This is a genomic window from Faecalimonas nexilis (assembly GCF_059731825.1).
Genome location: NZ_AP029189.1, coordinates 2,133,847 through 2,191,517, shown reverse-complemented (window position 1 = coordinate 2,191,517; position 57,671 = coordinate 2,133,847). Strand labels below are relative to the sequence as shown.

The following is a 57,671-nucleotide window of genomic DNA, read 5'->3' as shown; positions in this document are numbered from 1 at the left end:
TTTGTAGTATTTATGGAAAAAGCTTGACTGTGCCCTAAGGGAACATGATATAAAAAAGATAGAAATGGCATAAAGGAGGTGGGGAAGATGCGAATAAAAGAAGTCGAAGATTTGACGGGACTTACAAGAAAAGCGATTCGCTATTATGAAGAGAATGGACTGATTCAGACTGTCAAGGGGGCAAATGGATATAAAGAGTATGATGAGGAGACTGTAAAATGTCTTTTGGAGATTAAAAAATTACGTCTTTTGGATTTTTCCGTAAGCGACATTGCAGCTTATCAAAATGATCGGAATTGGGAACAGATTGTGAAAGAAAAAATAGAAGAAACAGAGGATGCAATTAAAACCGCCGGAAGGCGAAAAAAACTGTTAGAGCAGGTTCAAAAAGGAAAGGCGCTTTCGGAACTTGATGTAGAGCAAGAATTGTGGAAAAAGAAGATGGGAATACAGGAAATTTTGACGAAAAATAGTGTGTTTGGAATCTGTAATCTCATATTGTTTGGCATTGTTCACATTTGGTTAATCGGTGAATGGAATCAGATGAAAGAGATAGAACTTTCGAATACAATTCTGTTCGGGCAGTGTATGCTGACGGCATTTTTCTGTATATGGAACGCACATTTAGAGAAAGAAAGCAGAAAGCGTGGCATATTTCTTCGGCAACAAAAGTGGTATGAAAAAGCACTTATGTTGATTTTGTTTACACTCACCTATATAGTTGCCGGTCAGATGGAACTTTGCTGGATAGGAGTGCTTGGAGTGCGAATCACACAGATCCAGCAAGAAAAAGGACAGTTCTTTATGGCAATGGGAGAATTTTTATGGGAAGTTCCGAGGATGCTGTTTATTATAGGTATGTTTGGAATTGAAATACTACTTTTAATATTGGGATTTTTTGCCTGTGGAAAAAAAGCGGGAGAATTTCTAATTGACAGGTAAATTTTATTATGTTAAGCTTTTGTAAGAATCGTGTAAAAATTTAGAAAAATGATAAGATTTACGGAGGCAATTCTATGGATAGGAAAAATATGGCATTGATATTAAGCATATTTCTATTTGTGGGATTGCTTTTTTCAGTGGATCCCTTAGAGCGAGAGCGGGATTATAATTATGGTGAGACACATCAGATTTATTCTGCCGGTGCAGGTTTGACAAGCGGAGTCAGCGCAATCAAGACAGTCAGGCGTATCCAAACAACACTCATTTATTGTCTGTTTCTGACTTGGGGAATGTTATATGGAAAAACTGAAAAATGGATTAAGTTATATTTAAAGAGAATGGAGATGCTCTATTTTCTGAAACAGGTTCGAGTCTCGCAGCGGATGGATGGGAAAAAACGAAAAGAGCAGCTATACGCAACTCAGTGATAAATTTATTGCAAAAGAAGAGAATAGGAGATAAGTAAAAAGTGGAATTAAATGATATACTATTGCTGCTTGGAGGACTTGCATTGTTCTTGTACGGTATGCAGATGATGGGAAATGGTCTTGAGACAGCAGCAGGAAACAAGATGAAAAGCATCTTGGAAAAATTGACATCAAACAGAATCAAAGGGGTTCTTGTCGGAGCTGCAATTACAGCAGTAATCCAGTCATCTTCGGCGACAACCGTCATGGTTGTAGGGTTTGTAAACTCTGGATTGATGACATTGAATCAGGCTGTATGGGTAATTATGGGTGCCAATATCGGTACGACGATTACCGGACAGCTGATCGCACTTGATATTGATGTGATCGCACCGTTATTTGCGTTTGCAGGTGTTGCGGTCATTATGTTTGCAAAAAACGAAAAAATCAAGCATATCAGTGAGATTTTTGCAGGACTTGGTGTGCTATTTATCGGTATGGGTATGATGGGAGATGCGATGGCGCCGCTTCAGCAGTCAGAGACGTTCATCGGCTTTATGGCGAACTTTAACAACCCGCTTGTTGGCATTTTGATCGGTGCGATATTTACTGCGATTATACAGTCGTCTTCTGCATCAGTTGGTATTTTGCAGGCACTTGCAAGCACAGGTGCGATTCCGCTTTCGAGTGCAGTGTTTATCTTGTTTGGACAGAATATCGGAACCTGTATTACAGCAGTGCTGGCATCTATCGGAACAAAGGTAAATGCAAAGAGAACGACGGTAATCCACTTGATGTTCAACATTATTGGTACGGTTTTATTCTCGGTAATCTGTCTGATCACTCCATTTACAGATTGGATTGCAGCGCTGACACCGGATAATCCGGTAGCACAGATTGCCAATGTACATACAACATTCAATATTGTCACTACTTTAGTACTTCTTCCATTTGGAACACTTATGGCGAAAGCTGCCAAGGTGCTTCTGCCGGATAAAGAAGGACAGGAAGAGGATATCAAGCGATTGAAATATATCCGTCCATTTGAAAACAACCATACAGTCGGACATGCTGCAATGGTGATTAGCCAGATTGAAAATGAGGTAGAACGTATGCTTCAGATGGTAAAAAAGAACACAGAAGGTTGTTTTCGTGCTGTAATCAAAAATGATCAAAATATGGTTGCAGATTTGGAGGACAGAGAACAGTATATCGATTATCTGAATAAAGAGATTTCAAAATATATTGTACATCTGATGACAACAGAGATGACGATTCAGGATTCTCAGAAGCTAAATGCTTACTATCGAATTATCGGAGATTTGGAGAGAATTGGAGATCATGCAATCAACTTTGTGGACTATCTGCACAATATGAGTGAGTGGGATATCAAATTTTCACAGTCAGCAATTGAGTCGTTAGAGCAGATGAAAGATCTTTGTACAGAGACATTAGAAGGAATCAGCAAAGAAAATATGAATGGCAGAAAGCATGTGTTAGAGATTGCAGCAAAGAACGAACAGCGTATTGATGATATGCAGGAAAGTCTTTTGAAAGGGCAGATTGAGAGAATGCAGTCTGGAAAATGCAGTGCAGAAGCAGGGGTTATCCTGTCTGAGATGCTCACTGATTTTGAACGAATCGGGGATCATGCACTGAATATTGCAGAAAAATATGAAGAGATGCAAATGTAATAGAGATAGATAAAGAGGACCGAAAATCGGTCCTCTTTGTCTATCTGATTATTTGTTGTTTTCCTTTTCGACTTCAGCCATTTTCATTGCGCGAACTTTGAGCGGAAGACCGAACAGTGTGATGAATCCGTCGGCATCGTGATGGTCGTATAAGTCGCCTGTTGTAAAGCTTGCCAAAGATTCACTGTACAGTGAGTATGGAGAAGTTGTTCCGGCTTTGATGATATTTCCTTTGTAGAGTTTGAATTTTACTTCTCCGGTTACATATTCCTGTGTGGATTCGATGAAAGCTTGAACTGCTTCGCGAAGTGGTGTGAACCATTTTCCTTCGTATACAATCTGAGCAAGTTTGTTACCCATATCTTTTTTCACTTCATATGTAGCACGGTCTAATACCAGTTCCTCTAATTGTTGGTGAGCTTCCATAAGGATTGTTCCACCTGGTGTCTCGTATACACCACGAGATTTCATACCTACCACACGGTTTTCTACGATGTCAACGATACCGATACCATGTTTTCCACCGAGTTCGTTCAATGTTGTAATGATCTCGGAAACTTTCATCTGTGTGCCGTTTACACTGGTAGGAACACCTTTTTCAAATGTCATTGTCACATATTCCCCTTCATCTGGCGCTTTTTCTGGAGTGACACCAAGCACGAGCAAATTGTCATAATCTGGTTCCTGAGCAGGATCTTCTAATTCCAATCCCTCGTGGCTGATATGCCATAAGTTACGGTCACGGCTGTAGCTGTGGCTTGCGTCAAATGGAAGGTCGATACCATGTGCTTTGCAGTATTCGATCTCTTCCTCACGAGACTGCATTGTCCAAATATCTGTCATTCTCCAAGGAGCAATAATCTTTAAATCAGGAGCAAGTGCTTTGATGCCGAGTTCAAAACGAATTTGGTCATTTCCTTTTCCGGTAGCACCGTGGCAGATGGCTGTAGCGCCTTCTTTTCTTGCGATTTCAACCAATTTTTTTGCGATTCCCGGACGAGCCATAGAAGTTCCAAGTAAATATTTGTTTTCGTAGATGGCATTTGCCTGAACGCAAGGAACGATATAGTCATCACAGAATTCGTCAATGATGTTTTCAATATATAATTTAGATGCTCCGGATAATTTTGCACGTTCTTCCAATCCGTCTAATTCTTCGCCCTGCCCACAGTCAATGCAGCAGCAGATGACATCGTAATCAAAATTTTCTTTTAACCAAGGGATGATGGCAGTTGTATCAAGTCCGCCAGAATATGCTAAAACTACTTTTTCTTTCATAATGTAATGCCTCCTAAACTTTTTTTACTGTTCAACTAAGGTTACTATACTCCTATTTTTTGCATAAATCAAGTGTAAATTGCAAAAAAAATAATAAAATATGCAAAAAATATGAATAAATATTCCATTAAAGAGATGTGCTTTCCTGATTTAGCGTAGAAAACTATTGACAAAAGCCAAAAGAGGTGTAGAATAAAAAAATAAAAATATCACACAGAAAAGGTTGGAGAATGAGTTATGGAAGAAAGACAGTATCATGTAACTTATAATTTCATAAAAAGATCTAATCGAAAGCTGCCTATTACACGCAGTGTTGTTTTTGTGCCGTGCAATCCCCTCGGGGTGTTCAGCGAAGCATAAATTCAATATTGTAGTTGTAGAGAAGTAGATGCTGTGTCTGCCAAGGAATATTCAGGGTAGAAGTATTTGTTGTATACTTCTATCCTGTTTTTGCGTTTAAACGGCATAGGGCATAGAAAGAAGCAGAACAAGAGGTGTGTGAAATGGAACAGAGAGAGACAATAAAAAGCAAAAAACGAATCGTGATCAAAGTGGGAACAACGACGATCACACATAAGGAAACGGGAAACATTGATTTGGAAAAGCTTGAGAAATTTGTGAGAATTTTAATCAATTTGAGAAATAAGGGAAAAGAAGTGATTGTTGTATCGTCTGGAGCAGTTGGAATCGGCAGACAGGTGCTTGGAATCTGGGAACGACTAGAAGAAAGTGCAATAAAGCAGGCGTGCGCAGCAGTCGGACAGGGACGAATGATGATGATGTATGAAAAACTGTTTGCAGAGTATGATCAGTTGACGGCACAGGTGTTGCTGACAAAAGAATCCATTATGAGTAAAGAGTGCAGGCAGGATGCGAGAAATACATTTGAGGAGCTGCTGCGTATGAACGTCGTTCCGATTGTAAATGAAAATGATGCGATTTCTGTGGAGGAAGAGGCGTATGGAAATTTTGGAGACAATGATACAATGGCGGCTCATGTTGCCAGACTTGTGGAGGCAGATCTTTTAATCCTGATGTCGGATATCGAGGGACTTTATACAGATGACCCTCGGAAGAATCCAAATGCCAGATTTGTCCATACGGTGCGGTATATTGATGAGAAACTGGAGAGGATGGGAAAAGGAGCTGGAAGCGCTATGGGAACAGGAGGAATGGCGACGAAGATCGAAGCTGCGAAGGTTGCGACGAAGTCCGGGGCAGATATGGTTATTGCCAATGGAGCCAATATTTGTGCAATCAACGATATCATGGCAGGAAAGAAGATTGGAACATTGTTTATGGCAGAGAGGGAAAACGGGAGGAAAATCATATGAAATACATGGAACAAATCGGAATGAGAAGCAAGGCGGCGAGCAGGAGTATCGGCTTACTGGGACAGAACAGAAGAAACGAGGCGCTGAAACAGGCAGCAAAAGAATTGAAGAAACAAGCAGCATTTTTACTGGAAGAGAATCAAAAAGACATTGCGAATGCGAGAGAAAAAGGAATGAAGGAATCTCTTATAGACCGATTGATGCTGACTAGGGAACGCATTGCAGGAATTGCAGATGGGCTGTTACAGATTGCGGATCTGGAAGACCCAATCGGAATAGTGACGGATATGAAAGTGAGACCGAACGGACTTCGCATCGGAAAGAAAAGAGTGCCTCTGGGAGTTGTTGGAATCATCTATGAATCCAGACCAAATGTGACAGCAGATGCATTTGGTTTGTGCCTGAAATCAGGAAATGCTGTGATTTTAAGAGGTGGCAGTGATTGTATTTTTTCCAACAAGGCGATTGTGAGTGTGCTTCGAAAAGCACTTAACGCCACACAGATTGAGGAAGATGCGGTAATCCTGATTGAAAATACGGATCGTGCAGTGGCACAGGAGATAATGCGGATGAACACGTATATTGATGTGCTCATTCCGAGAGGTGGAGCAGGATTGATCCAAACAGTTGTAAAGAACAGTACAGTTCCGGTTATTGAGACAGGCACGGGCAACTGTCATATATATGTAGATGCGTTTGCAGATCTTCAGATGGCAGTGGAAATCATTGATAACGCCAAGACACAGCGCCTTGGTGTATGCAATGCATGTGAGTCGTTGGTGATTCATGAAGATGTGGCGTGTCAGGTCGTTCCGATGATCTGTGACAGGCTGACGCAAAAGGGAGTTGCAATTCGAGGAGATCAAACTTCGATGGCGATAGACGAAAGAATTACAACAGCATCGGACGATGACTGGGGGACGGAATATTTAGATAAGATGATTTCTCTGAAAGTCGTCTCTTCCATAGATGAAGCAATCGCCCATATCAATACGTATAATACTGGGCATTCGGAATCTATTATTACAGAGAATTATCGAAATGCACTGAAATTTCAGGATGAGATAGATGCAGCGGCAGTGTATGTGAATGCTTCGACGAGATTTACCGATGGATTTGAATTCGGTTTTGGGGCCGAGATTGGAATCAGTACACAGAAACTTCATGCGAGAGGTCCGATGGGATTGGACGCCCTTACGACAACCAAATATATTATTTTCGGAGATGGTCAGATTCGATAAAATGAAAAGAAATACTTGCATAATATGCAAAAACGATGTATACTTATGCAAGTATTTCTTTTATGTATCGTAAAACGTTACTTTGGTAACGTGCGAAAGGTTTGTGTTGCATTTTGCGATGCAAGTGTTAAAATTAGAAAAAAGGAAGAAAGGATGTTGGTTGTATGATCAAAGTGGGAATTATTGGTGCCACCGGCTATGCGGGGGGAGAACTTGTCCGTATTTTAATGGGACATAAACATGCAGAAATCAAGTGGTATGGCTCCAGGAGTTATATTGATAAAAAGTATTGTGAAGTGTATCAGAACATGTTTCAGATTGTTGATGCAGTCTGTATGGATGATAACATGAAAGCGCTGGCAGATGAGGTGGATGTCATATTTACGGCGACACCGCAGGGGCTTTGCGCATCACTGATCGATGAGGAAATCTTGTCCAAAGTAAAAGTCATAGATCTGAGCGCAGATTTCCGTATTAAGGACGTGGAGACGTATGAAAAATGGTATGGGATCGAGCATAAAAGTCCTCAGTTTATCGAGGAGGCAGTGTATGGACTTTGTGAGATCAACCGTGAGGATGTAAAACATGCAAGACTTGTGGCAAATCCGGGATGTTATCCGACATGCTCAACACTGTCAGTTTATCCGCTCGCAAAAGAAGGACTGATTGACATGAGCACGGTTATTATTGATGCAAAATCAGGAACTTCTGGAGCCGGAAGAGGGGCGAAAGTGGATAATCTTTACTGTGAAGTGAATGAGAATATCAAAGCGTATGGGGTGGCTGTTCACCGACATACACCAGAGATTGAAGAACAGCTTGGCTATGCCGCAGGCGAGAACGTACTTTTGAATTTTACGCCACATCTTGTTCCGATGAATCGGGGAATTTTGGTGACGGCATATGCAGCCTTAAAGAAAACAGTGACCTATGAGGAAGTAAAGGCGATTTATGATAAGTATTATCAGAAAGAAAAATTTGTGCGTGTATTGGAAAAAGATGTCTGCCCGCAGACAAAATGGGTGGAGGGCAGCAACTATGTAGATGTGAATTTTAAAATCGATGAGCGGACGAACAGAATCATTATGATGGGAGCGATGGACAATCTTGTAAAAGGTGCGGCAGGTCAGGCGGTACAGAACATGAATCTGATGTTTGGACTGCCGGAGACGACAGGACTTGAGCTTGTTCCGATGTTTCCATAAAACAGTCAGGAGAAGGGTAACATGATTAGACAAATGACGATAGAAGATTATGAAGGTGTCTATGCACTGTGGATGAAGATTCACGGGTTTGGAATCCGGAGTATTGACGATTCGAAAGAAGGGGTCGAACGTTTTTTGAAACGGAATCCAACAACAAGTATTGTCGCAGTGGAGGATGAAAAGATTGTCGGAAGCATCCTGTGTGGACACGATGGAAGAAGGGGATGCCTCTATCATGTATGTGTGGACGAAGCGTATCGGATGCACGGAATCGGACGGAGTATGGTAGTGAAAGCGATGGAGGCATTAAAAGAAGAGAAGATTAATAAAGTATCATTGATTGCGTTTATGGAAAACGATATTGGAAATGCATTTTGGAATGAAATCGGATGGACGAAGCGGGAAGATTTAAATTATTACGAATTTACGTTGAATGAAGCAAATATTACTGCGTTTAATAAATAAAAAGGAGATGTGCATGATGAAGATTGTAAAAGGTGGAGTGACGAAAGCAAAAGGATTTGAGGCGGCAGGTGTCGAGGCAAATATCAAGTATCAGGGACGTACAGATATGGCGATCATTTTCAGCAAAGAGCCGTGTGTGGCGGCAGGAACATTTACGACGAATGTGGCAAAAGCGGCGCCGGTTACATGGGATCAGAAAATTGTAAAGGAAGGCAAAGCGGCACAGGCGATCATTGTGAATTCGGGGATTGCTAATGCCTGCACAGGGGCTGAAGGATACGGATACTGCAAAGATACTGCGGATGCGGCAGCGAAAGAGTTGGGGATTTCGGCAGACAGTGTTCTTCTTGGATCGACAGGAGTCATCGGAAAACAGCTTCCAATTGACCGCATCCAGGCAGGAGTAAAAATGCTTGCAGAGGCGAAAAGTGATACTGTTCAGGCCGGGACAGAGGCTGCAAAAGCAATTATGACGACAGATACCTGTGAGAAAGAGATTGCAGTGGAGATTGAGATTGGCGGCAAGACAGTCACGATTGGCGGAATGGCGAAGGGTTCCGGCATGATTCACCCGAATATGTGTACGATGCTGAGCTTTATCACGACAGATGCTGCGATTTCCAAAACAGCGCTTCAAAAAGCATTGAGTGAGGATGTCGACGATACTTATAACATGATTTCTGTGGATGGAGACACATCTACAAACGATACGGTGCTTGTCATAGCAAATGGAATGGCAGAAAACGAAAAGATTGTGGAAGGAACGAAGGAATACGAGGTGTTTGCAGAGGCGCTTCATGAGATTAATGAATATCTGGCAAAGAAGATTGCAGGAGATGGAGAAGGGGCGACTGCATTATTCGAAGTAAATGTTGTCGGAGCCCAGACAAAGGAGCAGGCTGTCTTATTAAGCAAAGCAATTGCATGCTCGAATCTGACAAAGACAGCGATTGCGGGACACGATGCGAACTGGGGTCGTATTATCTGTGCGATGGGATACTCAGGAGCACAATTTGATCCAGAGAAAGTGGATTTGTTTTTTGAGAGTGCGGCAGGAAAGATTCAGATTGCAGAAAATGGAACTGCTGTAGATTACAGTGAGGAGAAGGCAACTGAAATTTTATCACAGCCGATTGTGACAGCAACAGCTGACGTTAAGATGGGTGATGCAAAAGCGACGGCATGGGGATGTGATCTGACACACGGATACATTGAAATTAACGCAGATTACAGAAGCTAATAAAGGGAGGAAAACGAAGATGAGTCCAAATATGCAAAAATTCTTAAGTAAAGCGGAGGTGCTGATCGAGGCGCTTCCATATATACAGAGATTTAACCGGAAAATTATTGTCGTAAAATATGGCGGAAGCGCCATGGTGGATGAAGACCTGAAAAGACGTGTCATAGAGGATGTAACCTTATTAAAACTTGTTGGGTTTAAGCCGATTATTGTGCACGGTGGTGGAAAAGAGATCAGCAAGTGGGTGGAAAAAGCAGGGATGAAGCCACAGTTTATCAACGGTCTGCGTGTGACTGATGCCGATACGATGGAAGTTGCTGAGATGGTTCTTGGAAAAGTGAATAAAAGTCTGGTACAACTTGTGGAGTCTCTTGGGGTTCGAGCAATCGGAATCAGCGGAAAAGACGGTGGATTGTTGAAAGTGGAAAAGAAACTGTCAGACGGCGCAGACATCGGATATGTGGGGGAAGTAACGCAGGTAAACGCTGAGATTTTGTACGATCTTTTGGAAAAAGACTTTTTGCCGATTGTATGTCCGGTTGGTCTGGATGATAATTTTGAGACTTATAACATCAATGCAGATGATGCGGCATGTGCGATCGCGCGTGCGATGGAGGCGGAGAAGCTTGCATTTTTGACAGATATCGAGGGAGTTTACAAAGATCCGAAAGATCCTAAGACGTTGATTTCGGAGCTGACGGTAGAACAGGCAGAAACGCTTATGAAAGAGGGCTACATCGGCGGAGGCATGCTTCCAAAGCTGCAAAACTGTATTGATGCGATTGAGAACGGTGTATCCAGAGTGCATATTTTGGACGGCAGAATCCCGCATTGTCTGTTGTTGGAAATCTTTACAAACAAAGGGATTGGAACTGCGATTTTAAAGGATGAAGAAAGTAGGTTTTACCATGAAAAATAATTATATTGAGACAGCAGAACAATCACTTCTTCATACATATAACCGTTATCAGATTGTTCTGGAAAAAGGAGAAGGCGTCTATCTGTATGACACAGAAGGAAAGAAATATTTAGATTTTGCAGCCGGAATTGCGGTATGTTCCCTTGGATATGGCCATCCTAAATATACAGAAGGTCTGAAACAACAAATGGAGAAGTTGTTACATACGTCCAATCTGTTCTACAGCGTGCCGTCAGCAAAAGCAGCAGAACATCTAAGACAAGTGTCTTGCATGGATCGTGTATTTTTTACAAACAGCGGAACAGAGGCGATTGAAGGGGCGCTGAAAGCTGCCCGAAAGTATGCTTATACGAAACAGAGTGGCCGGTATGAGTTTATTGCGATGAACCATTCCTTTCATGGAAGAAGTATGGGGGCGCTTTCCGTGACAGGTACAGAACAATATAGAAAACCATTTGAACCGTTGGTGGAAGGTGTAAAATTTGCCGATTATAATGATTTGGAAAGTGTGAAAGCACTTCTGTCTGACAAGACCTGTGCGATTATTTTGGAGACAGTGCAGGGGGAAGGCGGGATCTACCCGGCGGAAACCTCTTTTTTGGAAGGGCTTCGAGCGCTTTGCGACGAGCAGGATATTTTGCTTATCTTTGATGAGATTCAGTGCGGTATGGGAAGAACCGGATCTATGTTTGCATGGCAGGGATACGGAGTCAAACCAGATATTATGACGATGGCAAAGGCGATTGGAAACGGTGTGCCGGTAGGGGCATTTGCGATGACGGAGAAGGTCGCAAAGGCTTCGCTGCTCCCGGGAGATCACGGAACGACATACGGAGGAAATCCGCTTGTGTGTGCGGCGGTTGACACGGTGCTTCAGATTTTTGAAGAGGAACATCTGCTGGAGCATGTAAAGGAAGTGAGCGTCTATCTGGAAGAACAGTTAGATCAGCTTGTGAAAGAAAGCAGTGCTGTGAAAGAAAGACGCGGAAAAGGACTTATGCAGGGGCTTGTTTTGGAAAAACCGGTCACAGAAGTGATTCGAAAAGGAATGGAGCATGGGCTTATCACAATCTCTGCAGGAGGTAATGTGCTGCGCCTTGTACCACCGCTAGTGATCACAAAAGAACATGTGGATGAGATGATCGAGAAATTGTCAAAAGCGTTGGAAGAATAAAATTCAGAAGAATAAATAAAAACCCGATTCATTGGACAGACTAAAAGTGAAAAATTTTTAGGAGGGATCTCAATGATTGGGTTTTTTATTGCGTTAGTATCAGGTGCGCTGATGAGTGTACAGGGGGTGTTTAACACACAGGTGACGAAGACGACAGGAATGTGGGTGTCAAATGGATGGGTGCAGCTCAGTGCATTTGCGGTATGTCTTGTGGCATGGTTCATCGCCGGAAGAGACGATGTCATGACGATTGCAAAAGTAGAGCCGAAATATATGTTGCTTGGAGGTGTGATCGGAGCTGGGATTACATGGACGGTTATCAAGAGTATGGAGCAGTTAGGACCTGCAAAGGCGGCTCTTTTGATCGTGATTTCGCAGCTTATCATCGCATATGTCATTGAATTGCTGGGTCTGTTCGGTGTCGATAAACAGCCGGTTGACTGGAGAAAAATCGGTGGTATGGCGCTTGCTTTGATCGGTGTGGCTATCTTTCAATGGGAGCGTTAAAAGATTTCATGGAAATGTAACAAGACTGTAAAAATTTGTTGTAATTTAAAAAGAAATTCGTTACAATAAGAATGTCTAAGCATAGAGGGGTGTCTGTAGTAGTTTATACTATGGAGGGTTTATGCAAAAGATTATAAAAACAAGTATTATATGGATCATTTTTATGTTGGGCTGCTGTGGGTGTCAGAAGAAGGAACAGCCGATACAAGAATTGGAAGAGATTGGATCTGAGAAGTCAGAGACATCCAAAAAAGAAGAGACAAAAGAGAAAAAGAGCATATATGTCTATGTCTGCGGAGCTGTTATGCAGGCAGGTGTATATGAGTTACAACAAGACAGCAGAGTGTATGAGGCGATACAAAAAGCAGGAGGATTTGCAGAGAATGCGGATATATCTGAGATTAATCAAGCCGCGCTTTTGCAGGATGAAGAACAGATTTATGTGCCGGCAGCGGGCGAAGTGGATCATTCATTAAAAGAAGAGGGCGAAGCAGGTGATGCGGGTGGGAAAGTCAATCTGAATACCGCCACAAAAGAAGAATTGATGACACTTGCCGGGATTGGCGAATCCAAAGCGGACAGTATTATAAAATATCGGGAAGAACATGGGAAATTCCAATCCATAGAGGATATTAAGCAGATTGAAGGAATTAAAGACGGTGTCTTTCAGAAAATAAAAGATCTTATTACAGTTTAAATATAGAGGGAGATAAACAATGGGAAAAAGGGTATTAGTTGTAGATGATGAAAAATTAATTGTAAAAGGGATTCGTTTCAGCCTGATGCAGGACGGTATGGAAGTGGACTGTGCCTATGATGGGGAGGAGGCATTGGAACTTGCGAAGAATAACGAATATGATCTGCTCCTTTTAGATGTCATGCTGCCAAAGATGGATGGATTTGCAGTATGCCAGCAGATTCGTGATTTTTCTGATGTGCCGATTGTCATGCTGACTGCAAAAGGAGATGACATGGATAAGATTTTGGGGCTGGAATATGGTGCGGATGATTATATTACAAAACCATTTAACATTTTGGAAGTGAAAGCAAGAATCAAAGCCATTATGAGAAGAACCGGAAGAAAAGAAGAAAAAACGGTAGAAAGTAATGTTTTGGTCAAACATGATATGAAGATCGACTGTGAGAGCAGAAGAGTGTTTATTCAGGAGCGAGAGATCAATCTGACAGCGAAAGAATTTGATCTTTTGGAACTGCTCGCAAAGAATCCGGATAAAGTATACAGCAGAGAAAAGCTGTTGAATCTGGTATGGGGATATGAGTACCCGGGAGACGCAAGAACGGTAGATGTACATATCAGACGTTTGAGAGAAAAAATAGAGAAACATCCAAGTGATCCGAAATATGTATATACGAAGTGGGGAGTTGGTTACTATTTTAGGGGTTAAATGGCAGATTAAAAGTAAACTTATTAAAAGTCTGCGTTCCAGACTTGTTCTGCTCATTATGATTACCAGTATACTTCCGTGTATCGTATTGAAAGAGACGCTTTTGAAGCAGTATGAGGAGAATGCGGTTTCACTAAAAAGTGCTGAAGTACAGAATCAGGGAACGATTCTGTGTAATCAGTTGAGCAGTTCTAATTACTTGGAAGGAACTGCTTCAGAGGCAATCAACTCAGAGATTTTGCAGTTGTCGAATATTTATAATGGGCGAGTGATGGTGATTGACTCAGAATATCGCATTGTGAAGGACACTTTCGGAACAGAAGAAGGAAAGACGATCATCTCCTCTGATGTTGTTCAGTGTTTTGACGGGAAATCGACGAACCATTATGATGCGAAGGAGCGTTATATTGAGGTGACGTCCCCTATTATGGCGGGAAGCGGTAAAGAGATTATCGGAGTTGTTCTCATTAGCATCTCTGCGGATAGTATTTTGGATACATTGGAGATGCTGGAATCAAATGCCAATATTATTTTAGGGATGACAGTATTACTTTTGGTTGTCATAGTATCGTTTCTTTCTAATAAGATGGTCAAACCGTTTGCGAGAATCACTCAGGCGATTGAGGATGTGACAGAAGGGTATGACAATGACTATCTGAAAGAGAATGCCTATACGGAAACGAAACAGATTTCTGATGCGTTTAACAAGATGTTGGGACGTTTGAAGGTATTGGATGACTCTAGACAGGAGTTTGTATCCAATGTGTCGCATGAATTGAAGACGCCGCTTACGTCTATGAAAGTACTTGCAGATTCACTTCTTGCACAGGAGGATGTGCCGGTGGAACTATATCAGGAATTTATGGGAGATATTACAGAGGAGATTGAGCGTGAGAACAAGATTATCAACGATTTACTCTCTCTTGTAAAGATGGATAAGACAGCCTCTGATCTGAATGTAAAACCGGAGAATATTAACGAGTTGGTAGAACGGATATTGAAGCGGGTGCGCCCGATTGCGGCAGTGCGCAATATAGAAGTTGTGTTTGAAAGTTTTCGACCGGTAACAGCAGAAGTCGATGAAGTAAAGCTTTCTCTTGCTATATCGAATTTAGTGGAGAATGCAATCAAGTACAATAAAGAAGATGGGTGGGTACATGTGTCACTCAACGCGGATCACAAATATTTTTATGTGAAGGTTGCAGATTCTGGAATTGGAATACCGGAGGAGTCGATTGAACATATTTTTGAGAGATTTTATCGTGTGGATAAATCGCACTCTAGAGAGATTGGCGGAACAGGGCTTGGATTGGCGATTGCGAGAAATGCGATCGTCATGCACCGTGGAGCTGTGAAGGTATACAGTGAAGAGGGGACAGGAACAACCTTTACCGTGCGTGTTCCACTGAACTATATTGTGTAAATGCAGGCGGAGAAAAGGGGAATGACATGAAAAAAAGAATATATGCAGCGGTGTTGTTTCTGTGCATGATACTTGCAAGTGGCTGTACGTCAGGGAAACATATGGAAGATGCGGGAATGTATATTTACTATCTGAATACCGATGATGATGCGTTGGAAAAGCAAGAGTATGAAAACAACTCGGAGAAAGCGGAGACTGTCGTGAAAGATATGCTTAAGGAGCTTAAAAAAGCGCCGGAGTCGATTGAGATGAAGTCGGTATTCCCAAAAGAAGTCAAGGTGGAATCATTCGAGATCAAAGACAATTGTCTGGAATTGCATTTTAATAAAGCATATGAAAAAATGAAAAAGTCAAGGGAAGTACTTTGCAGGGCGGCAGTTGTGCAGACGCTTGTTCAGGTTGATGGCATTGATTTTGTATCTTTTTATGTTGGTGATGACGTGCTGAAAGATCGAGAAGGTATACCGATTGGATTGATGAGTGCGGATGATTTTGTACAAAATACAGGATCTTCTTTGAGCAGTTATCAAGTGACGTCGCTGAATCTTTATTTTTCAAACGAGGATGGAACAAAACTTGTGAGTGAAAAGATTAATGACGTGCATTACAGCAGCAATACCTCTATCGAAAAATTGATTGTGGAACAATTGATGCGGGGGCCGGCATCCAGCAAGGCGCAGGCGACGATCCCGAAGGACACAAAGCTGCTGGGAGTATCTGTAAAAGATGGCATTTGCTATGTGAATCTGGATTCCACATTTTTGACGGAAGGTTATAATCAGAAGCCGGAGGTGGCAATTTACTCGACTGTAAATTCCATTATCGAAAGTGGGAATGCGAGCCGTGTACAGATATTGGTCAACGGTGCAAGTGATGTGACGTATAAGGGAAGTATCCAATTGGATCGTCCCTTGGAATGGAATTCAGAATTAATCGAGGAGAAAAAAGAAGAATGAAAAAAAGACCATTATGTTATGTGTGTCTGGTCTTTTTACTGATAAAAAGCGTGCTCCTGCTTCTGACAGGCGGGCAGTCGGGAGGACTGTCTGCCGATTCTATTTTTCAGGAAGAGAAAGAAAAAGAAGTCATCTTGCAGGGGCAGGTATATCAAAAGACGAGCACATCAAAGATGCAGATCTTATATCTAAAAAACAATTCTATAAACAGTCAAAATGAATCATTTTATGAATCCAAGATAATAGTATATGATAAGACATTTCAAAATATTGCGATTGGGAAAACGGTCAAATTGCGTGGGAAAGCCAATGTGTTTGAAACGGCACACAATCCGGGGAATTTTGACCAAAGGCAATATTATGCAAAACAAAATATTTATGGCATGGTCTGGGGTGAACAGATTATGGAAGTGAGTGGAAAGACTAATCGACTTATGAATTCTCTTTACGGTCTGAAGCAGGCATGGAAGGAGAAGCTGACAGAGACGATGGGTGAAAAAAATGGCGCTGTTTTAAGTGCGATTTTATTGAGTGAGAAGAAGGAGATGGATGCAGAGATCAAGGAGCTGTATCAGAAAAATGGGATAGGACATGTTTTGGCAATTTCAGGACTTCATATATCTTTTATTGGACTGAGTGTGTATCAGATTTTTCGAAAAGTCGGAAGTCCTTATTTTGTTGCCGGGATCGGATCTGGTATACTGCTTTTTCTGTATGTCTTAATGATCGGTTTATCTGTGTCAGTGATACGTGCTGCGATTATGCTTTTACTTCGCATTGGTGCAGATATGACAGGAAGAGTCTATGATATGGCTACTGGATTATTCTTCGCAGGGGCAGTGACTGTTCTTTGGCAGCCATTATACCTTGCAGACGCCGGATTTTTACTCTCATACGGAGCGATACTTGGGATCTTAACCATTCTTCCTGCAATAGAAAAACTGTTCCCGTGCAAATATCAGATTGTGAAAGGGATGTATGCGAGCATAGGCATTAATCTAATGCTGTTTCCGGTGCTTTTGTACTTTTATTTTGAATTTCCACTATATTCACTTTTATTGAATATAGCAGTGATACCGATGATGTCGTGGGTTCTGGGACTTGGACTTATCGGCAGCTTGTTTTTGCCAATCTGTCAGCCGATAGGTATGGTTTTGGTAAAAGTGTGTGGAATATTTTTGGAACTGTTTGAGTGGATGAGTCGATTCGCAGGACGATTGCCGGGGGCGAGAATGGTGTTTGGACAGCCGGCGTGGTGGCAGATCAGTGCTTACTATCTTTTCGTATTTGGGAGTGTTATTCTTGTGTTGAAATGTAACAAAAAAGAATTGTTTCGGTTTCTTAGAAGGAGTGTGTGGTGTGTGTTTCCAATGATTCTGTTTTGGTTTTCCATCGGTCATGGGACAGGAGGAAAGCTTTTCGTGACGGTAATTGATGTGGGACAGGGAGACGGTATTCTGCTTCGAGGACCGAAAAATGGAACTTACCTGATTGACGGGGGAAGCAGTGATGTCAAAGAAGTAGGGAAATATCGGATAGAACCTTTTTTGAAATCACAGGGGATTGGAACTTTAGACTATGTCCTGATCTCGCATGGAGACAGTGATCATTACAGTGGCGTTGAGGAGATGATCACAAGACAGGATGTCGGGGTAAGAATCAAAAACCTTGTGCTTCCGGCAACTTATCAACAAGATGAGGCGTTAACAAAACTCTCAGCACTTGCAAAAAAAGCTGGAATAAGGGTGTTGGTAATTCGTCCCGGCATGAGACTCCAGGAAGGGGATCTTCAGGTGACCTGCATTCAACCAGAGGAGGAGTTCCCAGGGGAAATCGGAAATGCTTCCTCTATGGTACTTGATATCTGTTATCAGAAGTTTGGTATGCTTTGTACAGGTGATGTTGAGGAAAAAGGGGAGGAAATTTTGCTGGAGCAGGTGGAAAAAAAGGTGTATTCGGTGCTGAAAGTGGCACATCACGGGTCAAAAAATTCGACCAAGGAAGAGCTTTTAAAGATAATCCAGCCAAATATTTCGCTAATCTCGGCTGGGAAAGGAAACCGATACGGGCATCCGCATAAAGAGACACTGGAGAGACTGAACGCTATAGACAGTGCGGTTTATAGTACAATTGAAAATGGGGCGATCACATTGAAAAGTGATGGAAATACGCTTTCGATTGTCGGATTTCATTGACATTTCAGAAGCTTGCATTTAGACTAAGAGAAGATAAAGTAGATGGAGTGTAGTGAATATGAAAAGTCTGAATGAAGATTTGAAAACCGGACAATTGAAACAGATATATCTTTTGTATGGCGAAGAGGCATATTTAAAAAAACAGTATAAAGACAAGCTGCACTATGCGATTGTTCCACCGGATGATACGATGAATTACGCATACTATGAAGGAAAAGGAATTAACGCGAAAGAAGTCATTGATCTTGCTGAGACGCTGCCGTTTTTTGCAGAGCGCAGATTGATTATTTTGGAAAACAGCGGATTTTTTAAGAATGCGTCTCCGGAACTTTCGGATTATATCAAGGAACTTCCGGAGACCACTTCTATGATTTTTGTCGAGAGTGAGATCGATAAGCGAGGGAAGCTTTATAAGGCGGCAAAAGATAAAGGAAGGGTCGTGGAGCTCGGACGGCAGGATGAGTCGACACTTCTTCGGTGGATTGCGGGGAGTGTGAGGCGCGAGAATAAGCAGGTCACGGAGCAGGTAATTCGGTTCTTTTTGACAAAGGTTGGAACTGATATGGAGAATATCCAAAGGGAACTGGAAAAATTATTCTGCTATACATTGGACAAGTCGGAGATTACCGCACAGGATGTGGAAGAGATCTGTACGACACAGATTACAAATCAGATCTTTGATATGGTCAATGCAGTTGCAGAAAAGCAGCAGAGAAAGGCACTTGATTATTATTATGATCTAGTGGCGCTGAAAGAGCCGCCGATGCGAATTTTGTTCTTGTTGACCAGACAGTTTCGACTGCTTTTGGAAGTTAAGGACATGGACAAAAGAGGATATCCACGAAAAGAGATTGCATCAAAAGTGGGATTGCATCCATTTGTAGTGGGAAAATATCAGGAGCAGGCAAGGGCATTTTCAAGCAAGGCACTTCGTGAAATTATTGAAGACAGCGTGGATATGGAAGAGGCTGTCAAGACGGGGCGGCTGAGTGATATGCTTGGGGTAGAGCTGTTTATAATGAAGTATTCCGCAAAATAATGTTTTTATAGTGGAATCCCGTTTGAAATTACGTTATAATAAAAAATTGTGAGAAAGTAATAGTTGGAGGAATAACAGTGGCAGGAATAGATCAGAGTAAAATACGAAATTTTTGTATTATTGCGCATATTGACCATGGAAAGTCAACATTGGCAGACCGGATCATTGAGAAGACCGGATTATTGACAAGCCGTGAGATGCAGTCTCAGGTGCTTGATAACATGGAATTGGAACGCGAGCGTGGAATTACGATCAAAGCGCAGACGGTTCGTATTGTATATAAGGCAAAAGATGGTGAAGAATATATATTTAATTTAATTGATACTCCGGGGCATGTGGATTTCAATTATGAAGTTTCCCGAAGCCTTGCGGCGTGTGACGGGGCGATTCTTGTCGTGGATGCGGCACAGGGAGTAGAGGCGCAGACATTGGCAAATGTATATCTGGCATTGGATCATGATTTGGATGTTGTGCCGGTGATTAATAAGATCGACCTTCCAAGTGCGGATCCGGAACGGGTGATAGAAGAGATTGAGGATGTCATCGGAATCGAGGCGGAAGATGCACCGCGTATTTCTGCAAAAACAGGACTGAATATCGAAGATGTACTAGAGCAGATCGTGGCAAAGATTCCGGCGCCGACAGGAGATCCGAAAGCTCCGCTTCAGGCGTTGATTTTTGATTCTCTGTATGATTCCTATAAGGGAGTGATTGTGTTTTGCCGTATCAAAGAAGGAACGGTGAAAAAAGGGACATCGATTCAGATGATGGCGACAGGAGCGAAGGCAGAAGTCGTGGAAGTTGGATATTTTGGGGCGGGGCAGTTCATTCCTTGCGAGGAATTAAGTGCGGGAATGGTTGGATATATTACCGCCAGTTTGAAAAATGTGAAAGATACTCGTGTTGGTGATACCGTGACAGATGCGAACAGACCTTGCAAAGAACCACTTCCGGGATATAAAAAGGTGCAGCCGATGGTATACTGCGGACTCTATCCGGCAGATGGGGCGAAATATCAGGATTTGAGAGATGCGCTGGAAAAACTGCAGCTCAATGACGCCGCACTTCAGTTTGAGCCGGAGACATCGATTGCACTTGGATTTGGTTTCCGATGTGGTTTTTTAGGATTGTTGCATTTGGAAATTATTCAGGAGCGTTTGGAGAGAGAGTACAATCTGGATCTTGTGACAACCGCTCCGGGCGTTATTTACAAAGTTTATAAGACAAATGGAGAAGTGATTGAACTGACAAATCCGTCGAATCTTCCGGATCCGGCTGAAATCGATTATATGGAAGAGCCGGTTGTGAAAGCTGAGATTATGGTTACGTCTGAATTTATCGGAGCGATCATGGATCTTTGCCAGGAACGTCGAGGGATTTATCAGGGAATGGAGTATATCGAAGAGACAAGAGCAGTGCTTCGCTATATTCTTCCTTTGAATGAGATTATTTATGATTTCTTCGATGCGTTAAAATCGCGTTCTAGAGGATATGCGTCATTTGACTATGAGATGGCAGGATATGAACGGTCAGAACTTGTGAAATTGGATATTCTTATTAATAAAGAAGAAGTCGATGCATTATCTTTTATTGTCCATAGTGGGACTGCATACGAACGTGGACGTAAGATGTGTGAAAAATTAAAAGAAGAGATTCCAAGACAGCTGTTTGAGATTCCGATTCAGGCGGCAATCGGAAGCAAAGTCATCGCGCGGGAGACAGTGAAGGCGATGCGAAAAGACGTGCTGGCAAAATGCTACGGTGGTGATATTTCCCGTAAGAGAAAGCTTTTGGAAAAGCAAAAAGAAGGGAAGAAGAGAATGCGTCAGGTTGGAAACGTAGAGATTCCGCAGAAAGCATTCATGAGCGTGTTGAAACTAGATGATAAATAGTAATTGGGGACGTAGTAAAATTGAATTTTACTACGTCCCCAATTAAATGTGACCCTGTCCCTTTTTGGAGGTGGATAATGAAAAACGAACTGGAATTATATCTTCATATTCCGTTTTGTGTAAGGAAATGTGCCTACTGTGATTTCCTTTCAAGCCCGGAAAATGGGGAAACAATAGAAAATTATGTGGAGGCACTGATAAGAGAGATCAAAGCTTACCAAGCCCTGTCCCTAAATGACATAGTAGTGACTATTTTTTTGGGCGGAGGTACGCCGTCTGTTTTAGAAGGAAATCAAATGGAGCGAATTTTTGAGGCGTTACATGAGGTGTTTGAGATTGCAGAAGATGCAGAGATTACAGTGGAGGCAAATCCTGGAACCGTGACACAAGAGAAGCTGTCTGCCTATCGAAAACTTGGTATCAATCGTATCAGTTTTGGTTTACAGTCGGCAGACAATGGAGAATTGAAGCTACTTGGAAGAATCCATACATATGAGCAATTTTTGGAAAGCTATGAGATGGCAAGAACGGCAGGATTCACGAATATCAACATAGATTTGATTTCGGCAATTCCAAAGCAGACAGTAAGAAGCTGGGAAGAGACACTAAAGCGAATTATACGCCTCAAGCCGGAACATATTTCGGCATATAGTTTGATTATTGAAGAGGGCACGTCATTCGCAAAACTGTATGGAGAAGGCAGCCCACTGGAGCGAGATCTTCCAAGTGAGGAGGAAGAGCGTCTCATGTATGAAAAGACCGAAGAAATATTAGGCGAAAATGGATATCATCGTTATGAGATTTCCAATTATGCAAAAGAGGGAATGGAATGTCGGCATAATTTAGGATACTGGGAACGGAAAAATTATCTAGGACTCGGACTTGGAGCGTCGTCTTTATTAGATAACAGACGTTATAGTAATACTGAGAATCTAAGAGAATATACAGAGTGTGCAGGACAGCCAGAGAAGATCAGAAAAAACACAGAGCATCTGACGGAGGAAGAGCAGATGGAAGAATTTATTTTTTTAGGACTTCGGAAGATGAATGGCATTTCAGAACAGGCTTTTTGGAATTGTTTCCAAAAAACAATTTGGGACTGCTACGGAGAAAATATCAGGAAAGTCATGGAAAAAGGTTTGTTAAAGCAACGGGAAGGCTGTTTAAGTCTGACAAAAAAAGGAATCGATGTGAGTAACTATGTATTTGCAGAAATACTATATCAATAAAAATGCTGATTACATGAGGGAGGAAGCAAAAAATGACATACGAAGAATTATTAGAAAACGCAAGACCAGAGATGGGAAAATATTGTAAGGCATGTCCGGTATGTAACGGGAAGGCGTGTGGGAACCAGATGCCGGGACCGGGAGCAAAAGGTGTGGGAGATACGGCAATTCGCAATTATGAAAAATGGAAGGATATCCGTATTAATATGGATACACTCTGCGCAAATAAGAAGGTAGATACAAGTCTCAATATTTTTGGAAAATCATTCAGATATCCGTTTTTTGCGGGGCCGGTCGGAGCGGTAAATCTACACTATGGAGAAAAATATAATGATGCATCTTACAATGAGGTGCTGGTTTCGGCTTGTGCTAAGGCGGGGATTGCTGCTATGACAGGTGATGGAGTCAATGCAGATGTGATGAAATGTGCGACAGAGGCAATCAAAAAATCAGCAGGCATTGGAATTCCGACTGTAAAACCTTGGAATTTGGAAACGGTTAAAGAAAAAATGAGATTAGTAGAAGATTCCGGGGCATTTGCTGTTGCAATGGACGTGGATGCGGCGGGACTTCCATTTTTGAAAAATATGACTCCGCCGGCAGGAAGAAAATCCGTGGAAGAGTTACATAAAATTGCGGCATCAACCCGCGCCCCGTTTATTGTGAAAGGGATCATGACTGTGAGGGGAGCACTGAAAGCAGAGGCAGCAGGAGCAGATGCGATTGTCGTGTCGAATCATGGAGGGCGTGTGCTGGATCAATGTCCGGCTACCGCAGAAGTTCTGGAAGAGATTGCAAAAGCAGTAAAGGGGAAAATGAAGATTTTTGTGGATGGAGGAATCCGCTCCGGTGTGGATGTGTTTAAAGCATTGGCACTTGGTGCAGACGGTGTGATTATCTGTCGTCCATTTGTAACGGCTGCGTACGGAGGAGGCACAGACGGAGTGCAATTATATATAGAAAGAATCGGTTCAGAGCTTGCGGATACGATGGCAATGTGTGGAGCAAATAGTCTAAAAGAAATTACAAAGGATATGATATGGCGATGAAAAAGACAACATTAATGACGGAGGGAAATATTTGGAAACAGATTCTGTTCTTTTCCATTCCTCTGATTTTGGGAAATCTGCTTCAGCAGCTTTACAATACAGCAGATTCCATTATTGTAGGAAATTTTGTGGGAAGTGAGGCGTTGGCTGCAGTCGGTTCCAGTGGATCGCTGATCAATCTTTTGATATCGTTCTGCATGGGAGCGTCTGCGGGTGCCGGAGTAGTCATTGCCCAGTATTATGGTGCGAACGACAAAAAGAGAGTGCAGGATGCAGTGCATACAACATTGGCGATTGCAGTGGTGACAGGAGCAATCCTGTCTATTGTAGGAATAGTGGCAAGTCCGCTGCTCTTGCAGTGGATGGGAACTCCGAAGGAGGTTATGCCGAATTCGGTTCTGTATCTGCGGATTTTCTTCGGAGGACTTGTGTTCAATGTGATTTACAATATGGCAGCTGGAATTTTAAATGCGGTCGGCAATTCCAAACGTTCCTTGGTTTATTTGGCAATCGCATCTGTTTCTAATATCGTATTGGATCTTGTGTTTGTCATGGGATTGCATATGGGTGTGGCAGGTGTTGCGATTGCAACAGATATCAGTCAGGTGTTGTCAAGCATTTTCATCCTACGTTTTTTGACGCGTGTAGATGAACCATATCGTGCGGAACTGAAAAAGATAAGATGGGATGTCCCGATGGCAAACCGTATCATCAAAATCGGTTTGCCGACTGGAATTCAGAACATGGTCATTTCGTTCTCAAATGTGCTGATTCAGTCTAGCGTGAATGGATTTGGAGCGAAAGCGATGGCTGGATTTGCGGCTTATATAAAAGTAGACGGATTTAATATTCTTCCGGTGATGAGCTTTAGTATGGCTGCAACTACATTTACCGGACAAAATATCGGTGCTGGCAAGATTGACCGTGTAAAGAAAGGAATGTGGGTGACTCTTTGCATGGGGATTGTTTATACAATCGTGACGGGAGTGCTGCTGCTTAGTTTCTCACATCAGATTATTGGCATATTTACAAAAGATGCGGATGTAATTTATTTTGGGACATTGGCGATGTGGTATTTCTGTCCGTTCTATTCACTGCTGAGCATCATGCATGAGATGGCGGGAACCATTCGTGGAACCGGGAAAACAATTCCGCCGATGGCAATCATTTTATTCTCGCTCTGCATTTACAGGGTGTTGTGGGTACAGTTTGTGGTTCCGCACTTTGACAGTATCCGTGGAGTTTACATAGCATATCCAATTTCCTGGGCAATTGGGGCGGCTTTGATGGTGCTGTATGCGTGGAAAGGGAAATGGATTCCGGGAAAAGAAGGATAGATGTGAGTGTGGCGATATCATAGAGGTGAAACAGTTCAGCCATACACAAAGTCTGCAAAAAATGTAAAAAAAATATAAACTAGGTTGACAAACGAAAACCGGAGTGTTATCTTAATAATCGTAAGGTGTTAGCACTCGAAAGAATAGAGTGCTAATAGAAAAAAACCGAGAAGGAGGGTGGACATGAAATCGAATCATGAATTAGATGATCGTAAGATGAAGATTTTGCAGACGATCATCAAGACATATTTGGAGACAGGTGATCCGGTTGGTTCCAGAACAATTTCCAAATACACAGATTTGAATTTAAGCTCAGCGACTATTCGCAATGAGATGGCGGATTTGGAAGATTTGGGATACATCATGCAGCCTCACACATCGGCAGGTCGTATTCCATCAGACAAAGGATATCGGTTGTATGTAGATATGCTGATGGAAGAAAAAGAGCAGGAAGTTACAGAGATGAAAGAACAGATGCTTGTGAAAGCAGACAAGATGGATCAGCTTTTAAAGCAGGCGGCAAAAGTTTTGGCAGCCAACACGAATTACGCGACGATGATTTCCGCTCCGACATATAATAGAAACAAATTAAAATTCATTCAATTATCTCAGGTTGATGAGAATCAGATTATTGCAGTCATTGTCATGGAGGGAAACATCATTAAGAATAAGATTGTGACTGTTTCAGAAACACTGAGCAATGAGACCTTACTAAAGCTTAACATGCTTCTGAATACGAACCTCAATGGAATGGCAATCGAGGAGATCAACTTAGGGATGATCGCAAGATTAAAAGAGCAGGCAGGGATTCACAGTGAAGTGATCAGCGATGTTCTTGATGCGGTGGCAAATACCATTCAGCTTGACAACGATTTGGAAATCTATACAAGCGGTGCAACGAATATTTTTAAATATCCGGAACTGAGCGACAATCAAAGCGCACAGGAGATTATCAGTGCCTTCGAGGAAAAGCAACAGCTCGCAGAGCTTGTGACACAGACACTTTCCAGTCAGGAGAACAAAGGAATTCAAGTCTATATCGGCAATGAAACACCGGTACAGACAATGAAGGACTGCAGTGTCGTGACAGCGACCTATGAATTGGGAGAGGGAATGCAGGGAACGATAGGAATTATCGGACCAAAGAGAATGGATTATGAAAATGTAATGACAACGCTGAAGACTCTGATGGTAGAGTTGGATGCAATATTCCATAAAGAACATTAGAAAGGTGGAACGATCCATTGGAAAAAGAATTTAGCAAAGAAGAGATGGTAAAAGAAGCCGTGGAGGAAGCGAAAAAAGCGGCTAAAGAGCAGCAGACAGAGATGGAAGAGACATCAGAAGAGGTAACTGACGAAGAACTTGCGGAAGAGAAAGATTCAGAAGCAGGGGAAGACGGTGCAGAAAAGAAAGACAAAAAGTTATTCAAACGCAAACCGAAAAAAGATAAAAAGGATGAGCAGATTGAAGAACTTACTGATAGACTGACAAGACAGATGGCAGAATTTGATAATTTCCGCAAGCGTACAGAGAAAGAAAAATCAGCGATGTATGAAGTTGGAGCAAAAGATATTATCGAAAAGATATTGCCGGTGATCGACAATTTTGAGAGAGGTCTTAGCGCAGTGACAGAAGAACAAAAGGATGATTCTTTTGTGACAGGTATGGAGATGGTCTACAAACAGATCATGACAACGCTCGACGGAGTCGGGGTAAAAGTAATTGAGGCAGTAGGACAGGAATTCAATCCGGATCTTCACAATGCAGTGATGCATGTGGAGGACGAGGAAGCAGGTGAGAATATCATCGTAGAAGAATTCCAAAAAGGATACACTTATAGAGACAGTGTCGTAAGACACAGTATGGTAAAAGTAGCAAACTAAACCTAGAGCACTTAGCAAGGTGTTTTCGAGCTTAGTGCGAAGGTTGTCCGAAGGAACTTGGCGAGGTATTTCACGAGCCTAGTGAATCGGACTTCCTTATAAAAACCAAGAAAATGGAGGACAAAATCATGGGAAAAATTATTGGTATTGACTTAGGAACAACAAACAGCTGTGTAGCAGTTATGGAAGGTGGACAGCCAACTGTTATCGCCAACACAGAAGGTGCAAGAACAACACCATCGGTAGTAGCATTTACAAAGACAGGAGAACGTCTCGTAGGAGAACCTGCAAAACGTCAGGCAGTTACAAACGCTGACAAGACAATCTCTTCTATTAAAAGAGAGATGGGTACAGATCACAAAGTATCTATCGATGATAAAAAATACTCTCCACAGGAAATTTCAGCAATGATCCTTCAGAAACTGAAAGCAGATGCAGAAGGGTATCTTGGAGAAAAAGTATCAGAAGCAGTTATCACAGTACCGGCTTACTTTAATGATGCTCAGCGTCAGGCAACAAAAGATGCTGGTAAAATTGCAGGTCTTGATGTAAAACGTATCATCAACGAACCAACAGCAGCAGCACTTGCGTATGGTCTTGACAACGAAAAAGAACAGAAGATTATGGTATATGACCTTGGTGGTGGTACATTCGACGTATCTATCATTGAGATTGGTGACGGCGTTATCGAAGTATTATCTACAGCCGGAGACAACAGACTTGGTGGAGATGACTTTGACCAGAAGATCACAGATTACATGTTAGCAGAGTTCAAACGCATGGAAGGTGTGGATCTCTCTACAGATAAGATGGCGCTTCAGAGATTAAAAGAAGCAGCAGAAAAAGCGAAAAAAGAACTTTCATCTGCAACTACAACAAATATCAACCTGCCATTTATCACAGCGACAGCAGAAGGTCCAAAACATTTTGACATGAACCTTACAAGAGCAAAATTTGATGAATTGACACATGACTTGGTAGAGAGAACAGCAGAACCTGTTAAAAGAGCATTGTCAGATGCAGGTCTTACAGCTTCTGAATTAGGTCAGGTATTGTTAGTCGGTGGTTCTACACGTATTCCGGCAGTACAGGATAAAGTAAAACAGCTTACAGGAAAAGAGCCAAGCAAATCCTTAAACCCAGATGAATGCGTTGCTTTAGGAGCTTCTGTTCAGGGTGGTAAATTAGCAGGAGATGCAGGTGCAGGCGACATTCTTTTACTTGATGTAACTCCACTTTCATTATCTATTGAGACAATGGGTGGTATTGCTACAAGATTGATTGAGAGAAATACAACAATCCCTACAAAGAAGAGTCAGATTTTCTCTACAGCAGCAGACAATCAGTCAGCAGTAGATATCAATGTCGTACAAGGTGAAAGACAGTTTGCAAGAGATAACAAATCTCTCGGTCAGTTCAGACTTGACGGTATTGCTCCGGCTCCACGTGGAATTCCTCAGATTGAAGTTACATTTGATATCGATGCAAACGGTATTGTAAATGTATCTGCAAAAGATTTGGGAACAGGAAAAGAGCAGCATATTACGATTACAGCAGGATCCAATATGTCAGATTCGGATATCGACAGAGCTGTAAAAGAAGCTGCTGAGTTTGAAGCGCAGGATAAAAAACGTAAAGAAGCAATCGATGCAAGAAACGATGCAGATGCAATGATCTTCCAGACAGAGAAAGCACTTTCAGAAGTTGGAGATAAGATTGATGCAACAGAAAAGGCAGCTGTAGAAGCGGATATTCAGGCACTGAAAGATACTTTGGCAAAATCGAATCCAGAAGAGATGACAGATGCTCAGGTAGAGGAGATTAAAGCTGGTAAAGAAAAACTGATGGCAAGTGCACAGCAGTTATTTACAAAGATGTATGAACAGGCTGGAGCCGCAGCAGGTGCAGCAGGAGCTCAAGGAGGACCAACACCAGAAGCAGGTCCGGCACCGGAAGGATTTAACGGAGACGATGTTGTAGACGGCGATTACAAAGAAGTCTAGAGCACTTAGGCGAAGACTGTTCGAGCGGGCTTAGCGAGATGAATAGGGTTCTGCGGAATTTGAGTAAAATCAGGTTTCGCAGAACTTCCTTATGAAAAAATAGAAAGGTTAAAAAGTTATGGCTGAAACGAAGAGAGATTATTATGAAGTGCTTGGCGTTGACAGAAATGCAGATGATGCAGCATTGAAAAAAGCGTATCGGGCATTGGCCAAAAAATACCATCCGGATATGAACCCGGGAGATAAGGAAGCAGAAAAGAAATTCAAAGAGGCATCAGAAGCGTATGCCGTACTTAGTGATGCCGAAAAACGTCGTCAATATGATCAGTTTGGTCATGCGGCATTTGAAGGCGGGGCAGGCGGAGCAGGTGGCGGCTTCGGCGGTTTCGATTTTAGTGGTGCGGATTTTGGAGACATTTTCGGAGATATTTTCGGAGATTTGTTCGGGGGAGGTCGCCATGGAGGTCGTGCTGGCAATGGACCGATGCAGGGGGCAAATATCCGAAAAGGTGTAAGGATTACATTTGAAGAAGCTGTATTCGGATGTGAAAAAGAATTGGAAGTGGTCATCAAAGACCCATGTACAACATGTAACGGAACAGGTGCAAAACCTGGAACTTCTCCGGAGACTTGCCAAAAATGTGGTGGAAAAGGTCAGGTTGTATATACTTCTCAGTCCTTCTTTGGAACCGTACAGAATGTACAGACTTGTCCGGATTGTCATGGAACAGGGAAGATTATCAAAGAGAAATGTTCTGATTGTGCGGGAACAGGTTATGTGGCAAGCAAAAAGACGATACAGGTATCCATTCCGGCAGGTATCGATAATGGACAAAGTATCCGAATCCGTGGAAAAGGAGAACCGGGAACAAACGGTGGTCCAAGAGGCGATCTGCTGGTAGAAGTAACGGTATCTAGACATCCTGTTTTTGGACGTCAGGATATGCATATTTTCTCTACTGCGCCGATTTCATTTGCGCAGGCGGCACTCGGTGGAGATGTGCGCATTAAGACGGTGGATGGGGATGTTCTATATAATGTAAAACCAGGAACAAAGACAGACACAAAAGTACGTCTCAAAGGAAAAGGTGTACCATCGCTTCGCAACAAACAGGTTCGAGGAGATCACTATGTGACACTTGTCATCCAGACACCGGAGAAATTGAGTGCAGAAGCGAAAGAAGCGCTTCGTAAATTCGATGCACTGACTGGAAACACATTGAATCAGGATATCGATTCCGAGAAGACGGATAAGAAAAAAGGAAAGAAAAAAGGATTTATGGATAAATTAAAAGAGTCCTTTGAAGATTAGTGAGGAGGTACGTAAGTACCTCCTTATTTTAGTGGGCGGTCAGGACGACGACAGTACGTGCCCCAATCAGATAATCATTGCCGACATGGGACATCTGTTCCTTTTCAAACGTGCATCCGCCAGTGTCTGACAGGGAGGTGTCCACAGCAAGATGCCATTGCAGCGGTTCCGGAAGTTTTGGCAAATGGATGAGAATAGACTCCCAATAGGGATTGACAGCGAGGTAGACAATGTCTTCCAAGTCCTGTTTTTCATCGTGACCGGCGAACATGGTGCATACTATTTTGGAATCCTGAGTGAAATTATCATCCCACGGCGTGGCGCCGTGCTGGCTGATTGGTGGAAATCCGCAGTGGCTTTGTGCGATGCTTTTTCGTATCGCCGGGTGATTGCGGCGAAAATGAATCATATATTTACAAAATTCAAAGATATCTCGATGAGTATCAAGTAATTTCCAATCAAGCCAAGAGGTCAAATTGTCTTGACAATAGGGATTGTTGTTGCCAAACCGGGTGTCACAGAATTCATCGCCGGATAAGAACATCGGAGTCCCACGGCTGCATATCAATACAGCGAAAGCGTTTTTGATCATACGGTAGCGGAGTTTTAAAATCAAAGGATCTTTTGTGTCGCCCTCTGCGCCGCAGTTCCAGCTCCGGTTGTCGTCGCTGCCGTCTGTGTTGTTCCAGCCGTTTGCTTCGTTGTGCTTGTGATTGTATGAGTACAAATCATATAATGAAAAACCATCATGACAGGTGATAAAGTTGATAGAAGCATTTGTTCCACGTTCAAATGGATTGTATAGATCGCTGGATCCGGAAATTCGAAGTGCGGCTTCCGGCGCTTTCCAGTACCCTCCTTTTAGAAAGTCGCGCAGATCGTCCCGGTACTTTCCGTTCCATTCTGACCAACGCTTCCAGGAAGGGAAATTTCCTACCTGATAGAGACCGCCTGCATCCCATGCTTCCGCAATCAATTTCACATCACCGAGAATCGGATCAAAAGCGAGTGTCTGCAAAAGAGGAGGCTTATCCATCGGAGTTCCATCTTCATTGCGACCAAGGATTGAGGCAAGATCAAAACGAAAACCATCCACCCGGTATGTCGTAACCCAGTATCGCAGACATTCCACAATCATCTGTTGGACAACCGGATGATTGCAGTTGACGGTATTTCCACAACCACTGAAATTATAATAGTTTCCATCCGGAGTGAGCATGTAATACACATTATTGTCAATCCCCTTGAAGGAGAAAAACGGTCCATCTTCATTGCCCTCGGCAGTATGATTGAATACGACATCCAGGATGACTTCAATACCGTTTTCTTTGAGTGTCTTTATCAGTTGCTTTAATTCTGTACCGACATGATTGTATTCTCTGTCAGATGCGTAGCTTGTATTTGGCGCAAAAAAGCTGACTGTGTTGTAGCCCCAGTAATCAAGCAGTTCCCTTCCATCAATCACACGGTGATCCCGCATCTCATCAAATTCAAAAATGGGCATCAGCTCGACTGCATTGATTCCAAGTTCTTTCAAATATGGGATTTTCTCCATAATTCCGTGAAATGTGCCGGGATGTGCAACACCGGAAGAATCATCTTTTGTAAAACCGCGTACATGCATTTCGTAAATGATCAAATCTTCCATGGGGATAATCGAAGGTTTGGTAATCCCCCAGTCAAAATTGTTTTTCACAACCCTGCCCCGGTATCCAAGAAATGCATCCGGTTTTTGCCCCCATTCACTTTGTCCGACGACAGCTTTGGCATATGGATCCAAAAGTGGTTTGTGTTTATCAAATAGAAGACCTTTTTTCTTATCATAAGGACCGTCAAGACGAAAAGCATATTGAAAATCTTCCACATCAAGGTCAAATACAATCATGGAAAAAACATTTCCGATGCGGTAGTTGTCAGGGTATTTTAAAATAGCAAATGGTTCTTTTGCATAAGGCTCATAAAGCAGAAGTTCGCAAGAAGTGGCACCTTGTGAGTGGATGGTAAAACATACGCCGTCAGAAAGTGCGGTTGCTCCATTTATATCAAAGAATCCGGGGCGAATTCGAAACCCCTCTAAAGTATCAAGAGGAACCATGTGGTCTGAGTGTATCATTGATTTTTGCATAAGCCGTCCTCCTTTGTCTGAAATTGAGTTGTCTAACAATATGACTATATTGTAGCATAATTTTAGAGAATAAACAAAATAAAAATAAATAGTACAAGAGTGGTGTTTGTGTTAAAATAGAACTCAAAGAAAGCGTGGCACACTGAAGATGTGTATCATGATTTCAAGGTGCAAATTATAGAAATAAGGAGAATAGAGATGTTACTATTAAATAAGAAAGATATTGAAAAGTCAGTTGATCTGGACGGAATGATGGATCAGATCGAGGAGGCATATAAGATCTTTGAATCGGGAGCTTACTATATGCCGCCAAGACCGACAGTGGAGCATGATAATAAGACACTGATTTACATGCCGTGTTATACCAAAGACAGTTTGGGGACAAAAATGCTTACGATTTTTCCGGAAAATGTAAGTCTTGGACTTCCGTCAATTGATGGGCTGGTGTTGATGAATGATCCAAAGACGGGAAAACCGCTGGCAATTTTGGATGGACAGACAGTGACGGCATACCGAACAGGAGCTGTCGGCGGAGTCGGTATCCGGCATTTGTCGAGAAAAGATTGCCACACGGTCGGAATTGTGGGCGCAGGCGTACAGGGATTTCATCTGGCGCTCTATGCATGCAAGGCGAGAGAGATCCACACTGTCTATGTGTTCAATCACAGTGGACGGGACTTGACAGATTATCTGGCACGTTTAGAAAAAGCGATTGATAATCCGGGGACAAAAGTGGTACAATGTAATACGGTGGAGGAACTGGTGCAAAGCAGCGAAATTATCTGTACTGCAACACCATCTGAGAAGGCAGTGCTGCCAAATGATAAAGAGCTGTTAAGTGGAAAATGCATTATTGCAATCGGTTCTTATACACCGACAATGCGCGAGATTCCAGATGTTGTATTTGAGCTGGTGGATGACGTTTATGTGGAACTGGAATATGCATGTGAAGAGAGCGGGGACTTAAGTCAGCCGCTGGCAGACGGGATTCTGACAAAAGACAGAGTTCGATATATGCATGAACTGATCGATTCAGACATAGATGAAGATGCACTTACTCAAAAGACAACATATTTCAAGTCAGTCGGTATGGGGCTGTTTGATGTGTGTATAGCACAGAGATTAATGGACGATGCCAATCAAAAAGGAATCGGGCAGCAGATTGAGTTTTAAGTAACAGTTCGGCTGATTTAAGTTTTAGCAGTTGAACGGTTGCAAATGATGAGATAAAGGAGACGGGATTATGAAAGTAGTAGCAACAGAAAAAGCACCAAAAGCATTGGGACCATATTCACAGGGATATGTACATAACGGTATTTTTTATTCAGCAGGGCAGATTCCAATCAATCCTGAGACAGACACTGTGGAGGCAACAGATATTGCAGGACAGACAGAGCAGGTGTGCAAGAACTTTGCAGCTGTGTTGGAAGCAGCTGGAACTTCATTTGACAAAGTTTTAAAGACAACATGTTTCTTGAGCGACATGGGAGACTTTGCAGCATTCAATGAAGTGTATGCAAAATATTTTACATCAAAGCCTGCGAGAAGCTGTGTGGCAGTTAAGACATTACCAAAAAATGTGCTTTGTGAAGTGGAACTAATCGCAGTTGTAGAAGAATAGGAAGGAAATCAAGATGGCAGAACAGGAAAATAACGGAGCATGCTCTTCTGAGAGCTGTTCTGGCTGTGCACACGCAGATTCTTGTGCGAGCAAGAAAGTAGATATGACAGTGCCGGCAAATGAATACACACATGTTAAAAAAGTAATCGGTGTGATCAGTGGAAAAGGCGGAGTTGGAAAATCGATGGTTACAGCCTCGCTTGCAAGACTTATGAGAGAGCAAGGTTATTCGGTGGGGATCTTAGATGCAGATATCACAGGTCCATCTATTCCGAAGATGTACGGAATCCATGAGCACGCAATGGGAACAGAAGTTGGAATGTTTCCGTGTATTGCAAAAGATGAGACAAGAATTATGTCTGTCAATCTTTTGCTGGACAGTGAGGACACACCGGTGATTTGGAGAGGACCGGTCATTGCAGGTGTTGTAAAACAGTTCTGGAATGAAGTACTCTGGGGAGATTTGGATTACTTATTCGTAGATATGCCACCGGGAACAGGGGATGTGCCATTGACAGTGTTCCAGTCTTTGCCGGTAGATGGAGTGGTCATCGTGACATCGCCGCAGGATCTTGTTCAGATGATTGTGAAAAAGACCTACTATATGGCAAAACAGATGAATATTCCGATTATCGGAGTTGTTGAAAATTACAGTTACTTGGAATGTCCGGATTGCGGAAAGAAAATCTCTGTATTCGGAGAAAGCCATATTGATGAGATTGCAAAAGAACTTGGCATGAGTGTACTTGGGAAAATGCCAATCGATCCGAAGCTTGCTGAGATGGTGGAAGCAGAGAAATTCTATGAAGTGAAAAATGAATATTTGAAAGATGCAGTGGAAAGACTGCAGTAGAAAAGAAGACGTATGAGAGAGAATCTTGTGCGTCTTTTTTGTAAGCGAAGATCTTAAAACTGCAGAAAATTTGAAGTCACTATTGCAAACATCTGTTCTGTGTGATAATATAAGAAACAGAACATACATTCGAGTAAAGAGGAGCAAAAAGATGAAAATCACAGAACAGATGTCTCTTTTAGAAAAACTGAATATTTTATCAGATGCGGCGAAATACGATGTGGCATGTACATCGAGCGGAGTTGACAGGCAGAACGATGGCAATGGAATAGGGAACTGTGCGAAGGCTGGAATTTGTCATAGTTTTTCAGCAGATGGAAGATGTATTTCATTATTGAAAATTTTGTTTACAAATGAATGTATCTATGATTGCAAATATTGCATTAACCGTTCTTCAAATGATGTGAGAAGAGCATCCTTCACTCCGGATGAAGTATGTACTCTGACAATTGAATTTTACCGCCGGAATTATATAGAAGGATTGTTTTTGAGTTCCGGAATTCTGCATAGTCCGAATTATACGATGCAATTGATTTATGAGACGCTTTATAAGTTAAGGACAGAGTTCCATTTTCAGGGATACATCCATGTAAAGGCAATTCCAGGAGCAGATCAGGAACTGATACAAAGAACAGGATTTTTGGCAGACAGGATGAGCGTGAATTTGGAGCTTCCGACAGCAGAAGGACTTAAAAAGCTTGCTCCACATAAGAATAGAAAAAATATATTAGCGCCGATGCGCCTTGTGCAGAGTAAGATGGCTGAGAATCAGAATGAGGTAGCAGTCTATCGGAATGCGCCGCGGTTTGTTCCGGCAGGACAGAGTACGCAGATGATCATCGGAGCTACTCCGGAGACGGATTTTCAGATTATCAATGTTGCAGAATCTCTTTATAAAAAGTTTGAATTGAAACGCGTGTTTTATTCTGCGTTTATCCATGTGAATGAAGATGAACATCTTCCGGCAAGAACGGGAGACGGTCCCCCATTGTTGCGGGAACATCGCTTGTATCAGGCTGACTGGCTGCTGCGATATTATGGATTTGAGGCGAAAGAATTGCTGTCTGAAAAGAACCCGAATTTCAATGTGTTGGTAGATCCAAAATGCAATTGGGCACTGGAACATCTGGAATGTTTTCCGGTGGAAGTCAATCGAGCTGATTATCATATGCTTTTGCGGGTTCCGGGAATCGGGTATAAATCTGCTGGAAGAATTGTCAAAGCAAGAAGAATGGGAACATTGGATTTTACGGATTTAAAGAAGATGGGGGTCGTGTTAAAGAGAGCGTTATATTTTCTGACCTGTAATGGAAAGATGATGTATCCGACGAAGATAGAACAAGATTATATTTTGCGCAATCTACTTCATGTAGGGGAAAAACTGCCGCTTACAGTAGAACAGATGAACTACAGACAATTGTCGTTATTTGATGATGTAAGCTTTGGGAGCGAACGGGCAAAACAAAACAGAGTGGATAAAGTTTTTAGGTAATGGAGAAGATGATATGAAGCAGATTTTTGTATGCAATGATACGATTACAGGAATTTTTTCGGCAATTTACGATGCGTGGAAGATTGTACTCTCTTCCGGAGAGACTGGGATTGCGCTGAAAGGGATGATGAACCAGGAACTTTTTTGTGAATACACTGAAAGTGCGGAGAGTGAGAAAAAGGCAATTGCAGTGGAGAATATGATAAAAAAGAATCTGGGGATGGAGGTGTACCGGAATATTTATTATGCAATATTGGCAGAGGATGCAAAGAAGGCGAATGCAGTTCTTGGAATGATGCAGGAGGCGAGGCGAATACACGATAAAAGGAAGATTATGGAGCATTTGTCGCATAAGCAGGTTAGAAAAGTGTTCGAGCTAAAGAGAACAGTGGAGAATGAAGCACACTGTTTTCAGGAATTTATCCGTTTTTCTGAGTTGGAGAGTGGAGTGCTTTTTTCGAAAATTGCACCTAAAAATCAAGTGCTTACATGCATCGCAGATCATTTTGCAAATCGTTTGCCGTTAGAGAACTGGATGATCTATGATGAGACCCACCAGATGCTTCTGATACATCGCAAACAGCAGAATTGGTTTCTTGTTTGGAATGAAAAATTGAATAAAGAAAAGATAAACAGGGTATCCTATGCAGAGAACACGTACTCCGAACTTTGGAAGGGCTTTTTTGAAAATATATCTATAGAAGAAAGAGAGAGTTACCAGAGACAGAGACAACATTTACCGATTCGGTTTCGTGGAAACATGGTTGAATTTGTACAATAATCGACAAAAAATGAGTTCTAATTATACAATTCGACAATTGACGACAAGCGATTGAATTGGTATAATAAAAAAATGTGTTTAGCAATACCATGAAAGGAGTGATCACAGTGGACAAGAAGTTTCAAATAAGACTATCTGCTACCGAAGATGTAAAAGAATTTGTAAGAGCAGCTGGGCAGTGCGACTTTGACATCGATGTATTTTATAACCGTGTGGTAATTGATGCTAAATCTATTCTAGGAGTTCTAAGCTTAGATTTGACTCAGCCTCTGACTGTTCAGTATGGTGGACAGAATGATAATTTTGAAAAGACATTAAGAAAATTTGCAGCATAGATATGTGATGGAAGGAAGCTCTGAATCTTTTTCGGTGTAAGCCGAAGGTTTGGGGCTTTTATTTTACACATGGATAAATAAACATGCTATAATGAGGCGGGAGGAAATACAGATGGAAGAGAAGATAATTCGTATTTCTGTTCGCAATTTGGTGGAGTTTATATTGCGGGAAGGCGATATTGATAATAGAAAAGCGGGGCTGCCGGATAAAGAGGCTATGCAGCTTGGTGGAAGAATTCACCGGAAGATTCAAAGACAGATGGGATCTGACTATTATGCGGAGGTTCCGTTAAAGATTACGGTTCCCTGTGAGGGATTTGCGATTCAAATAGAGGGAAGAGCAGATGGAATTCAGAAGACAGCAGATGGAGTTGTGGTTGATGAGATCAAAGGAGTCTTGCGTGAGCTGGAATATATTGAGAAGCCCGTCAGCGTGCACCTTGCACAGGCAAAATGTTATGGGTATATCTATGGAAAACAGCAGGAACTGGATAGCATTACAGTACAGATGACATATTGTCAGATGGAGACAGAGGAAGTGAAGCGTTTTCAGGAGACATTTTCGATTGAGGAATTGGAGAGATGGTTTTTGGATATTGTGATGCAATATGAGAAGTGGGCGCGCTTTCAAGTCGAGTGGAGGCAGACAAGGGATGCGACCATAAAGGAGGCAGAATTTCCATATCCTTACAGAGAGGGGCAAAGAGAGCTTGTGACATCTGTCTACCGGACAATTCTGAGGAAGAAAAAATTATTTATTCAGGCGCCTACTGGTGTAGGAAAGACGATGGCAACTATATTCCCAGCGGTGAAAGCGGTAGGAGAAGGACTGGGGGATAAGATTTTTTACCTGACGGCGAAGACGATTACAAGAACCGTGGCAGAGCAGGCATTTCAGATTCTAAAAAAGAATGGTCTGCAGTATAAAGTTGCCACATTGACCGCGAAAGAGAAAATCTGTTTTTGTGAAAAGGCGGAATGCAACCCAGATGTATGTCCATATGCAAAGGGACATTTTGACCGGGTGAATGATGCGGTTTATGAAATGATCACTACGATGGAGGAGATGAGCCGGGAGAATATAGAGACTCAAGCGAAAAAGCATAGTGTATGTCCGTTTGAGATGGGATTGGATGTGTCGTTGTGGGTGGATGCCATTATCTGTGACTATAATTATGTATTTGATCCGAATGCACATTTGAAGAGGTTTTTCTCAGAGGGAAAAAAGGGAGAATACTTATTCTTGATTGATGAGGCGCATAACCTTGTGGAGCGTGGCAGGGAGATGTACAGTGCGGTTCTCTATAAAGAAGAGTTTTTACAGATGAAAAAAGCAGTCAGATATGAGAGTGTGAAACTGACACGGCAATTAGAGGGATGCAATCAAATGTTGCTGGAGATGAAAAGAGAGTGCCAGACTTATAAAGAATATAATAGTATTTCCCATTTTGCGTTGAAATTGTTGAATGTAATGAATGGTCTGCAAAAGCTTTTGGAAGAGAAGGAGCAGGTAGATGAGGAAGTTTTAGAGTTCTACTTTCATGTTCGGAACTTTCTTAACATCTATGAAGAAGTGGATGAAAATTATGTGATTTATACAGAATTGGAGGAAGGCGGAGACTTTAAGTTGAAATTATTCTGTGTGAATCCGGCAGTAAAATTGCAAAATTTTTTAAGTCAGGGCAACAGTACTGTGTTCTTTTCGGCAACACTTTTGCCCATCCGGTATTATAAAAAGTTGTTGAGCGTAGAGACGGATGACTATGCGGTGTACGCACATTCGCCGTTTAAGGAGGCGAATCGCCTTTTGGTGTTGGGACAGGATGTCAGTACAAAGTACACAAGGCGCGGATATGAGATGTATGAGCGATTTGCAATTTATATCAAGAATGTCATGCAGGCAAAACCAGGCAATTATCTTGTGTTTTTCCCGTCGTACCGATTTATGGAAGAAGTGCGGGAGACATTTGAGAGATACAGGACAGAAGAGATGTGTTGTATGATGCAGGAACAGAATATGAATGAACAGGACAGAGAAGCATTTTTACAGGAATTCGAAGCAGAAAGAGAAGGAAGTCTGGCAGGATTTTGTGTGATGGGAGGTATTTTTTCAGAGGGAATTGATTTGACAAAGGAGCGTCTGATTGGGGCGATGATTGTCGGAACCGGACTGCCGCAAGTATGCAATGAACGTGAGATTTTAAAACAATATTTTGACAGGCATGGAGAAAATGGGTTCGACTATGCATATTTGTATCCGGGGATGAACAAGGTGCTTCAGGCAGCGGGGCGTGTTATACGAACGGAGGAAGACAAAGGGGTAATTGCACTTTTGGACGATCGCTTTGCAGGAAGAAGATATTTGGAGATTTTTCCAAGAGAGTGGAGAAAACTTACTTATTGTAATGTAAAGACAATCGGAGAGAAAGTAGAGCAGTTTTGGAAAAACGCTTATATCGAACCGGAGTCTGATATAAGCGTCTGAAAAGGTTATTCAATAGGTTGAAAATAGTTTAAAAATTCCAAGGTTGCTTTCGATACCGGGACATGCTCATTGTGAACGACAACGAGTTGTCTTGTAGGAAGAACCTCATCAGTGTGAACCACAAACAGATCGTCGGAATCTTTCGGGACACAGTAATCCGGAATAAAGGCGATTCCCAATCCGATTTTAGCAAGGTCGATCAAAAGATCATTGCTGCTGAGTTCGATCTCAGGGACGAGATCCAGCTGATGTTTTTGGAAAAGACTGTGTAAAAATTCACTTGTCGTACTTTTTCGATCGAGCATCAAAATAGGATAGTTCAGTAAATCGCGTAATGATAAGGCTTTATCCTTCAGTTCTGCAAAAGAACGGTTGGCGATAAAGACATCTTTGAATTCCGCAATCTGTTTAAAAGAATAAAGATTGCTCAAATAGGAATTCGGGTAGTTGATGACAATCAGGTCTACCTGACCTGTCTCCAATAATTCTACACATTTGATTGAAGTTTGGTTTGTTACTTTAATATGTGCGTTTGGAAATTCTTTATGAAACCGTTCTAAATATGGAACTAAAAAATAACGACAAATCGTGTCACTTGCGCCGATGCGAATCTGTCCTCCGGTGGAAGAAGAATCAATCAGCTGTGATTCTCCACGTTTGATCAGATTCATCGCTGGTTCCACATGACGAAGGAGAATCTCGCCTTCCGGTGTTAGCTGTACACGTTTTGTGCTCCGGATGAATAAGGTCTGGTCCAATTTTTTTTCAAGCGCTTTGATTGATTGGCTGACGGCTGATTGAGAGATGAACAGCTGCTTGGACGCCTCCGAGAAGCTCAAGGTTGTCGCAACATAAAAAAATACTTTATATAACTCGTAATTGATATCCATTATTAGTCCTCCTTATAAAAGTGCTGTTCTTATTATAAGGGGTAAAAGGTATAATTACAATAGAGAATAGAAAATTTAGTGGGAAAGGAAGATGAATGTATGAAGATAGTACATTGGTTTTTGGGAATGACAGCAATTCTTTCTGTGATTGTCATCTTACTCATTTCCAGTTTTGAAATCGGAATTTACAGTGATTTTGGGTGGTATGAAAAGGAATATGAAAAATACAATGTCACGGAAGATTTGGAGATGAAGATGGATGATGTCATGGATGTGACAGAAGAGATGATGGCGTATCTGAGAGGAGACAGGGAGGGTCTGGTTGTTTGGACAACTGTGAATGGAGAAAAACAGGAATTTTTTAATGATCGGGAAAAAGCGCATATGGTGGATGTACAGAATTTATTTTTAGGAGGTCTGACACTGCGTTTTAGTGCGATTATCGTGCTTGTGATTTCGTTGAGTGGATTGATTTTCACAAAGGGGAACTGGAAACGGATTTTGCCAAAATCATTTTTGACGGGTTTGGGAGCGTTTCTTGTAATTTCAGGAGGTCTTGGAGTATTATGCGCATCTGATTTTAATAAGTATTTTTTCTTATTTCATGAGATCTTTTTTGACAATGATTTATGGCTGTTGGATCCTGCAACGGATTTGATGATCCGAATGCTTCCGGAAGGATTTTTCTTTGATATGGTCATTAGGATAGGAAGTATTTTTATTGGTATGCTGGCAATACTGCTGATTCTCAGTATGCTTATTTTGCACCGACAGAAAGCGAATAAGAAAAACTTATAAGTGAGTTAAGATATATTAATTATACTAATGATGCGAAATGTGGTAGGATAAGGGTAGTAGCCAAAATGGAATTACAGATGGAGGATAATATGAATAGTGTAAAACGTGTATATGTAGAAAAGAAACAAGAATTCGCAGTACAGGCAAAAGAGTTGAAACAAGAATTAAAAAGCTATTTGGGAATTCAGACGGTGGAAAATGTACGTGTGCTGATTCGCTATGACATTGAAAATATTTCAGATGCAACATTTGAGACGGCGTGCAACGGTATTTTTTCCGAACCGCCGGTAGACATTTTATATAAAGAAGAATTTGAAGTGAAAGAGGGAAGCAGAATTTTCTCGGTAGAATATTTGCCGGGGCAGTTTGATCAGCGTGCAGATTCTGCAGTGCAGTGTGTGCAGTTCATCAAAGAAGACGAGATGCCGGTAATCAAGTCAGCAACGACTTATGTCATTGAAGGTGCGATTACAGATGAAGAATTTGCCGCAATCAAAGCGCACTGCATCAATCCGGTAGATTCCAGAGAGACTGGTATGGAAAAGCCAGAGACATTGATTACACAGTTTGAAGAGCCGGAAGATGTAAAAATCTTTGACGGTTTTAAAGATATGGAAGAGGACAAGTTAAAAGAATTATATGATTCTTTAGGACTTGCCATGACATTCAAAGATTTTCTTCATATTCAGAACTATTTCAAGGGAGAAGAAAAGAGAGATCCTTCTATGACAGAGATTCGTGTGTTGGATACATATTGGTCTGACCACTGCCGTCATACAACATTCTCTACAGAATTAAAAGAAGTAAGTTTTGGGGAAGGCGATTACAAAGAGCCAATCGTCAGTGCATACAAACATTATTTGAACACACACAGTGAGATTTTTGCAGGAAGAGAAGATAAGTTCGTATGCCTGATGGATCTTGCTCTTATGGCAATGCGCAAATTAAAACGTGAAGGAAAGTTAGAAGATCAGGAAGAGTCTGATGAGATCAACGCGTGCAGTATCGTTGTTCCGGTAGTGGTTGACGGTGTGGAAGAAGAATGGCTTGTGAACTTTAAAAATGAGACACACAACCATCCGACAGAGATCGAACCGTTTGGTGGAGCAGCTACTTGCCTTGGTGGAGCAATCCGTGACCCATTGTCAGGACGTACTTATGTATATCAGGCAATGCGTGTGACCGGTGCAGCAGATCCGACTGTGTCCGTAAAAGAGACAATGAAAGGAAAATTGCCACAGAAGAAACTGGTGACAGGAGCGGCGCATGGATACAGTTCTTATGGTAATCAGATTGGTCTTGCAACCGGTGCAGTAAAAGAGATTTATCATCCGGATTATGTGGCAAAACGTATGGAGATCGGCGCTGTTTTAGGTGCGGCGCCAAGAAGAGCGGTTATCAGAGAGACATCGGATCCGGGAGATATCATTATCTTATTGGGTGGACGTACAGGACGCGACGGCTGTGGTGGAGCGACAGGTTCTTCTAAAGTGCATACAGAGGAGTCTATCGAGACATGTGGAGCAGAAGTTCAAAAAGGAAATCCACCGACAGAACGTAAAATTCAGCGTCTGTTCAGAAGAGAAGAAGTAAGTAAATTAATTAAAAAGTGTAATGACTTTGGTGCCGGTGGTGTGTCTGTTGCAATTGGTGAGCTGGCAGATGGACTTCAGGTGAATTTAGATAAGGTGCCGAAAAAATATGCAGGTCTTGACGGAACAGAGATTGCGATCTCTGAATCACAGGAGCGTATGGCTGTTGTCGTTGATCCGAGAGATGTAGAGCAATTTTTGGCATATGCAAAAGAAGAGAACTTAGAGGCTGTAGAAGTGGCTGTTGTGACAGAGACTCCAAGATTAGTATTGTCATGGAGAGGAAAAGAGATTGTTAATATTTCCCGCGCATTCCTTGACACAAACGGTGCACATCAGGAGACAACAGTGGCAGTTGACATTCCGAACAGAGAAGACAGTATTCTTGTGAAAGAGGATGTCGATGATGTAAAAGAAAAATGGTTGAATACCTTAAAGGACTTAAATGTATGTTCTCAGAAAGGTCTTGTGGAGATGTTTGACGGTTCTATCGGGGCTGGCTCTGTATTTATGCCGCACGGTGGAAAATATCAGATGACAGAGACACAGGCTATGGTTGCAAAATTACCGGTATTGACCGGAAAATGTGATACAGTGACTATGATGAGTTATGGATTTGACCCGTATCTGTCAAGCTGGAGTCCATACCATGGTGCAGTTTACGCAGTGCTTGAATCTGTGGCGAAAATTGTGGCAAACGGTGGAGATTACAGTAAGATTCGTCTTACGTTCCAGGAATATTTCCGCAGAATGACAGAAGATCCATCAAGATGGAGCCAGCCATTTGCAGCGCTTCTTGGAGCATATGATGTACAGCTTGGATTAGGACTTCCATCTATCGGTGGAAAAGACAGTATGTCAGGAACATTCCAGGATATCGACGTGCCTCCGACACTTGTATCATTTGCAGTGGATGTGGCAGAGCAGAAAGACATCATTACACCGGAATTGAAAAAAGCAGGTAACAAGTTAGTATGGCTCCGTGTGGAAAAGGATCAGTATGATCTTCCGGTATATGCTCAGGTAATGGATCAGTATGGTAAATTCAGAGAAGATATCCAAAACGGAAACATCGTATCCGCTTACGTATTAGACAGACACGGTATTGCAGCAGCTGTCAGCAAGATGGCATTTGGTAACGGTATGGGTGTGAAAATTGAAAGCAATGTGGATAAGAGAGATCTGTTTGCACCTGCATTTGCTGATATCATTGCAGAAGTAGCGGCAGAAAAAGTATCAGAGCTTGCAATTACATATACAGTCATCGGTGAAGTGACAGATAAAGCGGCGTTTGAATATGGTGACGTGACAATCGAATTGAAAGAAGCAGTTGATACATGGAAAGCTCCGCTTGAAAAAGTATTCCCAACTGTTTCGGGACAGACGGAGGCGAAAGCTGTGAAAGAACAACTGTTCAACACAGACAGCATCCATATCTGCAGCCATAAGATTGGACAGCCAACTGTATTTATTCCTGTATTCCCAGGAACAAACTGTGAATATGACAGTGCGAAAGCGTTTGAACGCGCCGGGGCGAAAGTGATCACAAAAGTGTTCAAAAATCTGGATGCAGCAGATATCCGTGATTCTGTCGCTGAGTTTGAAAAAGCAATTGCACAGGCACAGATGATTATGTTCCCAGGTGGATTTAGTGCGGGAGATGAACCAGATGGTTCTGCAAAATTCTTTGCAACTGCATTCCAAAATGCGAAGTTGAAAGAAGCGGTAGAAAAATTATTGAACGAACGTGACGGTCTTGCACTTGGTATCTGTAACGGATTCCAGGCGTTGATTAAGTTAGGATTGGTTCCATACGGAAAAGTATGTGGACAGACAGCAGAATCTCCGACACTTACTTACAATACAATCGGACGTCATATTTCGAAAATGGTATATACAAAAGTTGTGACAAACAAATCACCTTGGCTGCAGGGAGCTGAGCTTGGCGGAGTTTATACAAACCCGGCATCTCACGGAGAAGGACGTTTTGTAGCATCAGAAGAAGTGTTGAATGAATTATTCGTAAACGGACAGGTTGCAACACAGTATTGTGATCTGAATGGAACAATCACAATGGATGAAGAGTGGAATCCAAATGGCTCTTACAGAGCGATCGAAGGTATCACAAGCCCGGATGGACGTGTACTTGGGAAAATGGCTCACTCAGAACGCCGCGGTGATTCTGTTGCAATCAATATTTACGGAGAACAGGATCTGCAGATCTTTGAATCCGGTGTAAAATATTTCAAATAAGAATAGAGTGTTATAGTTTCTATATCAGAAAAGGATACGATGCATATAAAAAAAGGGTGCATCGTATCTTTTTATTTGGTATGATAAGAAGGAAAGAGAGGAAAAGAGATATTTATGAAAGAGAAATTGGAAAAAGCGGGATCTTTTATGATCACACTTCTGTTGCTTTCGGTGGCAACGGTGATTGGCTGGACATTTCGCGTGCTACATTTTCCGGAGACAAACATTGTAATTGTCTACATTTTATCGGTAGTTTTGACAGCGCGGTTTACAAAAGGACATGTTTATGGGATTATGGCATCGCTCATTGCGACATGTGCATTTAATATATTTTTTACGTCGCCATATTTTACCTTGTTTGTGAGTAATCCAACCTATCTGATCACGTTTGCTGTTATGACGATTACATCTGTTGCAACAAGTACTTTGACGGCGAAGGTAAAACAGAAAGTGAGAGAAGCACAGGAAAAAGAGGTGTCCGCAAGGTCGTTGTACCATTTGACGAACCGTTTGACGAACGCGGAAAATCTGAACGAGACGATGGAAATAGCGACAAAAGCAATAGGAAAAGTAGTAGGTGTGGAAGTTTCCTGTATCTGTTTTGACGAGGAATTGGAGGAAAAAGAAGAAAGAAAAAATCCGGCGTTCGAAGAATGGCAGATATGTGGAAAGAAATCCATATTAGGAGTTGTACGGATTCCGATAGAGAATTCGGAGACATTGAGTGAATCTGAAAAAAAGATACTGCGTTCGATGATTGAGAGTACAGCGTTTGCAATGGACAGATTTCGAAGCGAGGCGGAGCGAATCAAGGTGGGAGAAGAGATTGCGCAAGAACGTTACAGAGGGAACCTGCTAAGAGCAATTTCCCACGATCTTAGAACACCGCTTTCTGGTATTATGGGGACAAGTGAGATATTGATGGGAATGACAGAAAAACAGGATGAGCGGTATATGCTTGCAGAAAATATTTATAAAGATGCGGCGTGGCTGCATGCACTTGTGGAAAATATATTGAATCTGACACGTATGCAGGATGGAAAGCTAGTATTGAAAAAACAGATGGAAGCGGTGGAGGAAGTGATTGAGATGGCGGTAAAGGTCATTGGCAAGAGGGCTCCGGAACGCGATATTTTGATAGATATTCCCGAAGAGATGTTGTTGGTACCGATGGATGCAAGGCTGATCGGGCAAGTGCTGGTCAATCTTTTGGATAATGCGGTGAAGCATACAAAAGTGGAAGAAGAGATTCGGTTGACTGTCTCAGTAGATGAAAAAGAAAAAAAAGCAGTGTTTTCAGTTGCTGACAAGGGCACGGGAATTGCAAAGGAAGATATTCCGAATGTTTTTAAGATGTTTTATACAACGAATCGAAGGGGCGCAGATACAAGCAGAGGTATAGGGCTTGGGCTTGCAATCTGTGAGTCGATCATAACTGCACATGGCGGTAAGATCTGTGTGCAAAGCAGAAAAGATACAAAAGGGGCAGAATTTATATTTACACTGCCGATGGGGGAATAAGAGCATGATAACAAGAAGTGAAACAATTCTCATTGTGGAGGATGATGCACAGATCCGAAATTTTATAAGCTATGTGCTGCAGCAGGAAGGTTTTCCGCATTTGAGTGCAGGAACTGCTAAAAATGCACTATCTTTGCTTGTGACGAATCCGGTGGATCTGGTTCTTTTGGATTTGGGACTTCCGGATTGCGATGGGATGGATGTGATCAAAAAAATCAGAGAATGGTCGGAAATACCGATTATCGTCGTGTCGGCGAGGGATCAGGATCATGAAAAAGCGGCGGCGCTGGATACGGGAGCAGACGATTATCTGACAAAACCGTTTTCTACCACTGAGCTGATGGCGCGTATCCGAGTGGCGCTTAGACATTTGAAAAAGACAGGTACGGAAAGTGGGCAGGCAGTGCGCACGGTCGGAGGTCTGTCAATTGATCTGGAAAAACGACTTGTGTATTTAGATGGAGCAGAGATTCATGTAACTCCGCTGGAATACAATTTACTTACGCTCTTTTTTAAAAATGCGGGAAAAGTTTTGACGTCGCAGTATATCATCAAAGAAATTTATGGAATCAGCTATGGAACAGATACGCAGGCGCTGAGAGCGTTGATGGCGGGGCTTCGGAGAAAAATTGAGAAAAGTCCGGCAAAACCAAGATATATTTTGACCGAGATAGGAGTCGGTTATCGTCTGGTAAATGAATAGAATAGTGCAGAATACAAATACCGTTTTGGCATAAAAAGTCAAAACGGTATTTTTTTCTCACAGGATTCTCACAGCATCACGCGGAACTCTCACACCCATCTCACAAAAAAGAGATTAATATAAGCATGCAAAGAAAAAGAGAGCAATAAGGAGGTCTTTGTCATGATGAAAATAAAGAACAGTGATAAAGAAGAGATGCAGAGGCTTTGCGATTTTGTGAGGGAGAATCTGGAAGCCTTTGGAGCGTTTCCACAAAATAGTCGCTACGTGTTTGATGAAAGCGACTGTAAAGATGTTATGAAACAAGGAGGAGAAAAAGATGATGGATCTTATTATGATTGGAATTTTACTTGGTAGTTTCGGATTGATCAAACTATTCGCTGATTTTTGCGAATCACAGATAGAGCCGAAAAAGAATGAAACGAATAGAGAGAGGTAAGAGACATGTTACAAATTATAGCTACACTGGCAATTTTTCTGATACTTGTCATTCCAATGGGAAAATATATGTACCACATTGCCACATATCAAAAAACATTTGCAGATAAGGTATTTAATCCGATTGATCATTTTATTTATAAAATCTGCGGTATCAAAGACGAGGAGATGGGCTGGAAAAAATATGCGCTCACCTTGGTGATGGTCAATGCAGTGATGGTGTTTGTCGGATATTTGATTTTAAGAATTCAGAATGTATTGTTTTTAAATCCTAACGGGATTGAAGGAATGGACGCAAGCCTTTCATTCAATACAATCATAAGCTTTATGACAAATACGAATTTACAGCACTATGCAGGAGAAAGTGGTCTTTCTTATGCGAGTCAGATGTGTGTCATCATCTTTATGATGTTCACTTCCGCAGCAAGCGGATACGCAGCATGTATGGCATTTTGCAGAGGCCTTTCCGGAAGAAAAATGGGAAATTTTTATAAAGATATGGTGAGAATCATAACAAGAATTTTGATTCCGGTATCACTGATCTTGGGATTGGTGTTAGTCAGCCAGGGAGTTCCACAGACACTGATGGGAAATGTGACGGTAAACACCATCGAAGGAAAGTTTCAGGATTTGGCAATGGGACCTGTGGCGGCGCTGGAATCCATCAAACATCTGGGAACAAACGGTGGGGGATTCTTTGGTGCAAACTCAACGACGCCTTTTGAGAATCCGACAATCATTTCGAATATGGTAGAATTGATTTCTATGATGATTCTGCCGGGAGCATGTGTTGTCACATTTGGACATATGCTGCATGACAGAAAAAAAGAGAAAAAAGAGATGCAGGCAGTAATGCCGACAAAAAAACGGATTCTGATGGGAAGACAAGGAGCGGTAATCTTTGGAGCAATGGCAATTCTTTTTGCGGTAGGACTCACACTTTGCTACCATTCAGAGATGGCAGGAAACCCTGTGATCAGCGACATGGGAGTAGATCAGACTGACGGAAATATGTAAGGAAAAGAAGTTCGGTTTGGAGTGGCACAATCTTCGTTATTCACGACCGTTACGACTTCGTTTACGACAGGAACTGTAAACAATATGCATGACTCACTGACACCGCTTGGAGGACTGGTACCGTTGCTGCATATGATGCTCAACTGTGTGTTCGGAGGAAAAGGTGTCGGTCTGATGAATATGGTTGTGTATGTCATCCTTGCAGTGTTCATCTGCGGATTGATGGTAGGGCGTACACCGGAATATTTGAATAAAAAAATTGAAGGAAAAGAAATGAAACTAGTTGCGATTGTCATCTTGATTCATCCGCTTTTGGTTTTAGGCTTTTCAGCATTGGCTGTGTCTGTCACAGGAGGTATGGATGGAATTACCAATCCGGGATTCCATGGATTTACGCAGGTGTTGTATGAATATGCTTCTTCGGCGGCAAACAATGGTTCAGGATTCGAAGGTTTGGCTGACAACAGCACATTCTGGAATGTGACGACCGGACTTGCGATGTTCTTCGGACGCTATATTGCGATTATCGCACAGCTTGCGATTGCAGGTTCACTTCTTGCAAAGAAGAAAGTGAATGAGACAATCGGAACATTACGAACAGATAATGTGACATTTATGATTATCCTTGTATTTATCGTCTACATTTTTGCAGCTTTGACATTCTTCCCGGCACTTGCATTGGGACCGATTGCAGAGCATCTGTCAATGTGGATGTGATAAAGCAAAGAAAAGGAGATTAGGGACATGGCTAAAAAGGAAAAGACGAAATTTATTACACCGGATATTATGAAATCTTCTATTATAGGAGCATTTCAAAAATTGGATCCGAGATATATGATAAAAAATCCGGTAATGTTTGTCGTAGAATTAGGATTTTTCATTACATTGGTGCTTACGATTTTTCCGACTTTATTCGGTGAAGGAGGAGAAAATCGAATTTATAATGGTATTGTGACAGTTGTTTTGTTTATCATGGTGTTGTTTGCAAACTTTGCGGAATCTGTGGCAGAGGGACGTGGAAAAGCACAGGCAGCAACTTTGAAGAAGACGAAAAAGGATACAAAGGCAAGAGTGATCCGCCAAAATGGCGAAGAAGAAATGATCTTTGCATCAGAGCTTCGAAAAGGTGATATCGTATTGGTGAAAATGGGGGAAGTCATCCCAAATGATGGTGAAGTCATCGAAGGAATCGCATCAGTAGATGAATCCGCAATCACAGGAGAGTCTGCACCGGTAACCCGTGAATCGGGCGGAGATTTCTCTTCCGTGACAGGAGGAACAACAGTTGTATCTGACTGGTTAAAGATTCGAATTGTGGCAGAACCTGGGGAATCATTTTTGGATAAGATGATCTCTCTTGTAGAGGGGGCGTCCAGACAGAAGACACCAAATGAGATCGCGCTGAATACACTTTTGATCGTGTTGACAGTAATTTTTATGATCGTGGTTATCACGCTGTATCCATTTGCAAATTATTTGGGCGTAGAGATTCCGATATCATGGTCGATTGCGCTGATGGTTTGCCTGATTCCGACGACGATCGGAGGACTTCTCTCTGCGATTGGTATTGCGGGTATGGATCGTGTTACTCGCTTCAATGTTATTGCAATGTCCGGAAAAGCGGTGGAGGCTTGTGGTGACGTCGACACAATGATTTTGGATAAGACAGGAACTATCACATACGGAAACCGTCTGGCAGCAGAGTTTTATCCGGTTGAGGGTGTTGAAAAAGAAGAATTGATTCAGTATAGTGTACTTTCTTCGTTGCTTGATGAGACTCCGGAAGGAAAATCTACGGTAGATCTTGGAAGACAGATGGGATGTGACACGGAAGCATTTCATACAGAGGGCATGAATTTTGTGGAATTTACAGCACAGACAAAGATGAGCGGTGTGGATTGCAAAGACGGAACGATTGTAAGAAAAGGCGCTTCGGATGCGATCAAGACATTTGTAAAGGAAAAAGGTGGAAATATTCCGAAAGATCTGGAAGAGATTGTAGCGGAGGTATCTAATCTCGGAGGAACACCGCTGGTTGTATGTGTCAATGAGAAAATTTATGGTGTGATTTATCTGAAGGATACAGTGAAACCAGGCTTGGTAGAACGTTTTGAGAGACTTCGCGAGATTGGAATCAAAACAATTATGTGTACCGGAGATAATCCACTCACAGCTGCGACAATCGCAAAGGAAGCAGGAGTAGATGGGTTTATCGCAGAATGTCGTCCGGAAGATAAAATCGAGGCGATTAAGAAGGAACAGGCAGAAGGAAAATTGGTTGCGATGACAGGTGATGGAACAAATGACGCGCCGGCGCTTGCACAGGCGGATGTCGGACTTGCGATGAATTCCGGCACACAGGCTGCAAAAGAAGCGGCCAATATGGTGGATCTGGATTCTGATCCGACAAAAATTTTGGAAGTGGTAGAGATTGGAAAACAGCTATTGATTACAAGAGGTTCTCTTACGACATTCAGTATTGCGAATGATATTGCAAAATACTTTGCAATCATCCCGGCAATGTTTACACTGGTACTTCCACAGATGCAGATTTTAAATATCATGCATTTGGCAACACCGGCAAGTGCAATCCTTTCAGCGTTGATCTTCAATGCCATTATTATTCCAGCGTTGATTCCGATTGCTATGAAAGGTGTTAAATATAAACCGATGAAAGCAGAAAGACTTCTTTTGAAAAATATGAGTATCTATGGACTTGGCGGAATTATTGTACCGTTTGTCGGCATCAAATTGATTGACCTGATCGTTGCTCCGCTGCTTAGTATGATCGGAATGTAAGGAGGAAAATTCTATGAAGAAACTTGGAAAAATGTTAAGGAAATCCATTGTGTTTTGTTTTGTGATGTTTGTGATCTGTGCATTTATCTATCCGTTTGCATTGACAGGAATTAGTCAGCTTACAATGAAAAACAAAGCCAACGGGAATCTGATCGATAAAAACGGCGAACCTATTTCAAATGCAGAAGAGGCGGTCGGCTCTGAATTGATTGGACAGGATTTTGCAGAAGACTATTTCTTTCATGGAAGAGTATCTGCTGTAAACTATAATACATATACAGAAGAGCAAAAAGAAAATGGAGAGTACAGTGGAGTTGCATCAGGAGGCTCTAATTATGGAAATTCGAACCCGGAGTTGGAAAAACGAATGGAGAAGGATTTGGAAACATTTTTAAAAGAGCATCCGGATGTGAAGAAAGAAGATATTCCGGCTGACTTACTTACAGCTTCCGGTTCCGGACTGGATCCACATATCAGCCCGAAAGCAGCGGAAGTTCAAATTGAAACAGTTGCAAAAAATTCTGGATTATCAGAAGAAAAAGTCAAAGAAATCGTAAAGAGTCATACAGAAGAAAAATTCCTTGGAATTTTCGGGGAAGAAAAAGTAAATGTACTGAAATGTAATCTGGATATTGCAGCAGCGATGGGGATCATATAGATGGAAGAGATGCGACCAAATTCAGAACAGCTTCTAAGAAGGCTGAAATATGAAGAAGAACAAAAACAGACGACACGTGGGAAATAAAAGATATTTTTGGGCTATGCAGCCGGCTCCGGAAAGACTTACACTATGCTGGAGGCGGCGCATGAGGCAAAAAAGCATGGAATTGATGTCGTTGCCGGTTATATTGAGCCGCATGACAGACCGGATACCTTGAAGCTGACGGAAGGACTGGAGATGATACCGCCGCTTTGGATTGAATATAAGGGAGTGAAATTCCGGGAATTTGATCTGGAGCAGGCGTTGAAACGAAAGCCGAAACTGATTCTGGTAGATGAGCTTGCGCATACCAATGTTGCCGGATGCAGAAACCATAAGCGATATCAGGATGTAAAAGAATTACTGAGAGCTGGAATTGATGTGTATACAACCATCAATATCCAGCATTTAGAGAGTTTGAACGATCTTGTAGGGACGATCACGCATATCGAGGTGCGGGAGAGAGTCCCTGATCGCATTTTTGACCATGCCGATCAGGTGGAAGTGATCGATATTGAGCCGGAAGATTTGATCAAGCGTATGCAGGAAGGGAAAATTTATCAAAAGCAGCAGGCGCAGAGGGCGCTGGATCATTTTTTCCGAAGAGAAAAACTTGCGGCACTGCGTGAGATTACACTGCGAAGGACAGCGGATCGTGTGAACCGTATTGCGGAAGAAGAACGAAATATTATGGGAGATATGGAATACCATACCGGAGAACATGTGCTCGTATGTATCTCGGCTGCCGAATCCAGCCCAAAGGTAATTCGATCTGCTGCGCGGCTTGCATATGCTTTTCATGCAAAGTTTACAGGAATCTATGTAGAGACTCCGGAAATGCAGGAAGCAGGAGAAAAGACAAAACAGAGCCTTCAAAATCACATGGAACTTGCGCGTTCGCTCGGAGCGAAGATTGTGACGGTATTTGGTTCAGATATCGGTTTTCAGATTGCGGAGTATGCAGTTGTCGGAAATGTGTCAAAAGTGGTTCTTGGCAGAACAAATCACAACCGTTTTATTCAAAAACCAAGACCGGAACTTTTGGAGAAGCTTAACAACCGGGCACCGAATATCGATGTCTATGTAATCCCGGACATCAAGCAGAAAAAGATACGCACAAGGATGAATATCAGATCGGAGAGATGGGAGAAAAAGTGGAAACGAATTTTTTGGGGATTTGCTGCAATTACGGTTGTAATGATTTTGACTACGATGGTTGCCTTTGTCCTACAAAAATGGAATCTTCCGGAATCCAACATTATTATGGTGTACATTCTGGGGGTATTGTTGTCATCTTATATCTCTGACAATAAATTGTTTGCGGTGTATTCTTCCATGTTCAGTGTGCTGGCGTTTAATTTTTTCTTTACGGAGCCGTATTTGTCCTTAAAAGCTTATGACAAGGGGTATCCGACTACATTTCTGATGCTCTTTATTGTGGGGCTGTTTACAGCTGTTCAGACAAGAAAACTGAAATTGCAAAACAGGGAGAGCGTAAAAAAGGCGTACCGTACAGAGATTTTGCTGGAAAACAGTCAGAAGCTTCGACGTTGTAAATCAGAGCTGGAAGTGTGGAACCAAGTGGCAGGACAGGTTGGAAAATTGCTGAATTTATCTTTGATCATTTATCCGGTAAATGAAAAAGGACTCTTAAATGATGCGCTTGTATTTCCGAAAAAAGGCGTGACGAAGGAGCAGCTGGAGTTCCTTTTGGATTCTCAGGAGCGTGCAGTGGCGCAGTGGTCAGCTGCAAATCATCACCGCGCGGGAACATGTACGCATACACTCCCGACTGCAAAGGCGATGTATATCCCGATTCAGAACGAAAAAGAAGTGAAAGGAATTCTTGGAATCTATTTGGAAGAACGCCGAAAATTGCAGGAATTTGAATATGGGCTGTTGATTGCGATGTTAAATGAGACCGGAGTAAAACTTCAAGACACATTTCACTGATAGTATGGTATAATGGGTATAAATTACAATCTGATAGGAGAGGTGTATGGGAGAACAAGGGGCCAAACGTCACAATGACAGTTGGAAAGGAATTGGTGTCACAATAGTTATTTTGGCAATAGCGACAGGGATTGGAGCGATGTTTCGCTACCTGAGGTTTACAGAAGCAAATATATTGATTGTATATGTGCTCGGGGTTATGATCACTGCCGTGATCACGGCAAGCAGAATGTGGAGTGTGCTTTCCTCCCTTTGCAGTGTTCTGCTTTTTAACTTTTTGTATACGGAGCCGAGATTTTCACTCACTGCATATGATTCCGGGTATCCGATTACGTTCGTGATTGCATTTCTTGCGGCGATCATTGCGAGTAATTTAGCGATCCAGCTCAGAAAACAGGCAGAACAGTCGGCGTTGATGGCTTATCGCACAAAAATTCTTCTGGAGACGAATCAGATACTGCAGAAGGCAGAAAACGCAGAAGAAATCATACGAGAGGCGGCAGGACAGATTGTGAAATTGATCGGGAAAAGTGTCGTGTATTATGAATGTACAGACGGAATTCTTTGTGAGCCGTCGGTCTGCCTTGCGCAAGGAGAACAGGAAAAAGAGATCTATATAAGCGCGAAAGAGCGGGAAACTGCCCGGTACGCATTTGAGAGCAAGAAGCGTGCCGGTGCGGGTACAGAAGTAAAAAAAGATGCAGTCTGTATGTATTTGACGATCCGCAATTGTGACAATGTATATGGTGTGATCGGGATCGCTCTGAAAGGGGTACAGTTAAATACATTTGAAAGCAATCTGCTTCTCTCGATTTTGGGAGAATGTGCATTGGCGTTGGAGAAAGAGATCTATAACCGAAAACGAGAAGAGGCGGTTACAAAAGCGAAAAATGAGCAGCTGAGAGCAAATCTGCTGCGATCGATTTCGCATGATCTGCGAACACCGCTTACAAGTATATCGGGGAATGCGGCAATTCTTTTGAATAACGAGGAAGCGTTTGATAAAGAAAAACGCAGACAGCTGTATACGGGAATTTATGACGATTCGATGTGGCTGATCAACCTTGTGGAAAATCTGCTTTCCGTGACGCGCCTGGAAGAAAGTTCTATGCAGCTCAATATGCAGGTGGAGCTTGTGGACGAGGTGATTGAGGAGGCGCTAAAGCATATTAGCAGAAAGCGGGAAGAACATCAGCTAGTGTACGAACCGTCCGAGGAATTGCTTCTTGCGAAGATGGATTCCAGATTGATAGTGCAGGTGCTGATCAATCTTGTGGAAAATGCAATAAAATATACACAGGAAGGTTCCCGCATAGAGGTCTCTGCGGTGCAAAAGGCAGATATGATAGAAATATCGGTTGCAGACAATGGAAAGGGAATCAAAGAGGAAGCAAAAGAAAAAATTTTCGATATGTTTTATACGGCTGAGAATAAGCCGGCGGACAGCAGAAGAGGACTTGGACTTGGGCTGTTTTTGGCAAAATCTATTATCCATGCACATGGCGGAACAATTTGGGTTGCGGATAACGTTCCAAGCGGAACGATATTTTCATTTACATTACAGGCTGAGGAGGTAACGATAAGTGAATAAACCATTGATATTAGTAGTAGAGGACGATACAGCGATCAGGAACCTGATCACGACGACATTAGAGACACAGGACTATCGTTTCCATACAGCGCCAAACGGCGTGCAGGCTCTTTTAGAGTCGGTGTCTCAAAAGCCGGACATTATGCTTTTGGATCTGGGACTTCCGGATATGGATGGAATTGAGATTATTAAAAAAGTTCGTTCCTGGTCAAATCTTCCAATTATTGTAATCAGTGCAAGAAGCGAAGATCGTGATAAGATTGATGCACTGGATGCAGGGGCGGACGATTATCTGACCAAACCATTTTCTGTGGATGAACTTTTGGCGAGGCTTCGCGTGACGCTAAGAAGGCTGCAGTACATGAGTGTGTCGCAGGAGCAGACAGAATTTGTTAATGGAGATCTGCGGATTGATTATGTGTCCGGATGTGTATATTTGAAAGAAAAAGAACTGCATCTGACTTCGACAGAGTATAAATTATTGAGTCTGCTTGCAAAGAATGTAGGGAAAGTGTTGACGCACACCTACATTACAAGAGAAATATGGGGAAGTGCGTGGGATAATGATGTGGCATCGCTTCGGGTTTTCATGGCAACCCTTCGAAAGAAGATTGAAGAAAACCCGTCGCAGCCGCAATATATTCAGACACATATCGGCATCGGCTACCGCATGCTTCGAGTTGTTAATAAGTAAAAGAGTGGATAACTTTCTTTTCGCCCATGATGATTAAAGTTTCATCGCGGGTGAAAATGTGTTCCGGTTCTGGAAGAGGGGAGATTTTCCCTTCTTTTTTTGTTGCGAGAATGCTGATGTTGTACCGGTTTCGTATAGATTTTTCGATGATGCTTTTGCCAATCCAATTGCCTGGAACTGCCACTTCACAGATCGCAACCTCCGGTGTGAGTTCGATGTAATCAAAAATATTTTTTGAGCCATATTTGATGGCGAGACGCTCTGCCATTTCGCGTTCTGCATAGACGACGTGATCAGCTCCGTTTCTAAGCAGTAATTTGCGGTGTACGTCTCTGCAGGCGCGGGCGAGAATGTACTTCGCTCCAAAATCTTTTAACAGAACAGTGATCTCAAGTGCGCTTTGAAAATTATCTCCGATTGCGACTACACAAAGATCGAAATTATTGACACCAAGAGATTTGATGAAGGTCTCGTTTGTGGCATCAGCAATCTGAATGTCCGGCAGAATGTTGATGGCATTGTCTGCACGCCCTTCGTTTTTTTCGACAGCAAGTACCGAATTGCCTTCCTCTAAAAATTTACGTGTGATGTGACGTCCGAAACGTCCAAGTCCAATTACTAAAATAGATTTCATAATCAATACCTCTTAACCAAGTTGAATTTTTTCCAGTGGCAGAGCCGATGGAAGCTGTTTTCTTGTAAATGAAAAAGCTAAAAGCATGGTAAGGGAACCAACCCTTCCGAATATCATTAAAAATGCAAGCAACGCGTGAGACAGCGGCATCAGTTCCGGTGTGATTCCAGTGGAAAGTCCAACTGTTGCGATTGCCGATACACTTTCAAATAAAGAATCTAAAAAGTCAATGTTCTCAATTCTGGATATGATCATAGCCGCAG

Annotated in this window: 46 protein-coding genes and 2 pseudogenes (1 of these 48 running past the window's edge); 43 read left to right on the top strand and 5 right to left on the bottom strand. The window is 42.2% G+C overall.

The genetic code is table 11. The annotated features are described in order from the left end of the window. Positions 1–87: 87 nt before the first annotated feature. From AC6I5B_RS11155 to AC6I5B_RS11145, 3 genes are all read left to right on the top strand, one after another. Positions 88–942: a MerR family transcriptional regulator gene (locus tag AC6I5B_RS11155; protein WP_004611289.1), complete on the top strand. Its 855-nt coding sequence runs from the start codon at positions 88–90 to the stop codon at positions 940–942. Positions 943–1,016: 74 nt separating this feature from the next. Then, on the top strand, positions 1,017–1,370 hold the full coding sequence (locus tag AC6I5B_RS11150; protein WP_004611288.1) for a hypothetical protein: 354 nt from the start codon (positions 1,017–1,019) through the stop codon (positions 1,368–1,370). Between the two features lie 41 nt (positions 1,371–1,411). Further along, positions 1,412–3,043 (top strand): Na/Pi cotransporter family protein, encoded by a 1,632-nt coding sequence (locus AC6I5B_RS11145; RefSeq protein ID WP_004611287.1) that lies wholly within the window; start codon positions 1,412–1,414, stop codon positions 3,041–3,043. Between the two features lie 48 nt (positions 3,044–3,091). On the opposite strand, the gene AC6I5B_RS11140 is transcribed toward AC6I5B_RS11145, so the two are convergent. Further along, on the bottom strand, positions 3,092–4,321 hold the full coding sequence (locus AC6I5B_RS11140; protein WP_004611286.1) for an argininosuccinate synthase: 1,230 nt from the start codon (positions 4,319–4,321) through the stop codon (positions 3,092–3,094). Positions 4,322–4,824: 503 nt separating this feature from the next. Between AC6I5B_RS11140 and proB the strand changes: the two genes are divergently transcribed. The 22 genes from proB to dnaJ all read left to right on the top strand — a co-directional run bounded on the left by proB (position 4,825) and on the right by dnaJ (position 30,133). Beyond that, the gene (proB, locus tag AC6I5B_RS11135) at positions 4,825–5,655 is read left to right on the top strand and encodes a glutamate 5-kinase (protein WP_004611285.1); all 831 of its coding nucleotides are present in this window, start codon (positions 4,825–4,827) and stop codon (positions 5,653–5,655) included. Beyond that, positions 5,652–6,896 (top strand): glutamate-5-semialdehyde dehydrogenase, encoded by a 1,245-nt coding sequence (locus AC6I5B_RS11130; protein WP_004611284.1) that lies wholly within the window; start codon positions 5,652–5,654, stop codon positions 6,894–6,896. Before proB ends, AC6I5B_RS11130 begins: the two co-directional genes overlap by 4 nt. Positions 6,897–7,060: 164 nt before the next feature. Further along, positions 7,061–8,101, top strand: coding sequence for an N-acetyl-gamma-glutamyl-phosphate reductase (gene argC, locus AC6I5B_RS11125; RefSeq protein WP_022249917.1), 1,041 nt, complete (start codon positions 7,061–7,063; stop codon positions 8,099–8,101). Positions 8,102–8,122: 21 nt separating this feature from the next. Beyond that, complete coding sequence (locus AC6I5B_RS11120) at positions 8,123–8,566, top strand: GNAT family N-acetyltransferase (protein ID WP_004611281.1); 444 nt, start codon at positions 8,123–8,125, stop codon at positions 8,564–8,566. 16 nt (positions 8,567–8,582) lie between these two features. After that, entirely contained in the window at positions 8,583–9,806 is a 1,224-nt protein-coding gene (argJ, locus tag AC6I5B_RS11115) for a bifunctional glutamate N-acetyltransferase/amino-acid acetyltransferase ArgJ (protein ID WP_044986591.1), read from the top strand. A gap of 19 nt (positions 9,807–9,825) precedes the next feature. Further along, complete coding sequence (gene argB / locus AC6I5B_RS11110; protein ID WP_022249919.1) at positions 9,826–10,725, top strand: acetylglutamate kinase; 900 nt, start codon at positions 9,826–9,828, stop codon at positions 10,723–10,725. Continuing rightward, positions 10,715–11,899: an aspartate aminotransferase family protein gene (locus AC6I5B_RS11105; RefSeq protein ID WP_022249920.1), complete on the top strand. Its 1,185-nt coding sequence runs from the start codon at positions 10,715–10,717 to the stop codon at positions 11,897–11,899. Before argB ends, AC6I5B_RS11105 begins: the two co-directional genes overlap by 11 nt. 72 nt (positions 11,900–11,971) lie before the next feature. Then, positions 11,972–12,406: a DMT family transporter gene (locus AC6I5B_RS11100; protein ID WP_004611277.1), complete on the top strand. Its 435-nt coding sequence runs from the start codon at positions 11,972–11,974 to the stop codon at positions 12,404–12,406. Positions 12,407–12,527: 121 nt separating this feature from the next. Beyond that, a complete protein-coding gene (locus AC6I5B_RS11095; RefSeq protein ID WP_004611276.1) occupies positions 12,528–13,103 on the top strand; it encodes a helix-hairpin-helix domain-containing protein in 576 nt (191 codons plus the stop codon). Between the two features lie 19 nt (positions 13,104–13,122). Continuing rightward, the gene (locus tag AC6I5B_RS11090; protein WP_004611275.1) at positions 13,123–13,812 is read left to right on the top strand and encodes a response regulator transcription factor; all 690 of its coding nucleotides are present in this window, start codon (positions 13,123–13,125) and stop codon (positions 13,810–13,812) included. Then, positions 13,769–15,235, top strand: a complete 1,467-nt coding sequence (locus AC6I5B_RS11085; RefSeq protein ID WP_004611274.1) for a sensor histidine kinase — start codon at positions 13,769–13,771, stop codon at positions 15,233–15,235. The genes AC6I5B_RS11090 and AC6I5B_RS11085 overlap by 44 nt, the downstream gene beginning before the upstream one ends. A gap of 26 nt (positions 15,236–15,261) precedes the next feature. Further along, positions 15,262–16,191 (top strand): GerMN domain-containing protein, encoded by a 930-nt coding sequence (locus tag AC6I5B_RS11080; RefSeq protein ID WP_004611273.1) that lies wholly within the window; start codon positions 15,262–15,264, stop codon positions 16,189–16,191. Then, positions 16,188–18,386, top strand: coding sequence for a DNA internalization-related competence protein ComEC/Rec2 (locus AC6I5B_RS11075; protein ID WP_497773344.1), 2,199 nt, complete (start codon positions 16,188–16,190; stop codon positions 18,384–18,386). The genes AC6I5B_RS11080 and AC6I5B_RS11075 overlap by 4 nt, the downstream gene beginning before the upstream one ends. A gap of 58 nt (positions 18,387–18,444) precedes the next feature. Next, complete coding sequence (gene holA / locus AC6I5B_RS11070) at positions 18,445–19,425, top strand: DNA polymerase III subunit delta (protein WP_004611271.1); 981 nt, start codon at positions 18,445–18,447, stop codon at positions 19,423–19,425. A gap of 77 nt (positions 19,426–19,502) precedes the next feature. Next, a complete protein-coding gene (gene lepA, locus AC6I5B_RS11065) occupies positions 19,503–21,317 on the top strand; it encodes a translation elongation factor 4 (RefSeq protein WP_004611269.1) in 1,815 nt (604 codons plus the stop codon). Between the two features lie 77 nt (positions 21,318–21,394). Next, positions 21,395–22,546: a radical SAM family heme chaperone HemW gene (gene hemW, locus AC6I5B_RS11060; protein WP_071143873.1), complete on the top strand. Its 1,152-nt coding sequence runs from the start codon at positions 21,395–21,397 to the stop codon at positions 22,544–22,546. Positions 22,547–22,578: 32 nt separating this feature from the next. Next, positions 22,579–23,595 carry an alpha-hydroxy-acid oxidizing protein gene (locus AC6I5B_RS11055; protein ID WP_004611267.1) on the top strand — a complete coding sequence of 339 codons (1,017 nt, stop codon included), beginning with the start codon at positions 22,579–22,581 and terminating at the stop codon, positions 23,593–23,595. Next, positions 23,592–24,932, top strand: coding sequence for an MATE family efflux transporter (locus AC6I5B_RS11050; RefSeq protein ID WP_201991309.1), 1,341 nt, complete (start codon positions 23,592–23,594; stop codon positions 24,930–24,932). Before AC6I5B_RS11055 ends, AC6I5B_RS11050 begins: the two co-directional genes overlap by 4 nt. A 183-nt stretch (positions 24,933–25,115) precedes the next feature. Further along, positions 25,116–26,159: a heat-inducible transcriptional repressor HrcA gene (gene hrcA / locus AC6I5B_RS11045; RefSeq protein WP_022249926.1), complete on the top strand. Its 1,044-nt coding sequence runs from the start codon at positions 25,116–25,118 to the stop codon at positions 26,157–26,159. Positions 26,160–26,203: 44 nt separating this feature from the next. Further along, complete coding sequence (gene grpE, locus AC6I5B_RS11040; RefSeq protein WP_044986635.1) at positions 26,204–26,818, top strand: nucleotide exchange factor GrpE; 615 nt, start codon at positions 26,204–26,206, stop codon at positions 26,816–26,818. A gap of 128 nt (positions 26,819–26,946) precedes the next feature. Then, positions 26,947–28,821: a molecular chaperone DnaK gene (gene dnaK, locus AC6I5B_RS11035; RefSeq protein WP_117787793.1), complete on the top strand. Its 1,875-nt coding sequence runs from the start codon at positions 26,947–26,949 to the stop codon at positions 28,819–28,821. A 118-nt stretch (positions 28,822–28,939) separates the two neighbouring features. Beyond that, entirely contained in the window at positions 28,940–30,133 is a 1,194-nt protein-coding gene (gene dnaJ / locus AC6I5B_RS11030; RefSeq protein WP_497773343.1) for a molecular chaperone DnaJ, read from the top strand. Between the two features lie 28 nt (positions 30,134–30,161). Here dnaJ and AC6I5B_RS11025 read toward each other — a convergent pair whose 3' ends face one another. Continuing rightward, positions 30,162–32,258 carry a glycogen debranching protein gene (locus AC6I5B_RS11025; RefSeq protein ID WP_497773342.1) on the bottom strand — a complete coding sequence of 699 codons (2,097 nt, stop codon included), beginning with the start codon at positions 32,256–32,258 and terminating at the stop codon, positions 30,162–30,164. 198 nt (positions 32,259–32,456) lie between these two features. Here AC6I5B_RS11025 and AC6I5B_RS11020 point away from each other — a divergent pair, with 198 nt between their 5' ends. From AC6I5B_RS11020 to AC6I5B_RS10990, 7 genes are all read left to right on the top strand, one after another. Next, positions 32,457–33,431: an ornithine cyclodeaminase family protein gene (locus AC6I5B_RS11020; RefSeq protein ID WP_044986588.1), complete on the top strand. Its 975-nt coding sequence runs from the start codon at positions 32,457–32,459 to the stop codon at positions 33,429–33,431. Between the two features lie 70 nt (positions 33,432–33,501). Then, positions 33,502–33,879: a RidA family protein gene (locus tag AC6I5B_RS11015; RefSeq protein ID WP_004611256.1), complete on the top strand. Its 378-nt coding sequence runs from the start codon at positions 33,502–33,504 to the stop codon at positions 33,877–33,879. Positions 33,880–33,892: 13 nt separating this feature from the next. Continuing rightward, positions 33,893–34,732, top strand: a complete 840-nt coding sequence (locus AC6I5B_RS11010; RefSeq protein WP_004611255.1) for an Mrp/NBP35 family ATP-binding protein — start codon at positions 33,893–33,895, stop codon at positions 34,730–34,732. A gap of 151 nt (positions 34,733–34,883) precedes the next feature. Further along, positions 34,884–36,224: a putative DNA modification/repair radical SAM protein gene (locus tag AC6I5B_RS11005; protein WP_117787781.1), complete on the top strand. Its 1,341-nt coding sequence runs from the start codon at positions 34,884–34,886 to the stop codon at positions 36,222–36,224. A gap of 13 nt (positions 36,225–36,237) precedes the next feature. Next, complete coding sequence (locus AC6I5B_RS11000; RefSeq protein WP_270651233.1) at positions 36,238–37,005, top strand: TIGR03915 family putative DNA repair protein; 768 nt, start codon at positions 36,238–36,240, stop codon at positions 37,003–37,005. A gap of 89 nt (positions 37,006–37,094) precedes the next feature. Then, positions 37,095–37,340, top strand: a complete 246-nt coding sequence (locus AC6I5B_RS10995) for an HPr family phosphocarrier protein (protein ID WP_004611252.1) — start codon at positions 37,095–37,097, stop codon at positions 37,338–37,340. 112 nt (positions 37,341–37,452) lie between these two features. Further along, entirely contained in the window at positions 37,453–39,825 is a 2,373-nt protein-coding gene (locus AC6I5B_RS10990) for an ATP-dependent DNA helicase (protein ID WP_270651235.1), read from the top strand. Between the two features lie 5 nt (positions 39,826–39,830). Here the strand turns inward: AC6I5B_RS10990 and AC6I5B_RS10985 are convergent, their stop codons facing one another. Continuing rightward, complete coding sequence (locus AC6I5B_RS10985; RefSeq protein WP_004611250.1) at positions 39,831–40,715, bottom strand: LysR family transcriptional regulator; 885 nt, start codon at positions 40,713–40,715, stop codon at positions 39,831–39,833. A 99-nt stretch (positions 40,716–40,814) separates the two neighbouring features. Here AC6I5B_RS10985 and AC6I5B_RS10980 point away from each other — a divergent pair, with 99 nt between their 5' ends. The 11 genes and pseudogenes from AC6I5B_RS10980 (at position 40,815) to AC6I5B_RS10930 (ending at position 56,774) form a co-directional block, all read left to right on the top strand. Further along, the gene (locus AC6I5B_RS10980) at positions 40,815–41,513 is read left to right on the top strand and encodes a TIGR01906 family membrane protein (RefSeq protein WP_022249934.1); all 699 of its coding nucleotides are present in this window, start codon (positions 40,815–40,817) and stop codon (positions 41,511–41,513) included. An 89-nt stretch (positions 41,514–41,602) separates the two neighbouring features. Next, positions 41,603–45,358 (top strand): phosphoribosylformylglycinamidine synthase, encoded by a 3,756-nt coding sequence (locus tag AC6I5B_RS10975; RefSeq protein WP_497773341.1) that lies wholly within the window; start codon positions 41,603–41,605, stop codon positions 45,356–45,358. A 114-nt stretch (positions 45,359–45,472) separates the two neighbouring features. After that, complete coding sequence (locus AC6I5B_RS10970; RefSeq protein ID WP_270651237.1) at positions 45,473–46,879, top strand: sensor histidine kinase; 1,407 nt, start codon at positions 45,473–45,475, stop codon at positions 46,877–46,879. A gap of 4 nt (positions 46,880–46,883) precedes the next feature. Continuing rightward, the gene (locus AC6I5B_RS10965; RefSeq protein ID WP_004611244.1) at positions 46,884–47,582 is read left to right on the top strand and encodes a response regulator; all 699 of its coding nucleotides are present in this window, start codon (positions 46,884–46,886) and stop codon (positions 47,580–47,582) included. A gap of 162 nt (positions 47,583–47,744) precedes the next feature. Next, a complete protein-coding gene (locus AC6I5B_RS10960) occupies positions 47,745–47,939 on the top strand; it encodes a hypothetical protein (RefSeq protein ID WP_144167082.1) in 195 nt (64 codons plus the stop codon). 87 nt (positions 47,940–48,026) lie between these two features. Next, positions 48,027–49,754 (top strand): annotated as a pseudogene (locus tag AC6I5B_RS10955) (potassium-transporting ATPase subunit KdpA). A 27-nt stretch (positions 49,755–49,781) separates the two neighbouring features. Further along, a complete protein-coding gene (kdpB, locus tag AC6I5B_RS10950) occupies positions 49,782–51,836 on the top strand; it encodes a potassium-transporting ATPase subunit KdpB (RefSeq protein ID WP_117787773.1) in 2,055 nt (684 codons plus the stop codon). Positions 51,837–51,849: 13 nt separating this feature from the next. Continuing rightward, positions 51,850–52,494, top strand: coding sequence for a potassium-transporting ATPase subunit KdpC (gene kdpC, locus AC6I5B_RS10945; RefSeq protein ID WP_004611238.1), 645 nt, complete (start codon positions 51,850–51,852; stop codon positions 52,492–52,494). Then, positions 52,495–54,489 (top strand): annotated as a pseudogene (locus tag AC6I5B_RS10940) (DUF4118 domain-containing protein). A gap of 46 nt (positions 54,490–54,535) precedes the next feature. Beyond that, positions 54,536–56,080: an ATP-binding protein gene (locus AC6I5B_RS10935; RefSeq protein ID WP_004611236.1), complete on the top strand. Its 1,545-nt coding sequence runs from the start codon at positions 54,536–54,538 to the stop codon at positions 56,078–56,080. Then, entirely contained in the window at positions 56,073–56,774 is a 702-nt protein-coding gene (locus tag AC6I5B_RS10930) for a response regulator (protein WP_004611235.1), read from the top strand. The genes AC6I5B_RS10935 and AC6I5B_RS10930 overlap by 8 nt, the downstream gene beginning before the upstream one ends. On the opposite strand, the gene AC6I5B_RS10925 is transcribed toward AC6I5B_RS10930, so the two are convergent. Next, positions 56,764–57,408, bottom strand: a complete 645-nt coding sequence (locus AC6I5B_RS10925; RefSeq protein WP_004611234.1) for a potassium channel family protein — start codon at positions 57,406–57,408, stop codon at positions 56,764–56,766. The genes AC6I5B_RS10930 and AC6I5B_RS10925 overlap by 11 nt on opposite strands. Positions 57,409–57,420: 12 nt before the next feature. Further along, positions 57,421–57,671, bottom strand: partial view of a TrkH family potassium uptake protein gene (locus AC6I5B_RS10920; protein WP_004611233.1) — the 3' portion only. The gene runs 1,063 nt beyond the window's last position; only the last 251 of its 1,314 coding nucleotides appear in the window; its start codon lies off the right edge, out of view; it ends in the stop codon at positions 57,421–57,423.

Bases quoted from the DNA above. Each gene is read 5' to 3' on its own strand.
- hemW (WP_071143873.1), top strand. From the start codon at position 21,395: ATGAAAAACGAACTGGAATTATATCTTCATATTCCGTTTTGTGTAAGG.
- AC6I5B_RS11080 (WP_004611273.1), top strand. From the start codon at position 15,262: ATGAAAAAAAGAATATATGCAGCGGTGTTGTTTCTGTGCATGATACTT.
- kdpB (WP_117787773.1), top strand. From the start codon at position 49,782: ATGGCTAAAAAGGAAAAGACGAAATTTATTACACCGGATATTATGAAA.
- AC6I5B_RS11050 (WP_201991309.1), top strand. From the start codon at position 23,592: ATGAAAAAGACAACATTAATGACGGAGGGAAATATTTGGAAACAGATT.
- AC6I5B_RS11005 (WP_117787781.1), top strand. From the start codon at position 34,884: ATGAAAATCACAGAACAGATGTCTCTTTTAGAAAAACTGAATATTTTA.
- AC6I5B_RS11130 (WP_004611284.1), top strand. From the start codon at position 5,652: ATGAAATACATGGAACAAATCGGAATGAGAAGCAAGGCGGCGAGCAGG.
- proB (WP_004611285.1), top strand. From the start codon at position 4,825: ATGGAACAGAGAGAGACAATAAAAAGCAAAAAACGAATCGTGATCAAA.
- AC6I5B_RS11075 (WP_497773344.1), top strand. From the start codon at position 16,188: ATGAAAAAAAGACCATTATGTTATGTGTGTCTGGTCTTTTTACTGATA.
- AC6I5B_RS11095 (WP_004611276.1), top strand. From the start codon at position 12,528: ATGCAAAAGATTATAAAAACAAGTATTATATGGATCATTTTTATGTTG.
- AC6I5B_RS11100 (WP_004611277.1), top strand. From the start codon at position 11,972: ATGATTGGGTTTTTTATTGCGTTAGTATCAGGTGCGCTGATGAGTGTA.
- AC6I5B_RS10980 (WP_022249934.1), top strand. From the start codon at position 40,815: ATGAAGATAGTACATTGGTTTTTGGGAATGACAGCAATTCTTTCTGTG.
- AC6I5B_RS11120 (WP_004611281.1), top strand. From the start codon at position 8,123: ATGATTAGACAAATGACGATAGAAGATTATGAAGGTGTCTATGCACTG.
- AC6I5B_RS10985 (WP_004611250.1), bottom strand. From the start codon at position 40,715: ATGGATATCAATTACGAGTTATATAAAGTATTTTTTTATGTTGCGACA.
- AC6I5B_RS11000 (WP_270651233.1), top strand. From the start codon at position 36,238: ATGAAGCAGATTTTTGTATGCAATGATACGATTACAGGAATTTTTTCG.
- AC6I5B_RS10975 (WP_497773341.1), top strand. From the start codon at position 41,603: ATGAATAGTGTAAAACGTGTATATGTAGAAAAGAAACAAGAATTCGCA.
- AC6I5B_RS10990 (WP_270651235.1), top strand. From the start codon at position 37,453: ATGGAAGAGAAGATAATTCGTATTTCTGTTCGCAATTTGGTGGAGTTT.
- AC6I5B_RS10970 (WP_270651237.1), top strand. From the start codon at position 45,473: ATGAAAGAGAAATTGGAAAAAGCGGGATCTTTTATGATCACACTTCTG.
- AC6I5B_RS10960 (WP_144167082.1), top strand. From the start codon at position 47,745: ATGATGAAAATAAAGAACAGTGATAAAGAAGAGATGCAGAGGCTTTGC.
- AC6I5B_RS11140 (WP_004611286.1), bottom strand. From the start codon at position 4,321: ATGAAAGAAAAAGTAGTTTTAGCATATTCTGGCGGACTTGATACAACT.
- hrcA (WP_022249926.1), top strand. From the start codon at position 25,116: ATGAAATCGAATCATGAATTAGATGATCGTAAGATGAAGATTTTGCAG.
- holA (WP_004611271.1), top strand. From the start codon at position 18,445: ATGAAAAGTCTGAATGAAGATTTGAAAACCGGACAATTGAAACAGATA.
- grpE (WP_044986635.1), top strand. From the start codon at position 26,204: ATGGTAAAAGAAGCCGTGGAGGAAGCGAAAAAAGCGGCTAAAGAGCAG.
- AC6I5B_RS10935 (WP_004611236.1), top strand. From the start codon at position 54,536: ATGGGAGAACAAGGGGCCAAACGTCACAATGACAGTTGGAAAGGAATT.
- AC6I5B_RS11055 (WP_004611267.1), top strand. From the start codon at position 22,579: ATGACATACGAAGAATTATTAGAAAACGCAAGACCAGAGATGGGAAAA.
- AC6I5B_RS11085 (WP_004611274.1), top strand. From the start codon at position 13,769: ATGTATATACGAAGTGGGGAGTTGGTTACTATTTTAGGGGTTAAATGG.
- AC6I5B_RS10995 (WP_004611252.1), top strand. From the start codon at position 37,095: ATGAAAGGAGTGATCACAGTGGACAAGAAGTTTCAAATAAGACTATCT.
- AC6I5B_RS11020 (WP_044986588.1), top strand. From the start codon at position 32,457: ATGTTACTATTAAATAAGAAAGATATTGAAAAGTCAGTTGATCTGGAC.
- AC6I5B_RS10925 (WP_004611234.1), bottom strand. From the start codon at position 57,408: ATGAAATCTATTTTAGTAATTGGACTTGGACGTTTCGGACGTCACATC.
- dnaJ (WP_497773343.1), top strand. From the start codon at position 28,940: ATGGCTGAAACGAAGAGAGATTATTATGAAGTGCTTGGCGTTGACAGA.
- AC6I5B_RS11015 (WP_004611256.1), top strand. From the start codon at position 33,502: ATGAAAGTAGTAGCAACAGAAAAAGCACCAAAAGCATTGGGACCATAT.
- AC6I5B_RS11155 (WP_004611289.1), top strand. From the start codon at position 88: ATGCGAATAAAAGAAGTCGAAGATTTGACGGGACTTACAAGAAAAGCG.
- argC (WP_022249917.1), top strand. From the start codon at position 7,061: ATGATCAAAGTGGGAATTATTGGTGCCACCGGCTATGCGGGGGGAGAA.
- dnaK (WP_117787793.1), top strand. From the start codon at position 26,947: ATGGGAAAAATTATTGGTATTGACTTAGGAACAACAAACAGCTGTGTA.
- AC6I5B_RS11010 (WP_004611255.1), top strand. From the start codon at position 33,893: ATGGCAGAACAGGAAAATAACGGAGCATGCTCTTCTGAGAGCTGTTCT.
- AC6I5B_RS11150 (WP_004611288.1), top strand. From the start codon at position 1,017: ATGGATAGGAAAAATATGGCATTGATATTAAGCATATTTCTATTTGTG.
- argJ (WP_044986591.1), top strand. From the start codon at position 8,583: ATGAAGATTGTAAAAGGTGGAGTGACGAAAGCAAAAGGATTTGAGGCG.
- AC6I5B_RS11025 (WP_497773342.1), bottom strand. From the start codon at position 32,258: ATGCAAAAATCAATGATACACTCAGACCACATGGTTCCTCTTGATACT.
- AC6I5B_RS11105 (WP_022249920.1), top strand. From the start codon at position 10,715: ATGAAAAATAATTATATTGAGACAGCAGAACAATCACTTCTTCATACA.
- AC6I5B_RS11090 (WP_004611275.1), top strand. From the start codon at position 13,123: ATGGGAAAAAGGGTATTAGTTGTAGATGATGAAAAATTAATTGTAAAA.
- kdpC (WP_004611238.1), top strand. From the start codon at position 51,850: ATGAAGAAACTTGGAAAAATGTTAAGGAAATCCATTGTGTTTTGTTTT.
- AC6I5B_RS10965 (WP_004611244.1), top strand. From the start codon at position 46,884: ATGATAACAAGAAGTGAAACAATTCTCATTGTGGAGGATGATGCACAG.
- argB (WP_022249919.1), top strand. From the start codon at position 9,826: ATGAGTCCAAATATGCAAAAATTCTTAAGTAAAGCGGAGGTGCTGATC.